Raw genomic sequence first — 57,671 nt, 5'->3', positions numbered from 1 at the left:
CCGCTCCGCCCAGCGATACATGCTCCGTCCCCATGATATAGGCTATGATTGAGAAAGTAAGAATCGAGCCTGTCGCATCGTTGAACGCCGACTCACTCTCCACCGTTTCACGAATCTTCTTGCGAATCTTCACTTGCCGGAACACCGGGATTATCGTGGCCGGGTCCGTCGAACTGATAATCGCACCTAGCAGAAGCGCATAAGGCATCGGGATCCCGAGCGCGTAATGGGCTGTCAGCCCAACGAGACCGGCGGTGATAAGCACACCCGGGACGCTGAGCAGCGTAAGCGTCAGCCAAACCTTCTTCAACCCAGACAAGCGAATATTCCGCCCTCCGTCGAAGAGGATAAGCACAGAGCCTACCGTTAGGATGAACTGATTCGTGAACGAGGTCGAAGGTTCATTGACCCAGTGTAAGCCCTGACCCACCACGATTCCCGCAACGAGAAACATCGCCACATCAGGAATACGCAATGCCACGGCAATCCGACCTGAGACCATTCCAATACCGAATATGAGTACAAGTAGCAGCAACACATGTTGAATAACGATACCCGTTTCCTGCTCCACTTACAATCCTCCGCAATCCAGCAATCTAAAGTACGATCTAACTATTACCTGTTGACCAGTTCCTGCTCGAAATGTTCGATCTGCTTATTCGTCCCAATGATGACCATAACGTCCTTCTCAGCCAGGACGTCGTCAGCACTGGGAGCGATAACTACACCGCTCTTCTTGTTGATCGCCACTACGCTGCACCCGTGTCTCGCCCGTGGATCCAAGTCTTTCAAGGAGCGGCCATCCATACACTTGGGTACAGACAGCTCGGCAATCGAATATTCCTTCGACAGCTCGATATAATCGAGCAGGTTAGGCGAAGTAAGCTGGTGGGCAACTCGAATGCCCATCTCCCGTTCCGGGAAGATGACGCGGTCTACACCGATACGCTCCAACACTTTCCCGTGCAGCTCGGACAGTGCTTTCGCTACGACCATCTTCACGCCCAGGTCTTTCAGCAGCAGAGTAGTTAAGATACTCGATTGAATATCGTCGCCGATCGCCACAATTACACAATCGAAATTACGGATGCCAATCGCCTTGAGCGTCTCCTCGTCCGTGCAGTCAGCAGCGATGACATGCGTCAGCTTGTCGGCCATATCGTCTACGACTTCTTCATCCTTGTCGATCCCCATGACTTCCAGTCCTTGCTGGATAAGCTCAGCGCCCAGAGCGGAGCCGAATCTTCCAAGACCGATAATGGCAAATTGCTTCATTTTCATGATGGTTCTATTATCCCCTAACCGATTATGATTTTTCCTTCCGGATGTCTATATAGTTCCTTTTCTGCCTTAGGTCCCAATGCATAAGCCAGTGTCAGAGGTCCTAACCTGCCTGCGAACATCGTGAGCATGATGACAATTTTACCGAATGTGGTCAGATCAGACGTCAATCCCATCGTCAACCCTACCGTACCGAACGCCGATGTAACTTCGAACAAGATCATAAGGAAGCTGTGATCCTCGGTCGTGGACAGTATCATCGAGACGAGTACGACCAGGAATAGAGCGATAATCGTAAGCGTGATCGCTTTATAAATCCGATCCTTGGCCAGACGGTTATGGAACAGCACAATGTCTTCCTTACCGCGAATCATGGCAATCACAGCACCAATCAGGGTTGTAAAGGTCGTCGTCTTGATCCCTCCACCAGTCGAACCTGGAGAGGCCCCGATAAACATCAGAATAATGATGAAGAACTGGGTGGCCTGCCGCATAGCACCGATATCAACCGTATTTGCACCAGCCGTACGTGGAGTGACCGATTGGAACAAGGCTCCCCATATTTTCCCCATCCAGTTCAAAGGCCCAAGTGTCATCGGATTCGAATACTCGAAGACGTAGACGACCACGGTTCCAAGAACTATTAACACGGAAGTGGCGCTCAATACAACCTTGGAATGAAGCGACAGCTTACGCATTTTCCGATAATCGATCAAGTCTGACAAAACAATGAAGCCAATCCCACCTAGAATAATGAGCAATATCGTCACGAGGTTCACGACCGGATCGTCCACATACATCGTCAGGCTGCGGAAGCCTCCGAACAGGTCGAAGCCCGCATTGTTAAACATCGCAACAGCATGAAACGCCCCGAAGTAGGCCGCCTTACCGATGCTCATATCAAATGACCAACGAATCGTATAAATAAGAGCCGCAGTCAGCTCAATTGAGACGGAGTATATAATAACTTTGCGGATCAGACGCACGATGCCTTCCATGCTTCCCTGGTTCATAGCCTCTTGCAAGATGAGCCGTTCCTTCAAGGATATCCGCTTCCGCAGCACTATCGCGAACAGCGTAGACATTGTCATGAAGCCAAGTCCCCCAACTTGAATGAGGAGCATAATGACAACTTGGCCGAATACGCTAAAATAAGTTCCCGTGTCTGCAACAACAAGCCCTGTAACACATGTAGCCGAAGTTGAGGTGAATAAGGCATCGATGAAATCAAGCCCCAGGCCGCTCTTGGAGGAGATGGGTAGCGACAATAACACACCACCCAACAGTATGATAAATCCGAAACCGAGCGCCAATATTTGCGGAGGAGTCAGTTGGTAAAACTTCTTGGCCACACTCAAACCATGTCACCTCATCGTTAATTTAACGTTATTATGGGTCTTCGAATGCGAACGTTCCATTATGTGGGCAACAGAAAAAAGGCACTGGAATCCCAACGCCCTTAAAGGTCTGGTTCCCTGTCATAGCCTACGAAGTTAGCTGACGGATTCGGATGGCAGGCCACCCTATTCACCTTCCGTTTCACTTACACGGCTGGCAAAATTCACCCCTACTTAATGGTTCCCCCGTTTTCGCTTGGAAATTCGGCTTTTTGTTCAATTGATTCGTATTATAAGCCTGTTGGATTCGTTTGTACAAAGTCATTTTTAGCTGAAATACGGCTTAGAAAGCGTTAACACTGACAAATTGGCGCAGCTAGGCCCTAGTTTTCATGGGTTAGCCTGAACTATTGAGCGGTTACTTCGATTTTAGCCAGAACTGATCTACCCGCCTAAAGAAGTTGGTTTTCATCCCCATCTATGATAACTTGAAAAATATCCCTACGAGTAGCAAAAAGAGAAAGGTGAATGCCCATGCGTCCCTACCTGTTGCGTTTCAGATGGTTCACGTTAGCTGTGATTGGCATCCTATTATTTGTATTGTCGAACTGGGGGGCTTCCAGCAGCGATCGCGATGGCTCCAGATTATCCGCCGAAGCAGACAAAGTAATAAGCAAGCAAGCGGTGATTGAAGCCGCCGAGTCTTGGGTCAAGCAGCAAAAGGGGATGACAGGTTCGCTCAGCCATAATCCCGTATCCTTTCAGTCTGATCCATTGGTTAGCGGGTATTTACTCAAAAATAAGCTCGTTACGGATTACGCGCATCGATACATACAGACTTATCCGGTGGAATATTGGCAAGTGGAGTTGAAGAATAGCTTCGGAACGGCCTACTTACTGGACTTGGACATGGTTCAGGGGAACGTGCTGGGATGGCGTGTGAATCATAAAGAACCGGCACCTTCCAAGGAAGAAGGACAGCGCATCGCCGAAACGTACTTAGCGAATACGCAAAAGCTGGGGAAGCCGTATTCGGTCGTCGGCCCGGATTCCAAACATCCGAATCGGTTCAAATTCTCGTATCCGGAAGAGAAAATCGGAGAAGCCCATCTCGTGGTCGAGGTTGAAGTACGAGGAACCGAAGTGACCGCCTACCATGCGGCCTTTCAAGTTCCTTCCTCGTATGCGGCATGGCTGGATGAGCAGGATAGTGCATCTGGCAATATGTCACGGTGGAGCCTGATATTGACTGGAATCATGGCGCTAGCCGCCATTTTCTATGCCATTCGATACCGCAAGAAGACGGCCTTCGGCCAAGGGCTGCTGCTCGTATTCGCTTTCGTGGCCTTATACTTGTTCAACAACTGGAATCAGCTGCCTGCCCTCCAAGCTATGGGCTATTCGGAAAGCGAAGATCCATTCATGGGCCACGCCACGGCTATCCTGCTTATCATCGTTTCCAGCCTATTCGCGCTTGCCCTAGGGATTGCCACCTATCTGTCCTTAGCCGCGGGAGGTACATTGTGGCGAATACAAGGAACGTCCAAATGGCCGAAGTGGAGCGATTCCTCCTTCGGCCGTGAGACCCTCCAGGCTATGGGGAGGGGGTATGGACTGGGTATATTCATGCTAGGCTTACAAGGGGTAATGCTCTGGATCGCGCAGGCTGGCTTCGGCATGTGGTCGGTCAATGATCCGTCCAGCTCCTACTACAACTTCCTGCACGTGGGATGGTTCCCGCTCATGGCCTGGACAGCAGCCATATCCGAGGAAGCGATCTATCGGCTGTTCGGGATCGCCTTCTTCCAGCGCTTGATTCGCAGCACATTCATCGCTGTGTTAGCCCCTAGCCTTATATGGGCATTTGGCCACACACAATATCCGATTTACCCGGTGTATACCCGGCTCATTGAAGTCACGCTGCTAGGGCTGTTGTTCGGCTACGCACTCTTGAAGTACGGCTTCCTGACGGCCTTATTCACCCACGCCATCATCGACAGCACATTGATGGGGCTGCCATTGATCGGCTGGGAAAACGCAGGTTATTCGATAGCCGGCGTATTCTACATCGCATTTCCGGCTCTAGCCGCTATTGTGATCTGGCTTCTGCATGGTCGTCTATTCAAGAGATCGGGTCGTGCTCCGGGCCTGACTCTTCGCCCTGAAGAGCCTTCATGATCTCGCTAGCCAACTTCTCGCCGATCCCGAGCGGGCGGAAGTCTTCGATCGCCGCTTCACGGATCTTCTTGAGCGAGCCGAAATGCTTGAGCAGCGCTTTCCTGCGCTTCTCACCGATTCCGGGTATCGCATCCAGCTGGGAAGCGACCATAGACTTGTTGCGCGTCTGTCGATGAAAGGTGATGGCGAATCGATGGACCTCGTCCTGGATGCGCTGCAGCAAGTAAAACTCCTGGCTGTCGCGGGGAAGCGGTACAACTTCAGCAGGGTCGCCTGACATAAGCTGGGCGGTCTTATGCTTGGCATCCTTCACGAGACCACATACCGGAATGTAGAGCCCGAGTTCATTCTCTAGCACGTCCAGCGCTGCAGAGATCTGCCCCTTGCCACCGTCCACAACGACAAGATCAGGTAGCGGCAAGCTCTCCTTCAGCACGCGCTCGTAGCGGCGTCGAATGACTTCTCGCATCGTCTCATAGTCGTCCGGCCCTTGCACCGTCTTGACTTTGTACTTGCGGTATTCCTTGCGGTCCGGCTTGCCGTCGACGAATACGACCATCGCGGATACCGGATCGGTCCCTTGAATGTTCGAATTATCGAACGCTTCGATACGGCTGATCGTGTTCGTGCCGAGCCAGTTGCCCAGATTCTCGACCGCCTTCACCGTCCGGCTCTCATCCCGTTCGATCAAGCGGAATTTCTCCTCTAGCCCTACTCTTGCGTTCTCCGTAGCCATGCCGACCAGTTGCTTCTTCAAGCCACGTTGCGGCTGGAACACCTTGACCTTCAGCCAGCTCTCCAGCGCTTCGCGCGTATCCTTGGCTGCCGCTGGTATATCGGCCTCCGCAGCCACGTCATCCGCTGCATCGGGAGCCTCTGCGAAGACGGCGGCGGCTAGTGCAGCGGCAGAAGCCGGAACGGCGTCAGGATCGGCTCCAGCTGCCTCTGGATCAGCCACCGTTTCTGTAGCTGCTGCAGTCGCGGCCGTAACAGCGGCGGCTTCCGGCACCGCGGCAGCTCCCTCAACCGGTAAGAAGATCTCCCGTGGCAGAGCCGGGTTGTCGCTGTAATATTGCGTCACGAACGAGATGAAATCGTCATAGGCATCACTATAGTAGGGGAATGATGACGTGCGGCGTTCCACAAGCTTGCCTTGACGGATATACAGAATCTGGACGCACATCCAACCCTTGTCCACCGCATAGCCGAACACATCGCGATCCCCCGAATCGGCTATCGTAATCTTCTGCTTCTCCATCAGCGCATCTATGCTAATGATCTGATCACGCAGCTCCTTGGCCCGTTCGAAGTTCAGTTCTTCTGCGGCTGCGTGCATCTTGCTGGTCAGCTCATCCTTGATCTGTTCGTGCCCTCCGCCCAAGAAACGGGAAATTTGCTGCACCAGCTTGTCGTTCTCCGTCTGCGCCACCTCATACTCGCATGGGGCCAAGCATTGGCCTAGGTGATAGTAGAGACAGACGCGATCCGGCATCGTCTTGCACTTGCGCAGCGGGAACATCCGGTCGAGCAGCTTCTTCGTCTGCTGAGCGGCGAAAGCATTCGGATAAGGGCCGAAGTACTTGCCCTTGTCTTTCAATACTTTTCTCGTAACCTCTAATCGCGGATGCGTTTCATTCGTTATTTTGATATACGGAAACGACTTATCGTCCTTCAGCAGTACGTTGTAACGGGGATGGTGCTTCTTGATCAAGTTACATTCAAGAATGAGTGCTTCCACATTGCTGGACGTGACGATGTACTCAAAATCACATATTTCCGATACAAGCCGCTGGGTCTTCGCATCATGGCTGCCCATGAAATACGAACGCACCCGGTTTTTTAGCACTTTCGCCTTCCCTACATAAATAATAGTGCCGTCCTGATTTTTCATCAAATAACAGCCTGGTTGCCCCGGCAGCAGCGCCAGCTTATTGCGAATGGCAATCTGGATTGCGCTCTTGTCGCTGTCGTTCATTACCTACCAACCTCCTTTCTTGTCCGCATTCATTCACAAGGATAAACGCCAAAAGGCGTCCTTTGACGCCATGCGTTTGCCGAGACGATGAACAATCAGCGAAATTAATCATTCTGAATCGTTCAGAAAAGGCCCTTCTTCAGCTAGCCGAAAAAGAGCCTTCTCTTCGATACAAGATCCACCTGATAAGGTGATTCATTACATATGGCGGCTTACAACGCTTTTCAGGGCGTCCTTCGGTTTGAACCCGACTATTTTATCGACAGGCTGTCCGTCTTTGAAGACGATCAGCGTAGGAATGCTCATAACGCCAAAGCGCGAAGCGGATTCCGGGTTGTCGTCAACGTTCACTTTAGCAATCTTCAGTTGGGTTCCAACCTCTTGATCAAGTTCCTCCAGAACCGGCGCGATCATCTTGCAAGGTCCGCACCATGGTGCCCAGAAGTCCACGAGAACCGTCCCGCTACCCTCTACTTCTGATTTAAATGTCTGGTCTGATACGCTAACAATTGCCATGATTTATTGCCTCCTTCTCTGTATTTATTATGCGCAAAAAGTACTTAATTGCTTAGGGCTCCCGTCTTCTGCATGGATCAAAGAAGGGGTATGCTGTAATATTAATCAATTTTGGTCAACATGTAAAGTGTACCACAAACAGGCTCAAATCATAAGTAACACCCTCTGTATAATACAGGGTGCATGTTACGCGTAATACTGGTGCATACTGAAACTGTAGACATCAGCACCCTTGTCATGCATTTGTTGCACAATTGTCACTTTCTCACCTTTACAATGCCAGCGTTGGTTGGGTATACTAGTCACATCAGATCCGATTAGATTTAACCTGCCATAGCTTCACTTATTGGGCAATATAGGAGGAATACTAGTATGACGGACCCTAGACTTCACGTTAACGAAGAACCTAGCAACGATTTCATGGATGTGGGAATCGGTTTGGGCGTTACGTTCGGCTTTTTCTTTCTGATGGCACTTGCGGCAACCATTATTAAGCTGTACATATAATTGCCCACAATGAAACAGAGCCTCCCTTGCGGGGGCTCTGTTTCATTGTACTTACGAATTAATGGTCGCCGTGGTTGCCCTTGCTCGGGTTGATGATGACGAAACCTTCTTCTTTGCCGAATAAGTAGTCAATCTTCACGCCATCCAGCAGCGGTTGATCCTTCGCAACGATAATGTCGAAGCCCTTATCCGTTGTCACCACCTCGTCATTATCACYCGGCTTGTCCAGATCCAGCCCATAATGAGCGTGATCACCATGACTATGTGTAACGAGCACGCGCAACATGAGCTCCTTATTCTCTTCCTTCTCCAACTCCTGCAGCACGATCTTGGCTGCATTGCGAGTAATCTTCACGTTCATCTCGACATCTCCTTTATGTAAAAAAAATGCACTTCACAAGCTGAAACTGACCTAATTGGCAACTCCATTGTAAGGGAAGCTGCGTGCGAACGCAACCGCCTCTACAACGCCTCTACAATGTCTTCCCCGCTCCACGCTTGTTGTAGCCCCCGACCTTGAGTACACTGACGAATGGCCGAATGCGGTCCATAATGCGTTGACCCTTGAACTCCTCGTCTCCGTCACGATTCGTGAAGCTGAAGTGCCGCTCCAGTTCATCAAGCTCGTAGTTCGAAGTGTAGAATGTAGGCTTCCGATTCATCCGGTAATTCAGGATCGCGCCCATCACATGGTCACGCGCCCACGGATTCAAGTTCTCCGCTCCAATATCGTCGAACACGAGCAGATCGGTCTCCTTCATCAGCTCGACCGTCTCCTTCAGCCTATGTGGCTCCTGAATCATCGCCTTCAAATCCTCAACAAAATCTGGCATATACACAATCGCGCCGGTCAATCCTTCCTTAGCCAACTGGTACAGCATATAGCACATCAGGAACGTCTTGCCTGTGCCGAACTTACCGACCAGGTACAGCCCGTCCTTCTGCAACCCTTCTTCCTTCGTCTTATCGATGTAATCCTGCAGGTGACTGACGGATTGGGCCCGTTCCATGTCCATGAACAAGATCTCTTCACTGGAATAGCCGTCTTCAAGCGCCTTATCATCCACATAGAAGCTGCGGATTCGACTGCGGATCGATTCCTGATTGTTCTGAGCGATCCATTTCTTGCACGATACCTTGTGATCATGAATGTACGTATGATCGCCCGTCTGCTCCACGGATAGCCGGGTATAATGTCCTTGGAAATCGTTCGGGCAGTTGTCCAGTCCTGGACAATTCGAACAATTCCGATACTCGGTCACATACTGATACAACCGGTTCATATGAATTTTGATCGTATGCTCGTCCAATTCGGGATGCTTGGCGCGCAKCTTGGCGATCAGCGGATCGTCCAGAAGCTCACGAATCGTCTTCTCCGCCTTTTGCATAAAGGACATATCCGGCATGCTCGATAACATTCGCGATAAAGATTCCATGGTCTTCTACACCACCCTCACTTCAATTTACCATCCAGCTTGAGCGCTTTCTTGCGCATCGCCTCTAACTGTTCACTCGTAAGTGGAGCGGCTGCTGGGACATCCGTAATAATCGAGATCTTCGGTTTGTTCGAACGGTTAGCCGTAGAGCTGCGGCTCCCTCTTGAACTCCCTGATCCCATACCGGTTCTTGATGCAGCCTGTCCCCCATTCGCCCGACCTGCGGCATGATTCATCCGCTTCTCCGTCTGGTCACGAATGTAGTCAACGGCCTGCTCGTATGTGCCGACGCCCTTCGCTAGCATATTGGAAGCTACGGTGTCGATATATCCCTTGGTCCACGATGACTCCTTATACACGTGCAAGTGATGAATCATCACATTAATAACTTCATCGGGCAACCGATAGTTAATATCGATTTTCTCAAATATGTCTGATACGGTCTTCGGGACCGAGCCTTTCGGGAAAAACCGTCCCAAGAGCCCTGTATACGGTTCATTGCGAAGCAACGCATTGTACTGATGAACGTCGCACTGCCCCACGAACATGGCGGGCACGTCCAAGTAGTAGCTCATCTCCACCGTCTTCTCTTCGGTACCTTCCCATTGCGAATCGTCCGTGTCCGCAGCAGCACGATTCCCAGTCGTAACAGCAGCAGCCGCATCCGTAGCCTTCACCAAATGCCGCTCCCGTTCCTCGTCACGTTTTTTTCCTTGTCTGTAGTTCAGATTAGCCTTGTATTGCAGCATCTCCACCTGCAGCTCGCCCGCCTCCGAGAACATGCCGTCTTCGTCCAGCAATCGGCACGTTTCCTGCAATGTCAGTGCGAACTTCCGAGCCGTCATATTGATTGCGATCATCTGCTGCGGCTCATAGCGGAGTGCTTCGACGAACGGACGGTTGCTCGATTCACGTGGAAACCGCATCATCAGCTCGCTGTAATGGAACGCCTTAGTCGTCACATCGAGGCCGGGTGATCGCTCACGGGCTGGCGCGGTTTCAAATAACGCTTGCTCCAGCTCGAAGTCTATCACCTGCGTATTCAATTGAAACAAATCATAGAATGGCACAGAAATGTTCTCGGCCACGGTTTCGGGATCGGCCAATTCTTCCGGTTCCGGACACAGGAATGCCTCTCTCAATGATAGAACCGCATATTTGCCTACCTTGTCCCGCAACAGCATAACCAGATGTTGATTCTTGAAAAACTCATCCGGCGACATCGGTGCAAGCAACTGGTATTCATACATATAATCATCAATGGCTGGCACGTACTTGCGTGTAGTCTGCAGCAGTCCGACGGCTTCCAGGCGGGACGTCTGCTCGACGAAATGCTTACGCCCCCGCTCACCCGGCTCCAGATCCAAGGCAAGGAACAGCTTCCGCTGCTGATCCAGCTCGGAATAGCCTGTCCGGTCGGCCGGAACCTGGTGCGCCAACGTCTGATATATACTGATCGCATAGGCGCCTATCATAGGCTGGTATATATTCGTCAGCATCTTGAGCTCCAATACCCCAAGCGCAAACTCCCGGTATACATAGAACCGATGATTCTCGGTAAAATGGTGCATGTTGGTCATTCTCATCTCGAATAGCTCCTATCTCAGGCGACTTCTTATCGACAAAAGAAGTCAGCTACCTCCATTCTATCACAAATTCCGACGCCGGAAAAAAGAAAAACCACCCTGAGGCGTTGCTCAGAAGCGGTCTACACCCTCTAGTAATATGAATAATTACACGATCTAGGCGATCCCTCGATGACTAAGTCTCATGTTCAGGCATCCGAGCAAGATAACAAATGGACGATCATCATCAAATGAAAGGGAACGTGGTTCCGTTATATGGGTTTCAAGCCGGGAATTATACCCTGTTACGGAACGTCATTCCCTTATTAAGGTTAATTGAGGGTCAGCACAGACCCAAACAGCGAAATAAGAGAACGACGTTCCACTTCCGAAGCAAAAATGGTGTTTTTCGCAGAATTAGCGGAACGACGTTCTACTTTCTTTTCATCGCCATCGTCTGCTAGATGCAGAGGGGTTACGATCGCTATTATACTCTTGTTCCTCTTTCTATCAAGGCATTACATCTTCCAAGTGGCATGTTAAAATTCCAGAATGTTGCAAAAGTGCAGGATTTTCTTCCTCTCACTGTCCAAAACGGATCAAAAATCATGTACTTTTGCAGGATTCGTACGAATCAGCCTCAGCATCAAAAAAGGATAGCCTCCAGGCCATCCTTTCTTCATCATCCATTCCATTCCATTCCATTCCATTCCATAGAAGTCTGTCCGGCGAGTTGAATTTCAACAGCGTTAGAGTGCCATCCCTTTCCCGCACTAACCTCAGCAATAAATATTCACGATTTGCTTTAGTCGGTCAGACTGCTAGAACATCTTGAAACCTCGAACACGCAGCGCTTTAATCGCATTGCCGCTTAAGTAGGCACCAACCAACCCGACGACGAACGGGGCATAGTCGACCACCGTGTAGCGGGACAGATTATCCCACAACGACCCGGATTTCCAGGCCCAGTACATCAGCATTCCGATCACGACAACCGCGTATAAATACACCGGAAACAAAGTGGTTTTCAACAACATGTTGAATATAAAACCGATTCCGAACGCCAGAACAAATATGAGCAATGCCGCAATGATCAATTGGATCATCTTGCGCTCCTCCTGCCACTAATTAATGTCTTTCCTTCTAGTGTAAAAAGCCCAGCGGACAAAGTCAACCCGCCCTCGCTAATCCGCTGCATTCCACTTCGGATTGAGGGGAGAAGGTGACAGCTCTGTGACAGCGTTTGCCCTTTGTTGCCCGTTTCGCTACAATACTTGTAGAAAAACCTCTCACACAAAGGAGCCATGAATAAACGATGAGCGACACCGTACAAACGTTAGAAGGCTGGTACGCCCTTCATGATTTCCGAACGATAGATTGGTCCGCCTGGAAGCAATTAACCCCAGAGAAGCGCGCGCAAGCGGAGGACGAGCTATACTCGCTGCTCCATGAATATCGTACCAACGAAGAAAGCAAGCAAGGCAGCACGGCCTTTTATCAAATCGTGGGTCAGAAGGCCGACTTCGTCTTCATGCATCTTCGTGAAACACTGGAAGAACTGAGCGCAATCGAAACAGCTTTCAATAAAACGACTTTCGCCCGTTACACAGTTCCAGCCTACTCCTATGTGTCGGTCGTCGAACTTAGCAATTACATGTCCAAGCCCGGTGTCAACCCGATGGATGATCCGGAAATAATGACCAGACTGAAGCCAACCCTTCCTAAGGCCAAGCACATCTGCTTCTACCCGATGAACAAGCGCCGCTCCGGTAACGACAACTGGTACATGCTGAGCATGGAAGACCGTCGCACGATGATGCGTAGTCACGGCATGATTGGACGTAGCTATGCAGGACGTGTGAAGCAGATCATTTCCGGTTCCGTCGGACTCGATGATTGGGAGTGGGGCGTGACGTTGTTCGCGGACGACGCACTAACGTTCAAGAAGCTCGTGTACGAAATGCGGTTCGATGAAGTCAGCGCCCGTTATGGCGATTTCGGCGCATTTTATGTCGGCAACCTGCTGGATCAGCAGAAGTGCCAGGACATGCTCCAAGTATAAACAATAAGGCTATCCCTTGGTCGTATTTCAAGACCGAAGGATAGCCTTTTGATTACCCGAGTATGCTAATGTCTAATGCCCTGCCATCATAGCCGCATTCGGCTGATCTCCCTCGCCTGCCGGCTCTTTCTCCTGCTTGGGCCTACGCAGGATAAGTGAGAATAAGATGCCCAGTGCAGCGATGGCCGCCGCCAAGTAGAACGTATCGCCATAAGAGGCAACAGCCGCTTCTAGCGGGTTGCCAGCACCCGTCATACGCTCGGATACTCTCGACGAGAGGAAACCAGTCATACCCGCAACTGCGAACGAGACCATAACTTGCTGCGCCGCTGTTGTGAGCGGAGTTACCCGGTTAACCAAGTTACGAGGCGCGGCTTGCAGTACATGCGTGTTGATCGCCATCATGGATAGTCCCATTCCGGCTCCCATCAGGATAAGCGAGCTAATAATATAGCCTACACCTGTCTGCATATTAATCTGGGCAAGCATGACGAGTGATGCGGTAATGATCGACAAGCCGACTAAAGCTAGTGGTCGTGCTCCCAACTTGTCGAACAGCTTGCCGCCTATAGGCATCATTACGCCGGAAGCCAATGCTTGCGGCAGCAGGATTAACCCAGTGTTTAACGCTCCATAGCCTTTCACTTGTTGCAGGAACAGCGGGACGAGAATGAATACCCCGAACAAAGCAATTTGCATGAGCCATACAATAACGATCCCTCTTCGGAAATCCGACGAACCGAACACTCGTAGTTCTAGCAGTGGCTGCTTCTGACGCAATTCCACGATAATGAATAGAATGAGCGCAATCCCACCGATCAGCAAGCTGACCAACGTCTGTGTCGAGGTCCAGCTCTTCCCGCCTTCACTAACGGCAAAAGCCAGCGTGGCAAAAGCGATTGGAGCCAGTATCATACCCATGAAATCAAGCGATGGCACGGCTTTGCGCTCCAACTTGGGCAAATACTTGATTCCGACCAGGACCGCAATAATCCCGATAGGCAAGTTGATCAGGAAGATCCAATGCCATGTCGAATACTCGATAAAATATCCGGACAATACTGGACCAAGTGCTGGTGCGAGCAGCATCGGTACGCCCAGCATTCCCATTACGGCTCCCATCTTCCCTGGAGGAGCAAGACGGAACACCATTGCCATCCCGATCGGTGCAACCATCCCACCCCCGAGGCCTTGAATAATTCGGTATACGATTAACTGTTCGGCGGTCTGCGCGAAGGAACACAGAACGGATCCGATTGTAAAGAAGGCGATCGTGATCAAGAAAATTCGTTTCGCCCCGAATCGGTCCGTCATCCAACCAGCCAACGGAATTACAGCAGAGAGGGCAAGCGTATAACCGGTAACCGTCCATTGGATCTTAGTAACCGAGGCTTGAAAATCCTCCATGAGTTGGGGTAAAGCTACGTTTACGACGGTACTATCCAGAATGACCATGATCATTCCAATAATAACAGCCATAAGCGGGCCAATCAGCGGCCGGATCGAAAACGGCTGATCGGCGCTTCCTGCTTGTTGATTTGACATCTCCACTACATCCTCTCTTTGAATCCAACCTCTCCTCTTATGGCGACTGAGTGAAAGGTCAGAAACATCTATGTCGATTATTATATAGACACTTGTCAGGAAATCAACCGTCACTTTAGTTAGCACTGTTCATTAATGAACATATTAGTTACGARTGTTTATTTTTCCGCTATACTTAATAGGGAAAGGCGGTGGGTAACAATGAGTCCAACGACGACAGACCGCAGAATCGTTCGCACGAAGCGCATGCTCTATGATGCATTATTGGATATTATGGAGGAAAAGGGCTTTGAAGCTGTCAATGTAAGAAGCTTAACCGAAAAGGCTGGTATTAACCGGGGAACGTTTTACTTGCATTACATGGATATCGAGGATTTACTCTCACAGATTAAGGAAGAAATCCTTCAGGGGATGAAATCAATTTCTTTTCAGATGAGCCCTCTTGAATTGGAAAATCTCCCTAATTGGGAGGATCCCCATCCCAGTACCCTGCAAATCTTCGAGTATCTTGCTGAACATGCACGATTTTTCAAAACTTTCCTAGGCCCCAAAGGCGATCCTTCGTTTCCGGTATATATGAAAAACTTCATGAGAGAACACTTCTATGAGAAATTAGCGACCTACCAGCAAGGGGCAGATATGCTTGTGCCCGTCGAATATCTGGTTACTTATGCAATCTCCGCGAACTTGGGAGTTATCCAGCATTGGTTCGACACCGATATGGCTTTATCCCCGCAAGAAATGGCTGTTCTGTCTTTCCGATTGTCGCAGTTAGGCCCGCTGCAATCATCCGGCTTGTTCAAGCAGCAAGATTGATTGCAACAAAAACTAATAAACCCCTGGAGGTCACTCTCCAGAGGTTTATAGGGGTCAATCGTTCGTTTCGGATTCGAAAGGCATTAGCCGATCCTTCTCAATCTGTGTCTTCTCCTCCTGCTTCAGCCAAGTCACCATAATACCTTCCTCTACCCACACTGTAGCGAACATATAACCCGAATCCTTGATCATTTCGTTCAGGTCGTAGATTACCGACTCATCCAAGTATTCTTCGTAATAGGTAGGGTGAATCATTTGCTGCTTGCCATTTAGCATAAACTCTACTCGCAGCGGGCCATCCTCCGTCACCCACTTCTCCTCTACTTGCGTAGGATTGAATTTGCCTTGCGACAACTTGCTCAGCTTGTCCAGCATCCCATTATAAGCCTTGCTGCCTTCTTTCACGTCAGCCTCTGTATTGGTGAACCAGACACGTTCGGTATCCAAGCCCAGCACAAAGGCATCGGAATAAATGAAATATTCATTATCTGCATGGAAAGGGTCTTCATCTGGGTTTTTATCGAATTTCCGATCTTGATAAAATTGCAGAAACTTCGCTTCGAATTCGATATTCGACAGCTTGGACCAGGCCGAGAAAAACCCTTTATCCCTGTAATATCGGGCGGCATCCAGCATTCTCGCTTTCGCGGTAAAATCGCCAAATCGCAATTGATGCTGCTCATCGATAGAAAGATGTACCTTGAATGTGGATTCAACTTTTTCTAGCGCTTGAATAGACTCTAAGCTTGGCCCTGCCGATACGATCTGGTAGAAACTGTCGTCTCCTTCAATAAGAGTCAAAAATGCGAAAGCTTCTTCATCGCCCGATTTGAAGGTATATCCGAAGGACATCGCTGGTAGACCATTTATGGATTTCGGTGTTGTATCCTTGGTAGTAACCCTAATGTCCTTGATGCTGTTCTTCGTCAATTCAATAAGCTCATCCAAAGTGATTCCTTTGATCAAGCTGGCTTTGCTTACCCTCCCGAACCCTATTTGACCTTGGTTTGGATGCTTGATTTGGATCTGGAAGTTCTTGTTTGTAGGAGTCTGTGATTTCCACTCGTGCCCGGCTTGCAGGGAGCTTTTACCGTCTGGAGACATGAAGGTCTGCGAGGAAGTATAGATGCGCACCGCATCCTTGCTGCCGTCCCAGACCACATCATACTTGAGCGTCTCCCCAACGAATCGGGTCGGGATGAATGTATTGTCTCCCACCAACTTGGGCGCAACCGGGAGATCTACCGCCTGCCCGTTCACACGCGCCGTCGTATTGTCGATTTGAAGCTCCAGCTTCAAGCCTTGTTTGGTCCCTGTGATCGTTCGAGTACCTGCATCCCACTGAACACTTAGGCCCAGCCTCTCGAACAAGGGGCGGAACTGTACAAGCGTGCTGCCCGAGTCCAGGAACGGCACCTGATCGAAGTCGACCCGCTTCTCATCAACTAGAACGGAGATCGCCGCTGGTTTGGTTGGAGCTTTTCCAGTCTGGTTCACCGCCGCTCCCCGCTTCAGAAGCTTAGTGATCGCCATGTCGGAGTTGGCGCCGGATGGATTGCCCTGTACATGGACATCGAACAGAAGCGGGATATTGAGCAGCGGCGTCATATCCTTCACAGCATTGTTATCCAAGTAAATATGCTCCAACTTGGTCAATGATGCCAACGGCGAAATGTCTGTTATCCGATTATTCGATAGATTGGCCCATCGTAATGACTTCAGCTTGTCGATTCCGGTAAGATCGGTAAATTGATTGTTATCCGCAAGCAAATCGGTGATCTTCTTCAAATTCCCGATACAGCCGAACTGACTAATTTTGTTCCCGCTAATGTTCAACGTTGTCAGCGATGTCAACTGTGTAATCGGACATACGTCCTCGATCTGATTGTTATCCAAGGCCAGGAAGACGATCTTGTCCAAATCACGAAGCGGAGTTAGATCCTTGATCTCGTTCTTCGGCAAAAACAATCGTTGCATATTAACTGCTGCTTCGAGCCCGTTCAAGCTTTTAATCTTCGTTCCACCCTGTGGAAAAAGCGACTTCAATTGCAGCATGTCTTCTTTCTTCAATTCGCGATCCGTGATCTTCAATTCTTTCTTAATTGCTTGTTCAAGAGCCGGATCCTCGATACGGATTTGTTCGCTCTCGGCATTTCCGATAGTGGGATGGACCAGCAATCCCAACAGGATTACAAGTGACAGGATGGTGCACACAAATTTTCTCATGTTTAACTTAGCTCCCCTTGGCACACCACTTCGTAAGGCAGTAGTGGAAATTATTGTCTACTAGATTCGACAACTTCGCACCTGGTTCCTTCTGGAATTCCAGAATAACAATAAGATAATCTGGAAACCGTAAGCCCATTCGAACGTAGTAACCTTATATAACGGCCAGATCTGGAGGGATGCTAGTAATGAAATGTCCGGTATGCAGTGATGTACGTATGCGTGAGGTAGAGAAAGACGGTATCTTGATAGATGTGTGCCCGGATTGCAAGGGTGTGTGGTTGGATCGCGGGGAGCTAGATAAGCTGATGGTTGGTGTCAAGGAGTTCCGCCAAGACTATGAGCGCGAAGTGGAGAGCAACCGATATCGCAACGAGCCCCCACAGCAGCAACGCCCGGCTTCTTATGAGCAGGACAAGCGTTACGACGATCGACGTAAGCATGATGACGATGACTATAAGCATTCGGGTTACGGCTACCCGAAGCATAAGAAGAAGAAATCGGTGTTCGACGTGTTTGAAGATTTGTTCTAATAACAATCCCCCTGCCGGAGACATTGTCCAGCAGGGGGATTGTTATTGTTCGATCCCTTTATTCCCAAGGGAACGTCTCGGTTAAGAAATCGGCGAACTTCTTGCTTTCTTCCCGGCGGAATCGCCGCATCTCTGCTCGCTGCACCGCCGTTTCATGCAACCTCTTCTCTTCCTCGGTCTCTGGAACGACCCTCGGCACTTCAACCGGTTTGTTGTGCTGGTCAAGCGCGACGAACGTAAGGAAGGAAGTTGCCGCAATTTGGCGTTCCCCGCTCTTCAGATCCTCCGTGATGACCTTCACGAACACTTCCATCGAGCTCCGGCCTGTGTACGTAACGAACGATTCCAAGGTAACCGAGTCCGTCGTCATGATCGGGCGCAGGAAGTCGACCGAATCGGTAGAGGCCGTTACCACGAACCTCCGGCAATGCTTGGACGCCGAGATCGAGGCAATGTCGTCAATATTGGCCATTAATTTGCCGCCGAATAAGGAATTATGGTTGTTCACATCGGTTGGAAACACTCTGGACGTTCGATAGCATCTCGATTGTTTCACGAATCTTTGCTCCATGATAGCTGCATCCTTTCTTTTCTCAGAAGCTGACAGGTTAACCTTGATACGCCGCCAGCGCTGTCTTCATTTTATCGATATACGCTTCATCCCCGCTTGAGCACATCCACTCTACACTAGCATTTCCCGAATCGCTTAATATAGAACGGGCGGCGAGCAGGTCATGCAATCTTCGGATAGTGCCGAGGCTCCCATCGATAATCGTAATATGAGGGGGAAGAAGCTCCGCCAATAGTTGCCTATAGAATGGATAATGGGTACAACCCAGCACCAAGGTTCCGTAATCCTCAAGGGAGTAGCGTGCCAATTGGTTGGCAAAATAGTCCTTAAGCTGCTCACCGTCGAATTGAAGCGCTTCGCAATATCCCACCAATTCCGGCAAAGGCAAGGAGTCCACAATGCTAAGATCGTCCACACGGTTCACGAGTTCATGATACTTGGCTTCCTTCAACGTAAGCGGCGTGGCGAGAACGAGGACCCTCCTCCCTCTATGGCGATTCATCTCCACAGCCGGCTTGACCGCGGGTTCCATCCCTAAGATCGGAATGTCGTACAAGCTTCTCAGTTCGGAGATGGCAACGCTCGTGGCTGTGTTGCAAGCAACAACAAGCGCCTTGACAGGCTGCCGCATAATGTTGGCGACGGACTGGAGGATGAACGCCTTGACCTCATCTTTGGGCTTGGACCCGTAGGGGACGTGAAGCGTATCGGCATAATACAAATATTGCTCGTTCGGAAGCTGTTTCATCGCTTCCCTCAGTACCGTAATCCCGCCGAGACCTGAATCGAAAAACGCTACCTTCACAACGACTCACCTCTATGTATCCACAAGTTCTTTATAACTTATTCTATTCCATCCCGTGGATAAAGAAAAGTTTGGGCTTGCAGGGCTTCCCTTCTCGGTCAATTCCTTCGACTTCAAAGTCACAACTTCCACCAGGGGAAATCGCATCGAACCGCTCTTCTCGCTTGTGCAGCCAATGCTCCATGAACGGACACACCAGCCTGTTAATTTCCTCATGCTTCTCCCATACATTCGCCTCGTTGAAGTGGAGTGGCACATCGCAGAACGTCATATGATATGCACCCTTCACCCGAACAAACGAGGAATGGGTTCCAGTACAGGCATCGTGCAGTCTTGCATATCCTTGAAGAAAAGGGGCTAGTATCGCCGGAGACATCGCACCATCCAGTTGTTCGAACGTCGTCTTCTCTTGCCTGATTACGAGCAACGGCGTGCTGATGCTGTCCCCCTGTGTAAGATCGAGAAGGTGGAAGCTCGCGTCCATCATAACGCCCACCTTAACGAGCGGTATCGTTCTTGCCACTTCCATAGCGGCCGCCCCGCCAAGTGAATGCCCGATGATTCCCACGGCATCCAGATCCAGCTTGCCTCGCAGCAAGGGGTCCTGTTCATTCAGCTCGCTTAGTCGGGCGAGGACATGAGCTATATCCTGCACTCTAACGTCCAGAAGTTCCTTCCAGCCTTTGAAATCGCTGCCCTCCAAGCTGCCAACTGCTGCCTGTTGCTTCACGAACGTTCCATCGGGAAATACCGTGAAGATCGACTCATGTGTGGAGCCGACCGCTATCACAATGAAACCAGACTCCACCAATCGTTGAACATTGTACGAATACATATCCTTGACGACCCCAAATGCCGGGGCATAGATAATGACTGGCAGAGCGTTTCCATGGAGAGTACCTTCAACTACAGGCTGGGTGTTCGTTGTTAGCTGCCTCATATGTTGCCGGTCAGCCCCCATCTCAACGAGCATATCCAGCGCTTGATCCGCAGCAGGCTCGAACAGACTTATATATGCAGCAGCATCGCATGGTTCCGCTTGAATAGGAACATACACGCTGACGACGATGCTACGCTGATGTTCTTGAGTGAATGGATCGTTTCTTGTTTCATCTAGAAATACTCTTACTGTTCTTCCTATCATTATGTAATTCCCCTATATCGTAGTTCCTGCTTAACGAAACCTCATCTGGATATCGCCATGTCCATTGGAGCAGGACACTTCCGCTAACGCTCCATTGACCAATGTAATTTGTGGCGGGACATGCCCAATATCGGCATTGTAAATGACCGGAATATGCAGGGGATCGAACACCCGATGCAAAGCATCGATCATATCAAAGTTCTGTACGTCCGAGTACCCAGCGGCTCGACCGAATATGATGCCATTCGTATGGTGAAACCAGCCGCATTCCCGCATTTGCCACAGATGTCTGTACATATCGGCCGCGTTCATCTCACAGCTTTCCAAATACCAGACGATCCCCGTGTCACGGCAATAGCTATCCTCATATTGTGACACTGGCGCAAACCGGGTGCCCAATAAGATGGATAGTGTGTCCAGGCAGCCTCCGATTAGCCTGCCAGTGAAATGCATCGCTTGATCTGCTTGTCCCAACACCGACCAGTAGGTAGGTGTATCCGGTTCCGTCACCTCCCATGAAGAACGGTATTGCAGTGATGAGTGCTGCTTGATCGTGCCGCCGGCTGCAGTACCAAGGACATCCGCCCAGCGTGCGGTCGTAGCATCCAGCGAGCTAGCCCCCAGGTCGATGTAATTCGTTCCATGCGCCGTCGCTCGACCGGTCATCAGCGTATAAGCGAACGTTAGCGTGCTAATGTCCGAATAGCCCAACAGCCATTTGGCCGGGTACTTGCTCAGCCGCTCCCAGTCCAACAAGGGCAACAGCTCCATCAGAAACTCGCCACCCCATGGCGGAATGATCGTTTGGACCGCATCGTCCTTCAGTAGTTGTTCAAGTTCGGCAGCCCGTAGCTCTGGAGTAGCACTAACACATTTATCGTTAGTCCAGATCGTGTGCCCTTCTAATACAGTAAACCCTTGGTGTTCAAGTGCCGTTCTTGAACGGCTAGCAGGTGATGCCTGCTCTCCTGTACTCCGCTGGACGGAGCAGTAATGGCAATCGTATCACCTTGTTGCAAGGCGGCAGGATATATGATTCGTCCCATGCTGGCAGTAATCCCTTCCCTTCAATATTGATGCTGTAGATGGACACGGTTGCGTGACGGCTCCCGTCCGTCCATGTAGTCGCGCAAGTTGTGCAACACAATATCCATCGCCCGCTGCTGATACGCCTCCGTTGAACCGGCATTATGCGGAGTAAGGATGACGTTATCCAGCGCCCACAAAGGACTGGAATCGGCAAGCGGCTCCTGCTCGAACACGTCCAGCCCGGCCCCGGCAATTCCGCCGCCCTTCAATGCGTCCACCAATGCAGCCGTATTCGTCGTCCCACCTCTACCGATATTGATGTAGTACGCGGAGGTCCGCATCGATTCGAACTGTTCCCGATCCATAAAATGTCGTGTTTCAGCGGTAAGCGGCAGCGTGTTGATGACATAGTCGCTCCGCCTTAGCACTTGCTCCAGCCCATCGTACCGAAACATCTCATCTATGTACGGCGAAGTCGCGTCTGATCTCCTAACACCTAGAACCGTCATTCCGAAAGCTTGGCACAGCCTCGCGGTCTCTTCACCGATAGCGCCCACCCCAAGAATACCTGCAGTTTTCCCGTGTATCTCGCCGAGTAGACCGACACTTTGCCATTTTGATTGTATCTGATTGCGCAGGGTTTGATCTATTTTCCGAGTAAAAGCAAGCATCATTGCTAGTATCGTTTCTGAGATGGGGTAGGCGTGAACCCCGCTAGCATTGGTCAGCATGACGCCATATTCGGCGAACTTGTTGAAATCGACGTAATCGACTCCCGCTCCCCATGTCTGCACCCATCGCAAGCTCGTACCTGGCTTCAAGCAAGCTTCCTCAGCCGTGCGTCTCCACCCTATCACAATCTCTGCCTCTTCCAATCGTGACAGCCAACTATCCGGTTCTGTTCCGTGCACCAGCTCATATTGCGGTGCAATCGCGCGAATGTGCGCTGCGTCCTGATCCGACAAGGCTTGAAGACATACGATAACACGTGGCATCGATCCAACAACTCCTTTTGCTCCGTTTGCATCCAGTATATACTAGATTTGAACAGCTTTTCAGCTTTTTGATTACGGGAGGTCACACCTAATGATCCTATTCATTGCTATCTTAATCGCACTAGTGTTGCTAGTTGCCGTAACGCCGTTCCTACTCCTATTAATCCAACCGAAGCATCAGCTCGTTAATGAAACCGTGCTAGCCTCCCTGCCAGAGTTTCGACCTGATTATACCGACTTGCCTGAGCGAACTTCATACGTTGCAAGAGACGGCAGCAAGCTGGACTATCGCTACTATTCAGCAGACACGAGTCTAGTCCTTATATTGCTGCATGGCATCAGCATGGACGGCCAGTACTTACACATTCTCGCTCGGCATCTATCTGCAAGCAGCCTGTTCCAAGTGTACACGCCTGATCTGCGCGGTTATGGGGCTAATCCGGCACGACGCGGCGATTGTGACTATATCGGACAGCTGGAGGACGATTTGGCGGATTTGATCCGCGTGATCAAGCGTGAGCAGCCTCATGCTTCCATCGTGATGGGCGGCCATTCCGGTGGCGGGGGAACCGCAATACGATTCGCTGGAAGCCGGTATGCCTCACTTGTCGAGGGTTACCTCCTGCTGGCGCCGGCTATTTCGCATAAAGCCCCGATCAACTATGCCCAGGAGCAATCGACCCGTATGATCAGCGTCGGGTTGCCGCGAATTATTGGATTAACGATACTGAACCAACTGGGGATTCACAAGTTCAATGCGCTGCCTGTACTGGTCAAGAACAAATCGAATGAAGGCAGTCACGGGTATGAGAATACAGCATTCAGTTACCGTCTCGCCCTGAGCCGTATGCCGAGGGATAACTATGTGGAAGATTTGCGGGCGCTGACGAAGCCTACTCTGTTACTTGCTGGAACGCTGGACGAAGAGTTCAAGTCGGAGGCTTACGGTCCACTCTTCGCCCTGTATAATAAGGCCGACATCCGCATCTTGCCTGACCTCACTCACGATTCGCTGCTGCTTAGCCCTCTTGTGTACCGGGAAATTGCGCAATGGAGAGGCTTGATCTTCCCAGAGACGGAGGAGGGGGAAGAGATGGGAGAGGAGACATGTTACTGCTTTACTTCAACTGAAATAATATAGCTGGCGTCCTTACCTTGCCCCCACCTGCTGAAGATCCCATAAATATATGTGCCTGGTTGCTGAGAAACTTGGAAGGATGAAGAGCCCTTAAGTGTGATCGGTTTGGATGTTTCAGTTAAGTCTGATACAGACAGTTCCGACGGTTTGTTCCCGAAGTTGATCCTAACTTCTGAGCCAGGTTTCACTTGTGGCGCTTTGTAATCATAGTGCTTGATCAGCTCTTTGGGTCCGATCATATCGACACATTTGCCGCCGGTGAAGCTTTTCCAGCAATACGAGCCTTGCATAACTTCCACTTTCTTGCCGTCAACTGTGACTTTAGGAAGTGGAGGTTCGCTACCGCAAGCGACCGTCACAACCGTCATGGTGAAGAGCAATAGTAAGACAAGGCCTAGCTTGATATACCTGATTCCCTGCATGAGATTCATCTTCATTCTGATCACCCCTCAATGAGTCCTCAATAAACGACATAAGCATCTTGGATCTTCGCAACTTTGGCCCTTTGATAGACCACTTCCTCCCAGACGAACAAGTCCGCTTGAGGATTGTCTCGCAGCAGAGACAGGGGGACGAGAACTAACAACTCTTTTCGCATGGCGGAATCACCTCATCTATAGGACGCAGCTTAACTTCCAATTGTTTCAATTTTGGTTGCAGCATTCACCCGGTAGCCCGAATCATTCGCGTCGTGTGAAAAGATTACTCGCGCATGAAATCAAAACCCGACGAGCGTAGGCTCATCGGGTTTTTGATTTAATGCGCGTAAGCGCTAGTGTCGGCGATGCCGCCCAACCAGAAGCTTTTGAGCGGGACCATTCGGTCTTCCGGCACATAATATTTGAAGCAGTTGTCGCTGATGTCGCCGAGCAACTGACGGCGCACCGGACTTGCCCCTTCCAGCAATGCTGGAGAGACCTTATGATAGTCGATCGGGCGTATCCAGATCGGACTGTAGCCGATGAACAATTGGCGACGTGTGAAGTCCGAGCGGTTCGGCGAGCCTGCGTGCCACAGGTTTTGTGCGAAGATGAATACATCCCCCGGCTTCCCGCACACCTGCAACTCCCCGTCGACCGGCACGTTTACGTCGGTTTGCACCGGATGGAACCCTGCCATTTTGTGGCTGCCGGGAATAATCTTGGTGTTGCCCCGGTCCGGTTCAGACATGTCGCTGAGAATGTAGCAGATTTTGACATAGTAGGTGGACGTCAGCCCATGAATGGTCGGAAAATGCGGCCCGGGGCCGTCCTGATGCCAGTTGATGAAGCTGTTCGTTTCCGTCTTCAGATCCTGCGGATTGGGCTTGCGTACCGTCAGATGCGAGATATGCAGCTGAATGTTATAACCGAGCAGATTGACCATCAGCGGCAGCATGGCCGGCTCTTCGATGAGCGCCAAGATCGCAGGCGATCGTTCCACGCTGTTATATACATTGTACGAGAGCAACTCCGGCTCCTCTGCTATAATCCCGTCAATCGCTTGGTTCAGCTCGGCGACCTTCTCCGGTGAAATGACGTTCTGCAATAGCAGATACCCGTCTTGATCGAACTGCCGGACCAGTGCCGGAATATCTAACGCGCTTACCATCATACCTGTATCCTCCTTGCAGAAATAAGTGCTATTTGCCGTAACCGAGATCCTTCAGCTGTTTTTGCGCTGAATCGAGGTACGTCTTGTAGTTCATCGTCGATTCCAGCGTTTTCAGGAAGGCGTCGTATTCGCTGAGCGGTCTTTTGCCGTAGGCGAACTTGGTGAATTCCTCCTCGATATACCGCCCGGCATCGCTCGCGTTGTAACCATCTGGATAGCTGATGAAGCCGCCCAGCGTCTTGACGCGCTGCTGCTTGTTGGCAAAATCGATATAAGCAGCCTGCGGAGCGAATTTGACTTGCAGGTAGCTCAGCTCCGGCCGGCCGGTGAACTGGTACAGCCACGTATAGCCGGCTTCCTTGCCCATCAGCTCCGTAGGAACGACCTTGTCGCCCTCCAGGTTGTAGTGCTTGCCCTTCTGGCCGAACTGAACTACCGCTGAGCCATCCTTGGTAGACACGTAGTTGAGCAGGTCGAATACTTTCTGCAGCTTCACCTTGTCTTTCTCCAGTGATTTCGGGATAGCGAATAAGCCTGCGGTCATCCCGATATCAAATGCGGCATCGTAAGCGCCAGCCGGTCCCTTCGGAGGTGTCATCTGCAGCCAATCGGCCTTCGGGTTCACCTTCTTGATCTGCTCGGTGAACTGGTCCTTCGTCATATTCGGCCAATCGAGGTAGACGATTCCCGCCTGTCCTTTGATCGCTTTCTCTTGATGCTGTATGCCGGTATTCGCCATCAACTCGGGATCGACGGAGCCGGAGGCGATAAACTTGTTAATAAGAGCCAACGCATCCTTCATCGCAGGTTCATATAAGGAGTTGACGACTTTGCCGTCCTTCATATAGAAATCGCCGGGGTTGCCCACGCCATAGCCGCCATACACCGGACCGAACGCACCCAGCTTCCCTCCAGTAAGGCCGAACGTATCCTTCTTGCCATTGCCGTCCGGGTCTTGCTCGGTGAACGCCTTCGATACGTTGATCATTTCCTCGTAGGTTGTCGGTACCGGAAGCTTCAAATTGTCAAGCCAATCCTTACGAATCCAATAGGTGGCGTAAGGAATCGTCGGCGCTTTGGCGACCGCGTACACTTTACCGTTGATCGTCGCTTTCTTGAAGCTATCCTCGCCGATGAAATCCTTCACCGGCTTCAGCTCCTTGTTCAGATAAGGCGTCAGGTCGAGCAGGAGACCCTGCTGGTTAAACTGCGTCAGCTGCCCTTTATCCACGCCGAACAAATCAGGTGAATTTCCCGAAGCCATGCGGACGTTCAACTGGTTTTTATAATCATCATAGGCAGCGTATGCAGTTAGGGAAATGTCGGTATTGAGTGCCTTGTCCAGCTCCTGCTTGATAAAATCTTTGTCGGGTGCGGGAAGTCCGCTCGCATTCTCGATGATGTCGAGCTTGACCGGCTTCACAGGCTCGGATGGCTTGACGCTTGCAGCAGCGCTTGGGCTACTGCTGGGTGCACCGGATTCAGTTTTCGTTCCACCGCCGCAACCAGCCAGAGCTCCACCGAGCAGGACTGAGATGAGGGAGACAGACATTGTTGTTCTTGTATTCATACACATACCCCTTCTCTTTCATAATAAGAATATTAGTGAGTTCCCTATCCTATATATTGAAGCAGTTTCGGCGGCACGTCCCTGCAGGTTAACGCGCCGGCCTCCCGCAATCAACCTTTAATGGAGCCGAGCAGCATGCCTTTGGTGAAGTGCTTTTGTAAGAACGGGTACACCACAATAATCGGGGCGCTTGCCAGAACGACCGCGGCCATCTGCAGTGTTTCCGTCGGGGTGACATTCTCGGCGTTCTCAAGCGGCTGCTGGGTCTGCATCAACAGCTCGCGTACAATGACCTGTAGCGGGAACAGCGTACGATGGGTGACATACATGATCGCCTGGAAAAACTCGTTCCAATGCCCCACTGCATAGAAGAGGCCGACCGTCAGCATGACGGGAACCGAAAGCGGCATAGCAATTTGCCACAAAATCCGGAACTCGCGGGCGCCGTCGATTTTGGCCGATTCGAATAGCTCTTCAGGCAACTGTTCGAGGAAGCTCTTAACAATAAGAACATTGAAGCTCCCAACCAGATTGGGCAGGATCATGGCCCAGACCGAATCGATAAGTCCGATGGACTTGATGACCAGATAGGTCGGAATGATCCCCCCGCTGAATAGCAGCGTGAATACGATCATGAGCAGGAACATACTTCGCCCCGGCAACAGCTTCCGGCTAAGCGGGTAGGCCATCAGCACGGTAATGAGTATATTGAACAGTGTACCGACGACTGTAATGAAGATGGTCACCCAGAAGGCGCGGGGTATGCCCGATTCGCTTAACAGCTTATGATACGCCATGAACGTCAGCTGCTTCGGAATGAAAATGAACCCTCCGTTCTTCAGTACCTCACTGATCGGGGTCAGCGAAACCGAAACCACATAGAGCATCGGGAACAAGGCAGCCACTCCGCAAAGGGTCAAAATCAAAATGACGATTCCATTGAATATACGATCTTCGCCGCCTCTTACCATATCCCTTCCCCCCAGCGCTTGGCAATTTGATTGGACAGTAGGACGAGTGTGAGCCCAATGCCGGCTTTGAACAAGCCGACGGCCGAGGCAAGACTGAAATTAAGCTGCTGCAGACCGGTACGGAACACCCATGTATCGAGAATGTCTGCAACCTGATACACCTGTATGTTGTACAAGATGTAGATCTGTTCGAAGCCGGCGTCCAGAATATGACCTAGCCTCAAAATAAACAGCATGACGATAACACTTCGAATTCCAGGAATCGTGATATGCCATATCATCCGGAACCGGCTTGCACCGTCTACACGGGCTGCTTCATACAGCGTCGGATCGATACCGGCCATCGCCGCCAGGTAAATGATTGCTCCCCAGCCGAGATTTTGCCATATTTCCGAGCTGACGAGAATCGAGCGGAACGTGCTTGTAGAGGTCAGGAACGGAATCGCTTGTCCGCCCGCTTCTTTGATCCAATGATTCACAAGCCCGGAGTTTTGCGACAGCAGCGAGAGCAGTATGCCGTAAATGATCACCCAGGATAAAAAATGCGGCATATACGTCAGCGTCTGAATCAACGATTTGAACCAACGGACCCGACACTCGTTCAACAGAATCGCCATAATGATCGGCGGCAGCATGCCAAACACGAGCTTATACAGGCTGATCAGCATCGTATTCATAATGAGTTGGGAGAAGTAAGGCGAGTGGAAGAAGGTCAGGAAATGCTTATTCCACGGATGGGCCCAATTGCTAGCCAGGATACCTTCCAGCATGTTGTAATCCTTGAACGCGATCACGACGCCATACATCGGGATGTATCTGAATATAACGTAGTAAATCACACCTGGTAGAAGCATGAGATACAAGGCGCGAAACTGCCACACTCTCTTCGGCAGCAGCGTCTGCTTGACGATCGTGCGAGGGACTGCACGCCCTTCGGTCGAAGCCGGCTGTTCCATGATGTTCACCTCATTTTCATATTGATTGCGCTTTCAGTTAGTAATCGTAGTATAGCAGTCGGTAAGTCGTTGCAATATGCATCGTTTTTGTGAAATTAGGCTCAAAAACGTCACATTCACAAAATAAGAAAAACCCGACCTACGGCCAGGTCCTTGGTGGTTGTGTTCAGTTTGGCGTGCGGGAGGGAGTGAACAGGAGGTTCCACCCGCTGTTGAAATCGATTCCTTTGATTGAAATGTTGTCGTGGTTAGGAATCGGTTTCAAAGGCGGACGCTTCGCTTCTCCACTCTCCTGCTCACTCCCTTTTTGTTCTGCTTTCCTTCAAGGAGTTTCCTTTGTCCGTCCGCTCCGCGTCCGGTTTTTCCGATTGGAATCTTCTAATACCGGTCCCAGATGATCCCACGTAATCATAGGACATCCAATATGTTGTAATCAGAATCAGTAATTTGAAACATTCAGGCTGTTTGTCGATTTTATCGACTAACTCGAGCCCCTAACTTCCCTCATTCCTGAGAGTTAGTCGATTCTATCGACTAACTCGAGCTTAACTTCCCTCATTCCCGAGAGTTAGTCGATTCTATCGACGAGTTAACCCATCCAACCTACCGTTTCTGACTCCTTCCCAGCCAAGATAACCGAACTCCCTGCTCCCAGGCCATATTAGTTGAAAAAGGATAAACCACAAAAACTTATAAATTCTTGTATGTAAACAAAAGGATGTGCTCGAAGCACATCCCCTCGTTGATCATATCTCTTACTCCAATTCCTCCGACTGCCGTTCCGCCTTGACCGCGGGGAATGTGATGGACACGATCGTGCCGACCCCCTCCACGCTGCGGATGCGCATCCCGTAAGGGATGCCATAACGTAAGCGGAGCCGGTCATGTACGTTGTGTACGCCAATGCCGGTAAACCGTTCCTTCGAAAGCTTCGTGATACGCTGCTCCAGGACCATGCGCAGCCGGACCGGATCGATGCCGATGCCATTGTCACGGATAGTAAACCGAATCACGCCGCGTCGCACTATGCCGCGGATGACAAGCTTGCCCTCCCGCTCCGTTGGCAGGATGCCGTGGAATATCGCATTCTCTACAATTGGCTGCAGTGTCAGCTTCAACATCGCGTAATCGTGTGCAGCCGGATCGACGTTGCAAAGGAACGAGAACTTGTCTCCATAACGCGTCTTCTGGATTTGCAGATAATGAAACATGCCTTCCAGCTCTTCGTCAACTCGGACGAATCCATCCGTCTTGTCGAAGCTGAATTGGAGCACCCCTACGAGCGCGCGGATCGTCTCCTTCACTTCGACCGTCTTGTGCTGTCGGGCAAGACTTCCGATGCAAGCGAGCGTATTGTATAGAAAATGCGGCGCAATCTGACTCTGCAGCACCTTGAGTTCCAGTTCCTTCTTGCGCGCCTCCATCCGTTTCGTCTCGTCGAGCAACCCCCGGATTCGCTCCATCATTGCGTTGAAGCTGCGGGCGAGGCGTCCGATCTCATCGTCCCGGCGCAGCGTAATATTCGGCACGACGGCCATGTCCTGTACCCGGTCCATGCGGGAAGCGAGCAGCCGGATCGGTCTTGTGAAGAAATACGAGATCGTAAACGCTGCTAGCAGCAGTACAGCGAGCATGACGAGCGCAACGGTCTTGTAATTGTCGTATAACGCTGAGATATTCTGATAGAAATACGTTTTTTTGATGAAGAAGACAAGTGACCAGCCAAGCAGGTTTTGCCCCGACCGGATAGTGACAAGTGGTCCTTGCGGCCCATCGATGTGACTGGTGCCAACAGGAAGGTCGACCACTGCGGCGAAAAAATCGTCCGTCAGTACAGTTTGGTACTCATTCGGTTTAGCTGGCAATAGGTCGGTCTGACTATCGTACGTCACCATATTATTTTTGTCCGACAACAGCACGAAGGTCTGGTTAGCCGAATTTACCCCGGTGATTTTACGGTTGAGCTTATCCAAGTCGAGCTCGACGACGGCAACGCCTACGCGCGCATTCTTTTTATCCACCAGAGGACGTGCGATCGCTACCGTTCGCCCCGATTGAGGCGAGACATAGGGCTGGCTGACGATTGCCGAATAACTCAGCTGCGCCTGCTCATATAGCTTCGGTAGCATCGAATTGCCGAGCACCTCGTAGAATACCTGCGAGCTGCTGAACACTTTGCCGTCATCGCGCAACACATATATTGTCTTCACAATCGCGTTGTTGTTTTCGGCGACCGAACGCAGGAAATCCTCGACCTCCGTATCTGTGGAAGATTTAAGCATCTCCGCTTGTGTGAACAGCAGCAGCAATATATTTTGCCCGCTATTGAGGTACGTGTCCAAAAATTGATTAGTTCTCAGCATCAGCGTCTGGGCATCGTCCACGATTTGGTTTTTGAACAGCTCGGCGGAACTGTTGTAGTTATTAATTGCGAGAAAGGCAAACATCGCGAACGTCACGCAAAAAAGGAGTAGAAATTGCTTGGTCGCAAGACTCAAGCTTCTTAGTGAGCGCAGCATCTGTCATCATCCTTTTTTGTAATCGGTCGGAACGGCCCCTGTATATTCCCGGAAGGTCGTATTGAAGTAGCGGTAGCTAGGGATGCCCACGGCGCTCGCTACTTCATAGACACGCATCGATGTCGTTTGCAGAAGATGGACGGCTTTGTCCATCCGCAGCTTCGTAACGTAATCGTTGAAGGAAATGYCGGCCTCCTCGCGGAATAACCGGCTTAAGTAGTGCGGGCTGAGCCCGACCTGCTCCGCAACGACGGAGAGCGTAATCGACTGCTCGAGATGCTCGCTGATATATAATTGGGCGTCGGCGATTTCCTTGCGCAGCTTGTGTTTCTTGCCACCTGCTGCCTCCACTTCATGCACAAGCACGGCGGTTAGCTCGCCGATATTACGGGCTTCATGCAGCGCCTTAGCCGCGCCTGATGCTCGGCCACTGCCAACCTGCTCGTGCAGCCATTCCCGCAGCCAGTCCGCTGTCCAAATCTTGAGCGCATCCGGGTCGATCCGGAATTTGGCAGCCCATCGCGGCAACTCGTTCTTCAGGTCGTGGACGAGTTTCTCTCGGTCTTGCTTCGCACTACGCAGTTTCCCTCTTATTTCCACATTCGCCAACTCGTCCATCAATGCCGCAGCTTCAGCAGTCCCGGCGATAAATATGCGGCTAGTCGCATCGTAGAAGCGGTTAGGATGCTCCTTCGTCACGGAACGGCAGCAGCTTGAGAAATCTGCGGATTCCCGAATCGGCTCGCCGATGACCGCGTACAGCCGGAACGCCTCGCTCAAATACGCGAGCCGACTGTCTATGTCCCTAATCAGTGCATCCATCGTCGCTTCCAGCTTGTTGCGCAGGGCACTGGCGTTCCGCTGCTCTGCCTGCTCGAACAATAGCAGATACACCCCATCCTCCGCCGCTATCCATGAGAACGGCATATGTGGTCGTTCGAGCTTCGTCAGTGTTTCCTCGACCTCGCGTTTCACGAGTAGTCGGCTTTCTTTCCTCGCTTCCACGTGCAAGGCACTCAGGCGTATCGGCAGTCCTAGTCCGAACGTTTGCTGGAGATAATCGGCAATACCTGCCGTTTCGCCGCTCTCCGCGTAACGGCGCAGCTCCTTCGAGCGTTCCCACCTATGCCGCTCGGTTTCGCTTCTGCGCAGCGACCGCTCCCGCGCATGGGCCTCCTTCGCTTTACCTAGCGCATGCCCAAGATCGTCCTCGTCCATGGTCACCTTGACGAGGTATTCAATGGCGCCAAGCTTCATCGCTTCGCGCGCGTATGCAAATTCGGAATGGCAGGTCAGCAGGATGACCAGTGTCTCCGGGTATTCCTCCCGAAGCGTGCGGAACAAAGCCAGTCCGTCCATCACTGGCATCGTAATGTCGGTTACGACCACATCCGGCGTGAAATTCCTGCAAAACCGAAGCGCCTCCTCACCATTTGAAGCCTCACCTACCAGATCGAAGCCATGAGATTCCCATGGAAACAGCCGAAGCTCCTGACGAATCGGTAGATCATCGTCGACAATCAGTACCGTAAGCAGCTCGCTAGCCATCAGATCTCCCCCTTATTCCCCTTTTTCTGTATGAAACCCATATGTAAGCGCTTTAAATTATTATTATAGCATGAACATGTACGGCAGGTTATACACAAAAACGTAACTATTGTATCCAAAAATTGTTGTTCGGCAGCCTCTATGTGAGGCTACTCTTGTGAAAAAGATAAAGACCGTTCTGATCAAGAGAACGGTCTTCTAAATGATAGACTCTAATCAACCGGTAACCCGGTACCATCTGTCTCCTGGACGACTACGGCAGTAGCGGCTGCGGTCGCACGCATGTGCTGGTCATGTCGTAATGACGACCTTCTCGCGATGCCTGAAGCGCGCCATGCATCGCTTCCAACACGTGGTAAGCCAATTCACCATTGGCTCGGTGGAGCGTGCCTTCTTCGATTGCACGCGCCATATCCGACACGGCGATCCCACGGCTGTTGTCTGACCAGCCGTGGGTCAGTGGTACGTCCGTCCACTCAGACGCACCAGGCTTGCGCAGTTGCACGGGGCCGCCGTACGTATTTGGATCCGGTACGCGCAACGTCCCTTCGCTGCCGTATATCTCGATACGCGGCAGGTCGGTCCCGCCCTTGATGTCGAAGCTGGTAATCAGCGTCGCTACGGCCCCACCATGGAAATCCAGGACGCTGGCAATATGCGTCGGGGTTTCCACCGGAATGACCGTGCCGAACTTCGGCGCGCTCGTTATGGTGCGTTCCGCAAAGCTGATCGATGCAGAACCTGTAATTCGGCGGATGGAACCGAGCAACTGCACGAATGCCGTCAGGTAGTACGGCCCCATATCGAACAGCGGACCGCCGCCCTCCTGGAAGAAGAAGGCTGGGTCCGGATGCCACCCCTCCGGACCGGAGCCCATCATGAACGCGGTCGCGGCTACAGGCCGCCCGATCTCGCCCGCTTCGATCAAGGCGAGGCAGGTCTGGATGCCGCCGCCCATGAATGTGTCCGGCGCGCAGCCGACCCGGAGGCCGGTCGCGGCCGACATTTCGAGCATCTCGCGCGCCTCCTCCAATGTCACCGCGAGCGGCTTCTCCAGGTGAACATGCTTACCGGCCCGCAATGCCGCCAGACTGACGGCCGCATGCGCCTTCGGGATCGTCAAGTTCACGACGATGTCGATGTCCGGATCGGCTAATAGTTGCTCGACGGTATACGCCTTCGCTACCTCGAACTGCGCGGCCTTGGCTTGAGCGCGCTCCAGCTCCAGATCAGCTAAGGCTGTGACATGCACGTTGCCGAAGCGAGGTAGATTCTTCAAATAGTTACCGCTAATGTTGCCGCAACCGATAATGCCGACTCGATATGTACGCATCCTTTGCTCCTCCTACTCCACCTGCTGACTATACCGTCAGTGACAGGCCGAGCTTTCCTTCGATATAGTCCTTTTTCACTTGGAACGGCCGTTTCTACTTCAAAGGGTTTCATGTGAATTACTTCTCTGCCTGTTTCCTACGCTCCTCAATGCCCACATTCGTCTCCTTGATGATGTCCGCGCCGCCTCGATCCGACCATTCCTTAACCATTTGCTCCCAATCCGTGACCGGACGTTGACCTGTGATCATCTTCGTCTGCTCCACGATCAAATATTTGGTCAATTCCGTTCCCTTCACCGTATCGGTCTGCGACTCGGTTCCGCTTCTCGGATTCATGTACGTCTTGTCCTTGAACTTGAAGAACATTTTCTCCAACTCGGATGTAAGCTGCCTGATGACTGGATTTTTATAGTTATGAGAATACTCGTTGGCCTCGTCGCTAGGCGCCCACATTATGTCGAACAAGTAATACGAAGGGCTCTTCCCCTCCTGCATACTGGTTGGAACAGCACCTGATTGATCAAACGTATAACCATAGTTTAAGTAACCAAATCGCCAATCGTAGTTTTTATTGTCTGGTGTTCGATCAGCAGGTGCAATAAATGTTCGACTAAAATCAATCACATTCATGATCTTAGTGACCTTGTCCGGTTCTCCGGCAAGCTTAGAGGATAGCGTAGTAAATCCCATGAACCCAGACTGGGATGCGAACCCTTGCGACCCATCCGGTGCTGCGAATGGTTCAATTGAGACGAATTTGGCATTCGGATTGATCTTCAGCAGCCCCTCCATATAGATCTCCGACATCCCTCGCGGGGAACCAATGAAGATGCCCGCCCGCCCCGAATAAAATTCATTATTTCCTTGCGCCCAGTTCAGCACGGCAAAATCTTTGGTCACCGCGCCTTCCTTATACAAGTCGGCTAACGTTTGAATGACTTCCTTGCGCCCAGGTCCGATAAGACCCGGAATATATTGGCCTTGTGCATTTTTGTGATACCAAGTCAGTGGGTCCCAATAAGCACCGGCGTTGTAGTCAGGTGAGAGGTTTTGTGACAGAGCCAGACCGTACGTATCATGTTTGCCATTCCCGTCAGGATCGTTCTTAGTGAACGCGATCGCCACTTTCTTCAGCTCTTCATAACTCTTGGGCACGCTTAAATTCAACTTATCCAGCCAATCCTTGCGCAACACAATGACGAACGTGTATTGCTTCGGGTAATACCTAGGAATCGCATATATTTTACCATTAACCGAGAATTGATCGCGAATATGGGGGGGGACCTGCTTCAAGCTCGGATATTTGTCGTAATAGTCGGTTAAAGGAAGAAAAGCGCCCTGCTTCGCCCAATTGAAGAAGTTGGAGTCCAGATCCTTCACCCCAACTACGTCAGGAATGCTTCCTGAAGCCATCAGAACCGATAACTTGCTAATGTAGTCCGTCTGCGGGACAAACTGCGACTTGATACGGAGCTTGAATCGATCTTGGATCATATCGACCCCTCGCCCTTCTGTTGGCGCTACTTCATCCCACGAATAATTGATATAACTGACACTGTCAATATTGTTGGCGGATTTGGAATTCTTCTCCTCTTCACCCTTATTGATAAGAGACGAGCCCATCCATCCACAACCTGAGACACTGCCTGCGATTACTGCGGTTAACCCGGCTATGGTGAATCGTTGAAGATAGGGCATTGTGACCGACCTCACCAGATCCACCTCCTCTATCGTTTATTTAACCACGAATCGTTCAGTTTGTCTCGTCTTGGGGATATAAAAAGACTGCCCGGAGTTGCACCGGGCAGGTCTAGAAGCTTCATTTCGCTAGGATTAGTTCCAGCCGTCTTTGGCGTCTTTGAATTTCAATTCGGCATTCATTTCCTTGATCAGTTGCTCGCCGCCCTTAGCCTTCCATTCGTCGATCATCTTATCCCAATCTGAGATAGGACGTTGACCTGCGACCATCTTCGTCTGTTCATCGTTAAGGAATTTCGTCAGATCTGCTCCCTTGGACACTTGGGTCTCGGAGACAACGCCATTGTTCGGATTCGCGAAAAACTTCACCGTCGAATACGATTTCATAATATCAGCAGCCAGTTGCTTGAGCGGCTCTTGATAAGATGCCAAGTAGTTGACATCGGAGTCCTTAACCGGCCAGGCAACGCCATCAGGCATGAACGCGAGTGGATATAGGCCTTGAGGGGCCGATTCTTTCTTCACGACGGGCTGACCGTTCACCATGTCATAGCCTTGGCCGACGTTGCCGTTCAGCCAATCGTAGCCTGGATTCTTATCGTTACGTTGGTCGTCCGCGTAGAATGTCCGGCCTGTATCGAGCATTTCCATAATACGTTTCATTTTGCTTTTGTCCTTAGCCGTCTCGGCAGATATGACCTCGAACCCGGCAAACCCTCCACCTGCAAGCATCCCTTGAGAGCCGTCTGGCGCCTTGAACTGCTCTAGGTGAACGAATTTGGCTTCCGGACTAATCTTCATCAGACCGTCCATGTAAGCCTGTGACATCCCGCGAGGTGTACCGATAAATATACCAGCCTTACCGGAGTAGAATTCCTTGTTCGTGTTCGCCCAATCGATCGTAGCGAAGTCACGAGTGATAGCGTTCTCCTTGTAGAGATCGGCCAACATCGTAATAATCTCTTTACGTCCCGGCCCTATAAGTCCCGGAATGAATCTGCCTTGCGAATCCTTATGGTACCACGAAGTATGATCCCAATAAGCGCCCTGCGTGAGCGGCGGGTTCACATCTTTGCCGATTGCGATGCCATACGTATCGTTCTTGCCGTTCTTATCTGGATCGTTCTTCGTGAAAGCGAGTGCAACATTTTTCAGTTCTTCATAGCTCGTAGGCACTTTCAACCCGAGGTTGTCAAGCCAATCCTTCCGAACAATCGTCGTGAACCCGAACTTCGGATAATATTGCGGGATAGCATACAGCTTGCCGTTAACCTTGAACTGATCCAGAACGAACTTGGGGATATTTTTGAAAGATGGATACTGATCGATATATTCGTCGAGAGACGCAAAAGCACCTTGCTTCGCAAACTTATTGAACTTGCTAGTCAAGTCAGCCGTTTGGAACACTAGAATATCTGGCAGTGTACCGGATGCGAGCGTAGCGGTCAGCTTCTCGTCATATGTGCCCTGTGGGACAAGGCTTGGCTTGTAGTCGATGTTGAACTTCTCGTTAATCATCTTAACGCCGCGGCTTTCCGGCCCCGGAACATCCCCGTAGAAAAATTTCATCATGCTGATCGTGAGCTTCTTCGTCTTGTCGTCTACGACTGGTGCGGGTGAGGAGCCAGCTGGCTTCGTATCGCTGCCTTTTGTGTCGTCTTTCTTCTCGGTCGTGGAGCACCCTATTACACTTGTGGCGAGCAACACCGTTGCCGCTGATAAAGCCAATGCTTTTTTCCGATTCATCATGTCTGTAAACCGCCCTTCGTCGTGTTTTGTTAGTTTGTTATTTGCTCTGCTCTTACTCCTCCTTGATCAAGGGGGGAGGGAGTAAGGCATCATGGAGAAGGGGAGAGAGGAGTGGAGAAGCCTGCGTCCGCCTTTGAAATTCCGTCACAACCACTAAAAATCTAATCCTGGTGACGGAATTTCAACAGCGGTCGGAACCCTCTCTCCCCTTCGGAATGCCCTTCGGAGTGCCTCTTCAACCCCCGCTACCCCTTGATCGACCCCACCATCACCCCTTTCGCAAAATGTTTTTGCAGAAACGGATACACGATCAGAATCGGTAAGGTGGCGACCAGAATCGCGGCCATCTGGATCGTCTCCGGCGGTGGCGGATTGTCCAGCATCATCTGGGCAGTACCCAGGGCGTTAGCATCGCTCTGAATGACGATCTGCCGCAAGATCACTTGGATCGGCCACTGCCTGGGATCATTCAGATACAGAATCCCGCCGAAATAAGTGTTCCAATGTCCTACCGCGTAGAACAGTCCGAACGCAGCTAGCACCGGCTTCGATAGCGGCAATACGATTTGCCAGAATATCCGGAACTCGTTGGCCCCGTCCATAACGGCAGCTTCATTCAATTCCGACGGAATGTTCAGGAAGAATTGTCGGACGACGATTAGACTGAACGGACCAATGGCAGCCGGGAGAATGAGCGCCCAGATAGAGTCGAGCAGCCCTGTCGCCTTAACCATGAGATACGTCGGAATCATCCCGGCCGAGAACAGCATCGTGAACAAGACCATGAACATCATAAGCCGCTGCCCATATATACGACGTGAAAGCGCATAGGCCATTGATGCCGTGAATAACAGGTTGACAATCGTTCCGACACCGGTCAGATACACCGTCATCCCCATCGCTCGTACGAACGGCTTGGAGTTAAGAATGTAGGTATACGCATCGGTTACCCATACTTTGGGCCAGAGCAATATTTCGCTTTTCAAAAATTCATCAAAGGTAGTGAATGACACGGAGAAGATGTATAGGAACGGAAGCAGCATGGAAATCGCGAGCAAGAGCAGAAACAAATAATTCAGCGAATCGAACAGTCGGTCGGAGAGTGATTTGTATTTCATAGGTGGCCTCGCTTTCGTGTTAGTAAATGCCTTCTTCGCCAAATTTCTTGGCTAAGTAGTTGGCGCCGCCTACAAGAACGAGCCCGACTATCCCTTTGAACATCCCGACCGCCGTTGCGAAGCTATAGTCCGACTGCTGAATTCCTTTGTAGTAGACGAACGTATCGAGTACATCCCCAATCTCCATATTGAAGGCGTTCAACATGAGGAATATTTGCTCGAACCCACTATCCAGCACGTTCCCCAGTCGAAGGATGAGCAGGATCACAATCGTGGCGCGAATCCCGGGCAGCGTAATGTGCCAGATTTGCCTCCAGCGGCTGGCGCCATCCACAATAGCTGCCTCGTACAAGTCGGGGTTAATTCCAGCGAGAGCGGCGAGGAAGATGATCGTTCCCCAGCCAATTTCCTTCCAGATAACCTGGATGATGATAAGCGGGCGGAAGAAGTCCGGATCAGTCAAGAAATCGACCGGCATATCGAACCCGAAGTACACTTGCAGAATTCGGTTAATAATCCCGTTCGAACGCAGGAAGATGAAGAATAGACCTACGACGATGACCCACGACAGGAAGTGGGGCAAATACACGACCGTCTGAATGAGCCGCTTGTACAGTTGACTGCGTACTTCGTTCAGTAAGATCGCCAGCACGATTGGCGCGGGAAAGGCGAACAAAATCTGTAGAAAAGACAAGTACAGCGTGTTCCAAAGCACACGGACGACGTCGGGCTCGGAGAATATCCGCTCGAAGTGATGGAAGCCGACAAATTCACTGCCACCGAAGCCGAGAAACGGGCTATAATCCTGAAACGCAATAATCATGCCTAGCATAGGAATATAGCGATAGATGATGAAATACAGAAGACCGGGCAACACCAGGAAATAGAGGAACCGATCTCGCCATATTTTCATAGCTACTTTGCGGCTGGCAGAGACAGGAGCACCCGAGATACGCGGTGTAGTTGGAGCAGGTTGCGACATGGTATCCCTCCCAAAAAGTTAATAATGACAGCGCTTGCCTGGTATTCAATAAAAATGCGGGCCGATTCAGACCACGACAATCGAGAGTGTGCGGATCGTTCCGACACCAAGTGGCAAGGTTAATACCGCTACCGCTTCCTCGAGATGTGCTGCACCGTCAGCAGCGTAAGGATTGAATGGATAAGACGGCCACTCCAAGCGGTACGGCCCATCGATCTCCAACTGCCAATTCCCGTGGCGAATGTTATGTCGACCTTGCTCCCCGCTCAGCACTAGTTCTTGATCCGTGACCGCCATATCTTGGCCGGCATCGCTTCGAATCGGGTGGTCGAGATGCAGTTTGAGCGGAATATGCACAACCCCTTCATCCCCTGCCGTTACATCGGCATCGAATTCGAGCTGTAGGCGATCACGCTCGATCGATTGCAGCCGGACACTAAGCGTACGCGGTCCACATGTTAGCTTAGCTTCACGCTTGTCGAGATCGATCTGCCCGGCATCCGGCACATAGTAATGACCTCCGTCAGCTGTCTTCAACTCGAACGTGCTCCACTCCGGCTGCTCCTTGGAATTGCCGCCGCCTACGATCAATCCGGATTTCTCCTGCCATATACCGATGAAGCTTTGCCGGTCTTGTCCCCAACGGGATTCCACCTTCTTGGCTGCAAATGCACTCAAGCATGCATACCAGCCCTGCTGCTTCACCATAATGGAGCATGCCAGTTCTTCTGCGACGTTATCTTGTTCGAACAGTGATTGCTCTTCGCTTGCCGATTCCTGCTGTACGTTCCAATATTGCAGCAGATCAGCCATATGAGGGCCCTTCCAGCGAACGTTCTGCCGTATGGCGAGCTGGATCATACTGCGTGCATAGGCTTCCCCGCGTGGTACAAGCGTCAATCCTACTAGTCCCATCGGGCTTGGTTCGGCATGGTACTTCGTTCTACCATCCACCGTCTCTACTTTTGCCCCATCTGGGTAAGTGAACCGCTCATGGAAGCGGAGCGCCTTCTCCATCGCAGGCAATACGTCGATCTCACCATTGTGGCGATGATACAAGCCCAAAGCGTGAATGTAGACCGTGTTGTACAACGTCGTTGGCCCATGGTGTTCAGCCCAGAAGCCATCTTCGTGCTGCGCTTCCAGCGTCAGCCGGATCATCGTTTCGCCCGTCTGCTGCCATTCTTGCCGGTGGAAGACTTGCGCTGCGCGGTGCAGGGCCATGGCATCCCATGTAGGGATGTTATGAACGACATGAACGGTAGGGTCGTCTTCCAGGCGGGCTAGCGATTCGCGCATTTCACGATCGATGCCTTCATACGCTAATAGCAGCCCTTCGCGCCAACGAGCCAGGCGTGAATCGTCAAGATCGGCCTCCATCATGCGGTACGTTTCCAGCCAGTGATACATCGACCATGGCATATAGATGGGACCCCACTTGGACCCGTCAACCTTGACGAATTCGACCTTGCCGTCAGGATATTGGAAATCACGTAATGCGTCTCCGGTCCGACCGATCTTCTCTAATAATTGTGCGTCCTGGTAGAGCCGATTGCCCGGATAGTCTGTCTTGTATACATAAGCCATGCACAGCATGATGTCCTGAAGTGTAACGGCCCAGCCTTCACCTTCCATGAATCGTCCTGTAACCGGATCGAACTTGTGGAACTCGGCTGCTACATTCTCGGCGAACCAATCTGACACTTCCGCGGAAGTGAGGACCTTTGCTGCGGTTGAACGTTCACTATTTGACATTGTAGTGACCCTCCTATGGAACTGCTTATTAATTGTTACTGCGTGGCTATTCCATACAACCACGGATCTGGTTTTATCCGCAATTATCTCTTCATTTGGCCCCCCGAGTAAAAAGATAAAAGCCCGAGGATCGGGATAAAAGCCTTCCAAAATCCCACTGTAGCAAGCCACGGTGCTCTATTAGGGGCAGCGTATGCCATGGCCGTCCGATGCACAAGCCTCATGAGTTGTACCCTGCGTACCGCAAGCGATGGAGGAAAGATTGACGGAGGAGCGATAATTCAGCCAAGGATAAACACCTAACGGCGTCCTTTGACGCCGTGCGTTTGCCGAAATGATGAACAATCAGCGAAGTTAATCATTCTGAATCACAGAAAAACCCTGACTGGGAACCAGTCAGGGTTTGGGCAGTGTTATATAGTTTGGATAGGGTGGGGTGGTTAGAGCTAACTGGGGTCCGTATCCGCCCGAATAGCAGCATTCTTCGCTTGCACAGAGCGCATCAGCTCAACATTCACGTCCTTTTCCTTCGCCATGCCGATCAGGGCGCTGACATCCTTCGGCAAGCATTTGCCCCCGTAGCCGCGATTATCTTCGTAGACGAACGTATGGCTTCTGCCGATTCGCGGGTCTTCCAGCCACACTTCGCGCAGCTCATTATAATCAATCCCATGCGCCTGCGATATATCGTAGAATTCGTTGCAGAACGTCACCTTAAGTGCCAAATAGCAGTTCTCCATGTACTTGGCCAGCTCCGCTGTCCTCGTATCGGTCCGCCTGATCTTCACCTCGGCGTTGTACACCTGCTGGTAAGCATGAATAACAGGTGCGACATCATCAGAAGAACCACCGAAGGTCAGCCATGTTCGTGACTTCAAGTCGGCGAATGGATGATCGACGGTCTCTCCGTAATATTCCGGCTGGAACACGATGCGCTTGCCCGTCTTCTGAACCTGTCCGTCCGTATACCCGACAGGGACGGTCGAGCGAATGACGATAACTCGCGCAGCTAACCAGCCGATCACCTCGTCGACGATGGATGTATCACAGGAGCCGTCAGGCAGCGCAGGTGTAGGAACGCAAATGAACACAACGTCGCAGTCGTTCACGTCCGCCCGGATTCCCATCCGCAGCGGCTCATCATATACCGCGGCGCCCGGAAATATCGCGTGCATCGCTTTACCTACATGACCATACCCAACGATGCCTAATCTCATCTCTCATCCGCTCCTCGTCCCACAATTCGCACATGGATACACATGCGAAATGTGGGCTTGTTGTCAATCGCGAAGTAAGCCCTGCTCGCTTGATTGCCTTCCTGCTAGGCACTGGTATTAACTTCCGATTGTTTCTCATGACGTTTCTTCTGTACAGCCAGCAGTACGAGCACTAGCAAATAGTAACACCAGTATAGCACAAATTCTTCCAAAGACGGATTCTGCGTATACCCGAGGAATGCTTTCATGAAGATACCGACTTGTCCATTAATGAGCGGTGTATTGCCTGTATCCCGAATATACTGGACCTCATCGATCGGATGCTCCGGCATCAATGCGGTAATGTTGTAGATTTCCCCGACTTCATTACCAGCTGTGCGGTACAGGCTGCCTAACATGCCCAGATCCTGCATAATGCCGATCGCTTGCACGAACAATCCGGCCGAGATGATCATCAGGAAGACGCTTGTCACCCGGAAGAACGTGCGCAGCTTGATTCGCTTAGTCCCCTTGAAGAACAGCAACCCGACTACAAGCGCCAGGATAAGCCCTCCGAGTGCACCCCAACTCTGCAGCGCCTTCTGAATATCGCCGCCCGTAATCGCTGCGAAGAAGAACACGGTCTCCACGCCTTCCCGAACGACGACTAGGAATGAATGCACGACCATGTTGATCGCGCCGCCAACGGTAAGAATCTGGGCAATCTTGCTCTGTACCTTCCCCTGCAGCTCACTACTCTGTTTGCCCATGAACATGATCATGTGGGTTAGCAATCCAGTTGATACTAGCATGATGCCGATTTTCAAATAATTTTGACTGCCCATGGAGGCGAAGCCGGTGAATAAGATCTGGAATGCCAGCGCCAATCCATAACTGACGACCAGAGCCAGGACTACACCGACCCACACCCACTTGTTCCAGCGCGTCATTTCAATACGGGACAAATACGTCAGGATCACGCCGACAATGAGAATCGCTTCCAGCGCTTCACGAAACGTAATTAAGAATGCCTGTAAATCCACCTGTTCCCCACCCTTTCATTGCCCACAAAGTAATTTGCGGAAACCCCTGAACTTAACCCACCAACCTGAATGGTGTATCACCCTGCTGCATATGGTGCTTAGCCGCTATCGTCTATTGCTTCACCCGATAATCTTCAGGTGTGGCTGAAACAGGATTTAAAGGTTTATGGACGTCCAATTAAAAAGGGGCACACTAGAAGGACACCTGCGCCTAGCAGGCACAGGTGTCCTCCATAATTCCGATCTTCTTATCGAAGAATGACGATTTCGCCATTTTCGAAGAATACGCGCTTGCCGAACAGCTCTGCTACTGCACGAAGTGGAATGAACGAGCTGCCATTTACGATCTCAACGGGTTGATCCAGCTTCACTTTGTCATTGATCTCACCGTTTTGCACGATTTGATCCGATCCTACGGTAAGCTCCGTTTTCTTGCCGTCTTTCGTGATGATGACTTTCTTAGTAGCGTCTACCCACTCCACTTCCGCTTGGATCGCTTGGGCGATTGGACGAACCGGAACCAATGTACGGCTGCTCTGGGCGTTGATGAACGGCGCATTCTCGGCCTTAAAGCTTGCTCCGTCTACTTGATAGTCCGTGCTGCCGATCTTCAGGGAAGTTCCATCCTTCACTACCAAATACTTGAGAATGTCGAAGCCGTATTTCTTAGCCGAAGCAAGGTCTGACTTGTCAACAGCTTCAACGAATTTGCCTGCAACTTCAAGCGCTGCATCATACTTTTCTTTGCCCAGGAATACTTCCTGGCCGACTAGGAACATGCTGCCCTCTGCGGCATAACCGCGTGCACCTTGCAGGTCGCCGGCTTCCAGCTTCGTGAACGCCTGGTTGACGTATTCGGACACCTTACCGATATAAGTACGTTGCAGTTGATCTTGAATCTTCGTGAAGTTAATCTGGCTAGCGTCACCTGATGCGAAAGCATCCTTGATCGCGTTAGCATCTGCAATGCTGCCGCCTCTCAGGTATGTATACACCGGCATATACAGAAAGTAACCTTCCGTCATTGCTGTCGCTTGATCAGCCGCTGCCTTGGTCGGGATGCTCTCCGCATAAGTCAACGTAGCGAGCGTGTACACTTTAATAATCGTTTTGTCGAGAATTTGACGGTGGACATTGAAGTCGTCGACGTTGCCATCCTTAATGTCCTTCTGGATTTGCTCGATCGTTCCTTTCAATATGCCAACCATATCAATGCCGTACTTTTGGTCGCGCTTATCAACCGTACTTTGTGTAACGCCTTCGTACACTTGAATGACTTTATCAAACGCAGCTGTAGCTCCGGCAATATCACCCTTAGTCAGCAAAGGACGCACTTGATTGTTCATTTGGTCACGGATGAAGAAATAAAAATACCATTGCAGCCCTTTATCAACCGCTTGCTTCGCTTGATCCGCCTTGAGCTCGCCCTTAATCGCAGCGTCCAGAACGAGCAGCAAGTTTTCTTCGATCTTCGGGTCATCAGCCTTAATCGTGGTATCGATCCGCTTCACTTCGGCTTGAAACTTCTCGATGTACAATTTCTTAACGGCTGCGAGATCAGTCTTCTCTGTGAACAGCGCCTTAATATCGGTAAATGCCTGAACACGTTCTGCAACAGTCTTATCCTCGGTAATGTGGAACTTGCTCTCTGCAAAAGCGACGGATGAGAATGTAGCAACGCTTGATACCGCTAGCATGGTGCTTAGTGCAAGTGCAACGAATTGTTTACGCATGATTCATTTCTCCCTCTCTATATATCATAGTAGTCGCATAGGGCGACATTATATCCATTTCTTCTTGCGGGCTAACCAGAAGCCTGCCCCTGCCACCACAATGACGCCGCCAATCACGCCTACACTAACAAACGGATTCGTCTTGTTGGATCGCTCCATCGGAGCATGTGCAGCGGCATCCTTGACTGCGTTCTGGCTTGCGCCGGACGCTTCCGCAGGTTTGGACGTCGCGGCAGGCATCGATGTCGGCGACACTGTGGCGCCAGGTGTGGCCGATGGCGACGCGCTCGCAGTCGCGGCAGGCGTCTCGGATGCCTTCACCTCGCCAGCAGGCGTTGGAGCCGCTGTGACCGCTGGTTGGCTCGTGGTGACGGGTTTCGCATCTTCCGGTTTCCCAGCCGTAGCCTGCGGCTCTGGCTTGACGACAGCTGGCACTTCCGCCTTCGGCGTTTCCTGCGGTGCTGTGACAGGCGGTGCTGCCGTAGGTGTCGGTTCACTTGCGGAAGTGGCCTTGTAAGGGAATAGCGGTTTCACCTTATCATAGATGAACCCGACCTTCTCCTTGAACACTTCAGGTTGTACCGCTTTCTTCCCGACGCCGAACAACCCGGGATTGCCTAACGCGTCGAGCGCGGCGTCGAATGCTTTATTGAGGTCAGCCGAATCTTTCCCTACGTAAGGCGCCAACGTATCGAACGTGGCCTTGGCCTTCGCAAGCAGCAACTTGGCTTCTGCGTAATCATTCAGCGCATTGGTCGCATAGTTGAACCGTCTGTCCAGGTTCATGACCAGCACTCCCTTGAAATTCGCAACCACCAGCTTATTATCCTTAGCCTTGAAATTGGCGTCCAGCGTAACGGCTACCTCTTCACCGAAGTGTGATACGATCTCGGATCGACGTACCTTGTACGCTTCTTCCGCTGCACTCCAACCGTTCGCTCCGTTTCCAACACTCGTTTCAATCAGCTTGAATGTCTCGGCAATATCCTCCGTATTCGCATCCCCATATGAATAGGCTTGTGCGGAGGAAGGCCATATGTACAAAACCGTAAGTACCACAATGATACCGGCTGCAAGCCATTGTTTCATCGTTTCACCTCTTCAGTTGTCTGTGATGTTATTACATATCCAACGGTAATGATAATCATTATCATAACGTTTGTCAACCATTTTTTTCCCGCAATTTCTTATATCGTTTCCACTGCCGATCCAACTCCTACTTCTTCACCCATTCATACAGTTCAATGTTCGCATATGCAGGGTCGAATAGCGTCTCTGACTTGAATTCAGCAATTAGTCGCACCTGCTCGCGAACCGGTCTACCTTGCTGCTCAAAGCCCCGAATCACGTGGTCAGTCAACAAAATACGCCTGCTCGGATCAGCATCAGCTATAGCCTGAAAATACCCGTACGTATAGATCCGCTGATGCTCGTACTTGGCGTCCCAATATTGCAGCATTCTCGTTTCTTCCCAAGTAAACAACACGAACGGTTCGTTCAGCTGACTCGCATAACGATGAAGCTGATATACAGCAGGCTCCTCGGTCGCTTGTCGTTTCAAGAGTTGCGCTCCATACACGAGTTGGAACACTATCAATACGGCTAGCAGCGAATGGAGTACGTCAGGCGATGTCAGCAGACGAAGAGCCTTCCCGGAAATGCGCTGCGGGTCACACCTCCGTGAAGACGACCGCGACGCAATCGCATACAGCCCTAATAGAATCGGCGCGACGATAGGTACGATATGGCGAGGCTTCTCGATATTTTGTCCGAATAGCGCCCAACACGTGTAGAGCACAACACTTCCGGCCAACCATGCCCAGAACCTAATGTTGCTTTTGCCGAGTTCTGCATCACCCGTACCGTCTTGCCTGGTTATCATCCAACGTGCAATAGCCATTATTAGCACAAGCACCAGTAGCGCTCCAATGACAGACGAGCCCCCAACAAGTGCCGAACCTGTAAAATTGTAGCCCAGAAGACGGATCACTCGTTCCCCGATCGGCATCGGGATGGAGATTACTCCTCCGCCCCACTCGGAGAAATGGCCGTTCACGAACGCGATCGACAGCTTCCAGAAGCCGGACAACGTCCCTTCCGATAACACTAATCCAGCAACCCAGATCAATTGGAACACGATTGTCACGGCCGCGGAGTACCCAAGCCTCGCCCATTTGTTCAACGTGCTGGAACCTGCGCAGTACAGTGCGATCCACAATGGCAGCAGAGCCAGCCCGAACGGAAAGAACGACAGCCGCGTGCCCATCAGAAATCCGAACATCATGAGCGGAACGACATGACGGCTCATGGAGGCAGGTCGGTCCATTGCGTAGCGAACACTCCACAGAAACCACCAGAGCATAGCCATTCCCGCACATTCCGACATCGGACGGGCGGACATGAGCCATATGTAAGGGCTGGTCAAGACGAGAGCAGGCAGCAAGAGGCTTCGTGCCCGGCTGGCTGTCAGACGACGAGCCAGCAGCGTCATCGGGACGGCTGAGCTCAGTGCGGTCAAGATATTGAATATCGTCAGCGCCTGTACGGGGTCTTGCACCCAACGGTGTACGAGCCAACCGCCCAGGATAAAATACGGGTACCCTGGGAAGTGCGGCTGCATGGCCAGAAGATCGTACCGATCGAGCGCCAAGGCGAAGTCAACCTCATCCCACGTACGGGCGAACGGACTGGCGTAATACAGACTGATTGCTGCACTAGCGACGATTGCAACCGCAGCGAATACTGCGATCGAAGTATAAAACACACAGGGTCTTATCGTTCTTATCATTCTCATCGATCACGTCGTCCGACCGGACTCCTCATCTCCCGGTATATGGCCGGGAGTACCGACGTCACATACTGCCTGAACTTAATGAACGACTGTCCCTTCGTACGCACTTGGTAGGAGATCGGCACTTCCTCCAGCCTATATCCTTGCCGAATCAAATTTAGGGTAAGCACCTGCGCATAGTTGTAGTCATGAATAATGCGGGCATTGTCCATAGCGTCACGGGAAAAGCCGCGCATGCCCGACTGCCCGTCATATATCCACTTGCGCAGCAACAGCATCTGCAACAGCGTAAATGTATAATTGCCCAACCTGCGGTGCAGCTTCATTCCCTGAATGTGGCCCTTGAACCGCGAGCCGAACGTATAGTCCGCACGTCCCTCTATAATCGGGGCCAGTACATCGGGAATTTGCTCCGGCGGATACTCGTTGTCGGCATCAATCATAATGCCGATGTCCGCTCCTAACGCGCAGCATTGCTTCAGCCCTTCACGCACGGCTGCTCCGAGTCCCTGATTACGCGGGAAGGAGACGATATGGTCCGCCCCCGCCAGTTTGGCCATCCGGACGGTGCGATCTGTCGACCCGTCGTCTATGACGAGTACCTCTACCTCGTAGTCAGGGTGAAACTGCCGTGGAACGCGGTCAATGACACCGCCAATATTGTCCTCTTCGTTATGCGCGGGCATGAATACGATGATTTTCGATTTACTCATGCGGTTTGAACGCCTCCGTCAATACGGGTCCGCGGCTGTGGCTTGGGAATGGCGCACCTAGTAGGTATGCCAGGGTCGGAGCCATCGAGACGAGCGAATGCTTGTCATCGATCCGGTGCCCCGGTCGGATCGTCGGTCCATGCAGGAAGAACGGGACATAACGTTCTCCTTCATCCAGATGTCCGTGCCCTCCGATGCCGTCCGCCTGGCCATGATCGGCGCATATGATAAGCGTCGTATTGTCCATCATGCCCCGGCTTTCCAGCCAACTGACGAATTGTTCGATCAAGCGGTCCGCTTCCGCGATCTTGCGTGTGTAATCCTCATACAGAACACCGCGGCTATGCCCCGTCTGATCGACGCCGATCAGCTGGGCGACTAACAGATCCGGGTTCTGCTCCTCCATAATCTTCTTGGCCCGCTCGATGATGTTGCGGTCGGCTACATCATTATGCATGACCGCGGTTACGCTCTCGACATCGTCCCCCATCGAATCGATCAGATGGGCGATCCCGAGCAGCCGGCCTTTGCGGCCGACCTTACGCAGCGAGTCGAAGATGCTCTCTACGCGAATACCCAGTCTCCATACCATATTGGAGCGAATGCCATGTTCCCGCGGATATGTGCCCGTGAACATGGAGGAGAAACAGACCACCGTACGGGCAGGGTACACGGTTTCCATCTGCGAGTATTCCGTACCTTCTGCCCGCAGCTTCTTCAGGAACGGCGCATCTGCATCTTCGAACCGCTCCTTGCGCATCCCGTCGATCACAATCACGATTACTTTCTTATTAATTGCCTGAAGCGAATGCCCGGCCCCTGCGAACGTATCTCGGGTGTAAGTAGGTATCTCAGCTGGCTTCCAATCGAACAAATTGCGGTGCAGTATATAGCTATATAGCCATACGCAAGCGGCGAACAGCAGAACGGTCCATACATCAGCCGATACACTTGATCCGAATTGGCCGGTGTACTGATTCCAGACGAACAGCAGCAGCAGGAACTTCGGCATTTGCTCCTGAGCATTTCCACTTGTCGAGTCACTGTTCTTAAGCACGAGTTTCCAGAATCGGGTGAAATTCCACCACGTCGTACCGATCCGCAAATGGTAGTAGAACGTTCCCCAGAAATAGACAGTGAAAAAGTAGAATAGTGCGAGTGCTAGTACGTACAGCCCCATATCCGATCGATCCCATATAAGGATGGCGGCGATAAGGGGGAACCACAAATAATTTCGCAAGAATAAGGGAAAGTCGAAGCAATAGTAAATAACGAACAGGGGGAGCGTCACGAGTAGCCCCAGACCCGCAGAGCTCCAGAAATGGGAGTCCGTCCATGAACCGCAATGATAGAGCAGAAAGACGCCGACCACGAAGATCGGTGTGAACGGCTTACCCTCATTCAACATATTCCAGCAGCGGGCAGCTATAATTTCAAACGAAGAAGCTTTTTTCATCTCATTATCCTTCCTTACCATGATCCACCTTCTCATCTCCCGCCAATTCAACGGTAGACGAACGAACGAGTAAGCCCCGATTACATAAGCAAATCCGAATTTGAATGTATGCGACACGAGCGCAGCTTGAAACGCTTGTTCACCCGTAACACCCAGCAATGTGAGCGATCCGCTCATCGTACTTTCGTATGTTCCTATACCGCCTGGTGTAATATGAAAGATTTGACCGGCGATGGTCATGCTATTCACCCAGATAAGCGAAGCTCCTCCTAATGGCAGAGCCAGCATTTTTGCTACCGCATAAATAACCCCTGCCTCCATCACCCAGCTGAGAGTGATCAGAGCCAATATACACAAGCCTTGACCAGACAGCATCCTGGATTGAAAATAATCGGAGTGCTTCCTTACGAAGGCGATGTTGCGAATGAACGGCACATAGCGGGCTACTGCCAGCACCCCAGCTCCGCCAGCCAGAAGTGTAATCCAAATCCAGGAGGAAGACAAGCCCAGACTCAGGATGCCAGTTCCCCCAATCGCTCCAAGGACGAGCATATCCAGCAGGCGCATGACCGCAACAGAATGAAGGGCTTCATCCCAGGACGTACCGGAATGCTTCATATACACGCCGGAGCGGACCGCATCGCCAACTTTCACCGGGAGCAAATGGTTCACAAGCAAGCTGTAGCTGATGGCGTGGAACAATATACTAAACTTGACGTGAGCACCTGTATACATACGCCATGCAGCGGTCTTCAACAGAAAGGAACCCAAGTAGACGGTGAACATGAATATCAGCCAGAGCGGTTGCCCGGCTAACAGCTTCATATCGCTCAGCCAGACGCTTGAGTCGAACCATCGCCACGTCAACCAGATCGAACTCGATACGAGCATAATCGCTACAAAGCGAATAAACCATTTCTTCCATACCATGCCATTGCTACCTTCTCTAGTGATTCATAATCAATGAGAACGATTATCAGTGTAAGTATAGAGGGTAAAAGGTAGCCCGTCAATGATTTATTTGGGACTCCGTGTCATCCTCCTGCGGTTCCCGGAATTTCTTGCGATACTGCCCTGGGGACTCACCAACGGTCTTGGTAAAAATCCGCGTAAAGTTATGCACGGTCGTATACCGCAACCGCTCGGTCATTTCCTTGATCGGCATATCGGTATGCAGCAGCCATTCCTTAGCCTTGTTCACCCGATACTGAATAATATATTGGCTGAAATTCGTATCCAACTCTTCCTTGAATGCCCGACCGATCTGGCCGGTTGATGCTTGGAAGTGATCGGCAACTCCTTGCAAGGACAAGTCCTGGTCGTACCGTTCATGAATGTAAGCCAGCACCTGGTGCATAAGCCGCTTCTGCTTGCCGATCTGCATCGTCTCGAGCTTGTCCTGAATCGTCTGGAATACGGTTCCGTTCAGCCAGCGCTCCACATCTTCCAGCGAACTGAGCGCGTAGAGCGCCAGGTACAAGTCGAATTCGAAGAAATCTTCCAGCTCGTAGCCGAGATCATGGATGAAGCCGTCAATTTCTCCGATCAAGTAAGCGAACAGGGCAAGCGCCGTCTCTTTGTTCGGCACCGAACGGGGGACTAGCTGAATCAACCCTGACAACCGCACTGCAGCCAAGTCGAAATCTCCCTGCGCAATGCTGCTCATAATCATTTTCTGCGATTCGATGAGCGGCTGACTGGACTGCTTCACGGATGACGCGACATCATCTTGCGCAATCGTTACGTTCGTTCCCAGCAGCATGCGATACCCCATCAAGGACATAGCATCCTGATAGCAATCAACCAAGCCCGTATAGTCCCTCTTGGCCCCGCTCATAGCGACGGAGACAGTGAATTGGAAGTATTGCCCCACCTTGCTGCGTATCTCATCGCATATGCCGCGTACCGCCTGATTCGTCTCCTCCTTCAGGGTCTCGGTTCCGATCATAAGAGCGAACTGTCCGGAGCGAGGAATGACCGTAACACTGGAATATTTGTCGGTACTGATCTCTTCGATCACTTTACTAAGCGCATAGACGATCAGCGAACGATCTTTCTCCTTATACATTTGCTGGAATTGGACGATGCGGTCTACTTCGACGATACAGACATAGAACCAGATCCCCTCTAGTGGAATTCCATATTGCTCCATCTGAAGCCTGAATTCCTTGTCCGACATGTCTCCTCGCAGCAAGCGAAGAAACAAGCCCTCTCGCCAGTACGGGAGTTGCTCCCCGAGACGTACCTGTAGCTGCTTGTTCGTTGCCATCATCTGGCGCATCGTCTGATCTAGCGTCTGAATCGCGTCGCTGCGACCCGTTGGCTGCGAACTGAACACGGACAGCAACCGCTGGATCGGATCATACAATCGGTTCGAGCCTGCATACGCCAGCACGATCCAGATGCTGGACAGCAGAGCGACCATCCCCCATGTTGCATTCTCGATATTGTTCAGCTTCCGGTTCAACTCAGCCGTCGGTGTCATCGTGACATACGTCCAGTTCGTTACAGATGACCGCATCGCAGACAAGTCATATTCCTTGTTGTCGAAGCGGATTTGATTCGGTCCCATAGTGCTGTGCGACCAGTATTCGTACAGCTTGACCGATGCTGCCAAGTCCGCTTCCCCCGCATTGGCATTACTACCGGCTACTACTTTGCCGTTCTCGTCGAAGATGAACAGGATCTTCTCCCCGATGTTCAACTGCTTCAGGAAATCGGTCAAGTTATTCGGATTTACATGAAGGAACAAAGATCCGATCCCTGGGAAACTGGTAGCCGGAACAGGTCTGACGATCAGAATCTCGTTCTGATTCGCATACGAATTCGGGGACACGACGACAAAGCCGTTATACTTCAAAGGGCTGTTCAGCACAATCTCGCGGTATGGGAAATTAGAGAGATCGATATATCCGTATCGGTTGGAATACACTTTGCCGAATTGACTGTATACGATAGAGATGTCGAAGCCTATATCGGATAAGCTCCGGTACTTCTGCAGCGAATCCATCATATCGAGCGATTGGGTCAAATACCGATCAATGGAAACCCCAAGACGCATGGACTGTTCTACAGTCGGATTGGAAGCGATTTCAAGTGACGATTTCCCTAAACTTTGCAGAAAGGCGTCCACGTGCTGTTCAATCTGGTTCAGAATCATCTGGTGGTTGCGGTCAACTTCATCCTTCACACTGCGCGAAACGGTATAGTAGGAAAATAGGCCGAACAGAGGGATTGGTGCGATACTTAAGATGACAATGACAGCAAGCAGCTTTCGTTTGAAAGTCAGCCTAGCAGCTAACCCGCGAAAGTACTTCATGTTCTCCCCCCATTTCACGGACAACTTGTATACATGTATACATATTTTTGCATCGTTACGTTCCGCTGTCAATGGGAGCGCTGACAAGTACCTGTAGCCTTGGCGTGTGGAGTTCAGATTGGCGGCGCTGAGGGAATTACCTTCGTCCCGTTCAGCAATTGCCTCCGCATCCACTCGTTGCTGACAAGCCCGTCACCATCAACGGCGAGTTGTTCATATAATCTGCGGCGCAATTCAGAAACTTGCTCGGCTACATGTGGTTCAAGGATACAATTGATAAGCTCCGCCGGATCCTCATGCAGATCATAGAGCTCATCCGTATCGGTCGGGTTCCAGATGTATTTCCAACGGTCCGTACGAATCATCCGCTGCGTATATAAGCCGAATTGCTGTCCATTATACGTAGAGACGACCGCATCCCTCCACTCCGGAATTTCATCTTGCTCTCTGGAAAGAAGCGGCACAAGCGAACAGCCCTGTAATTGCCCTGGCTCCGACCGAATCCCGGTGACCTCAAGCAACGTTGGGGCTAAATCTAGTAGATTATATACGAACTGGTCGCAGCGTATCCCACTCTTCCAGTTGTCCTTCCACCGGATGAGCAGCGGCACACGAACCACATCGTCGTATAAGATATAGTGCTTATCCATCATCCGATGCGAACCGCACATATCGCCATGGTCTGCTGTAAAGATGACAATCGTGTTATCCGCTTCCCCGCTCTCTTCCAATGCATCCATAACGAATCCGATCGCCTCATCCACTTGGCTGATCATGCCATAGTATCTGGCCACGATCGGTGACCAATCCTCCCATGAGTAATGCTCAACTCCCCAATTCAGAAGCTGCTGCCGCTGAATATACGGTTTACCAACAAAGGTCTCACGGAAACCGGCCCACTCCGGTACAGAATCCGGATCATACATGTTCGCAAACCGGCCGGATGGCCGACATGGCAAGTGGGGTTCCGTAAAATGCAAAGCCATATGCCAAGGATCGCCATGGGACTGCAACTGCTTCATCTGTGCAATCGTGCGCTCAGCAAACCAATGCGTACGAGAATGTTCTAACGGAATCGGATTCGTCTCGCCGAAATAACCGTTCGTATACTTAACATGGGGATATAGGTTCTCCGCAAAACGACGATATTCCTGTTCCCCTGTATAGGTGTCGTAGCCGAATGATGTCGCGTCAAGTTTCGGATGAACACCCCATTTGCCTAGAAAACCGGAACGATACCCTATATCGGAAAGACTGCGGGTCCACGTGAAAGCATCTGGTTGAAGGGAAGAAATCGGCAGTGCACCACTGAAATTCCATAGCGCCCCAAATGTCTCCGGTCGTCTGCCATGCAGAAGCGACTGGCGGGCCGGGCAGCAGAGCGGAATATGGGAGAATGCATTCGTGAAGGCCGTGCTTTGCGCGGCAAGCGCATTCAAATTCGGGGTGTGCACAGGGTATTTTCCGCTATAACCCACACAATCGTACCTTAGCTGGTCTGCCGTTATTAGCAAAATGTTCGGAGTTGCATTGCTCATCGTCGACGCCTTCTTCCCCATAAACATGGATTATTGGTTAGAAAAAGCCCCAACCGCTTAATAAAGCGATTGAGGCTCCATTCTATTCAATCTTCATCATCCTCATCGTCCAGTTGACCGGCTTGCAGCTTGCTGAGGTACTCCGCTGTAGCACGGTCTCTCTCCCGTCCCTTTTCCTTCAGACGTTCGATGGCGGGCTGGATGAGCAAGTCGACTTCCTTCTGAACGATATACGATAGATCGTAACGGGTTTGTCCTTCCAGGTATGAACCGACCTCCATCAAGGCGTTGTAACGGTCCAGCTCTCCCCGGGTCAACAGTCCGCGAACCTGCACACTGCAATGTCTCACGGCCTACGCCTCCTTCAGGATGTTGCCCTATTGCATTTGTAGAACTCGATTAAAATTTGCCTTTTCTCAACACGAGCGGAATACCGCCAATGATGTACAAGTAGCGCATATCGATCAGTTTCTTCATCATAGCGGCTGTACCGCCCTTGAGCTTGCGGGTTCCAACAACACCGATCGCTTCGCCCTTGCCAAGGGACGCCACCGTTCCTTTAATGGAAGGCTTGAATTCCTTCAATGGCTGATTGCGGATCGATGCAACCAGGTTGCTTGCTGTAGTCATACCTTGCTGCATGGCGATCTGTGCAGTCGGTGGGAACGGTCGGCCTTGATCGTTGAAGATCAAGGAGCAGTCACCGATAATGAACACATTGTCATAACCCGGTACACGCAATTGTGGATCTACCTTCACTCGGCCGCGCATAGCTTCGAATCCGGCTTGCTCGACAAGACGATTGCCGCGAATTCCGCCAGTCCAGATGACGGTAGACGACTTGATCGTTTCGCCGTCAGCCAGCAGTACGCCTTCCGGTGTACATTCCTTGATCGCAGTAGCGATCTTGAACGTAACGCCTTTATTCGTAAGCACCTGCATGGCGTACTCGACCAGTTCAGGGTCGAAGCCCGGCAATGCCGTAGGCGCCGCTTCAATATTGTAAATTTTGACCCATGCCGGATCAACGTCGAATTCTTTGCACAGCTCTGGAATCCGGTCAGCCAGTTCACCGACGAACTCAATCCCGGTAAAGCCCGCTCCGCCAACAACGAAAGTGAGGTAATCCTTGCGGTCGGGTTCACGCTTGAACTTGGCGAATTGATATTCGATATGCTCCCGAATCAAGCGAACGCTGTTGATACTGCGAATATTCATCGCATAATCGGCCAGTCCAGGAATACCGAACGTTTCAGATTCGCCACCAAGTCCGATGACAAGGTAATCGTATGATAACGTGCCGTCTTCCAATACAACTTTCTTCTCCTGAGGCTTGATCTGAACAACGGTCGATTTCACGAAATCGATCTTGAATTCGTCAATCAGCTTGGAGATGCTTACACGTGCATTTTCCGGATTATCCGTGCCGGCTGCAGGCATGTGTAAATGCGTTGTAATGTAATGATAATCGTGTTTGTTTACCAGTGTAACGTTTGCCTCGTTGTAGTTAAGCTCCTTCTGCAATCGAAGTGCAGTCAGAACTCCACCGTAACCTGCTCCCAGTATGACGATTCTAGGCACTGTACTCATCTTGGATCCCTTCCATTCCCATCCGTTGTTTTTGTAGTCTCTTTCTAGTATTGTGAAAAAATACACAAGCGGCGACAAAAAAGATCGTTTCCTTATTATTTTAACGTAATTCGCCGCATTTATGTCTCGGCTTTTGCACGATTTTCAATTATAGGTAGATCGATTTCAACTGCAATCATATCTCGATCTGCCATAAATATCAAGTCATAATTTGTCCAAAGTTTGTCGTAAATTGTTACAAAGGGGTTTTCTTTCCCATACTATGGAGATTATAATAGAAGCGATTGCTTAATGCTGACGGAGGTGTAGTTCTGCGTGTCCACTAATGAAATGAATCAGGACCGGACCGATATCGTAGTTATAGGCGGTGGGCCTGCCGGCATGTTTGCCGCTTTTTACGCAGGCATGCGCCAAGCTTCAGTTAAGATTATTGAAAGCATGCCGCAATTGGGAGGGCAATTGTCCGCGCTCTATCCTGAGAAAGATATATACGACGTGGCCGGTTTTCCGAAAGTAACTGCTCAAGAGCTCGTAGATAATCTACGCGAGCAGATGAAGCTATTCCCGATTGGCATACACCTGGAAGAGAAAGTCGTGCAAGTGATTAAGAAGGACGAACGGGACTTTGAGGTTGTAACGGACAAGGGCATACATAAATGCAAGTCCGTGATCATCACAGCTGGAGTGGGCGCATTCGAGCCAAGAAGATTGGAGCTTCCGGAAGCGGCATCGTTCGAGAAAAAAAACCTTCATTATTTCGTCGGCGATCTGAACGCATTTCAAGGGCAAAAAGTACTGGTCAGTGGAGGCGGAGATTCTGCGGTTGACTGGTCCCTGATG

49 protein-coding genes, 2 pseudogenes and 1 riboswitch (1 of these 52 running past the window's edge) are annotated in these 57,671 nt (G+C 51.1%); of the genes and pseudogenes, 7 read left to right on the top strand and 44 right to left on the bottom strand.

What is annotated here, in order from left to right; translation table 11 throughout:
• The 3 genes in view from AC1DWB_RS09520 to AC1DWB_RS09510 are tightly spaced (at most 44 nt apart) and all read right to left on the bottom strand, a layout consistent with a single transcriptional unit that may run on beyond the window.
• Positions 1 to 571: the 5' end (the start) of a cation:proton antiporter gene (locus AC1DWB_RS09520; protein WP_477540814.1), read on the bottom strand. It extends 671 nt beyond the left edge of the window; only the first 571 of its 1,242 coding nucleotides appear in the window; it begins with the start codon at positions 569 to 571; its stop codon lies off the left edge, out of view.
• A gap of 44 nt (positions 572 to 615) precedes the next feature.
• Positions 616 to 1,281, bottom strand: coding sequence for a potassium channel family protein (locus AC1DWB_RS09515; RefSeq protein ID WP_477540813.1), 666 nt, complete (start codon positions 1,279 to 1,281; stop codon positions 616 to 618).
• A gap of 17 nt (positions 1,282 to 1,298) precedes the next feature.
• The gene (locus AC1DWB_RS09510; protein ID WP_477540812.1) at positions 1,299 to 2,639 is read right to left on the bottom strand and encodes a TrkH family potassium uptake protein; all 1,341 of its coding nucleotides are present in this window, start codon (positions 2,637 to 2,639) and stop codon (positions 1,299 to 1,301) included.
• A 110-nt stretch (positions 2,640 to 2,749) separates the two neighbouring features.
• Positions 2,750 to 2,898, bottom strand: a riboswitch (cyclic di-AMP (ydaO/yuaA leader).
• A gap of 254 nt (positions 2,899 to 3,152) precedes the next feature.
• Between AC1DWB_RS09510 and AC1DWB_RS09505 the strand changes: the two genes are divergently transcribed.
• A complete protein-coding gene (locus AC1DWB_RS09505) occupies positions 3,153 to 4,796 on the top strand; it encodes a CPBP family intramembrane glutamic endopeptidase (protein WP_477540811.1) in 1,644 nt (547 codons plus the stop codon).
• Here AC1DWB_RS09505 and uvrC read toward each other — a convergent pair.
• Positions 4,741 to 6,771 (bottom strand): excinuclease ABC subunit UvrC, encoded by a 2,031-nt coding sequence (gene uvrC, locus AC1DWB_RS09500; RefSeq protein ID WP_477540810.1) that lies wholly within the window; start codon positions 6,769 to 6,771, stop codon positions 4,741 to 4,743. The two genes, AC1DWB_RS09505 and uvrC, sit on opposite strands and share 56 nt — an antisense overlap.
• A gap of 198 nt (positions 6,772 to 6,969) precedes the next feature.
• The gene (trxA, locus tag AC1DWB_RS09495; RefSeq protein WP_477540809.1) at positions 6,970 to 7,287 is read right to left on the bottom strand and encodes a thioredoxin; all 318 of its coding nucleotides are present in this window, start codon (positions 7,285 to 7,287) and stop codon (positions 6,970 to 6,972) included.
• Positions 7,288 to 7,659: 372 nt separating this feature from the next.
• Between trxA and AC1DWB_RS09490 the strand changes: the two genes are divergently transcribed.
• Positions 7,660 to 7,794 (top strand): YqzM family protein, encoded by a 135-nt coding sequence (locus tag AC1DWB_RS09490; protein ID WP_477540808.1) that lies wholly within the window; start codon positions 7,660 to 7,662, stop codon positions 7,792 to 7,794.
• A 58-nt stretch (positions 7,795 to 7,852) separates the two neighbouring features.
• Here the strand turns inward: AC1DWB_RS09490 and AC1DWB_RS09485 are convergent, their stop codons facing one another.
• The 4 genes from AC1DWB_RS09485 to AC1DWB_RS09470 form a co-directional block, all read right to left on the bottom strand.
• A complete protein-coding gene (locus AC1DWB_RS09485; RefSeq protein ID WP_477540807.1) occupies positions 7,853 to 8,155 on the bottom strand; it encodes an iron-sulfur cluster assembly accessory protein in 303 nt (100 codons plus the stop codon).
• A gap of 112 nt (positions 8,156 to 8,267) precedes the next feature.
• Positions 8,268 to 9,230, bottom strand: a complete 963-nt coding sequence (dnaI, locus tag AC1DWB_RS09480) for a primosomal protein DnaI (protein ID WP_477540806.1) — start codon at positions 9,228 to 9,230, stop codon at positions 8,268 to 8,270.
• Between the two features lie 17 nt (positions 9,231 to 9,247).
• Entirely contained in the window at positions 9,248 to 10,816 is a 1,569-nt protein-coding gene (locus AC1DWB_RS09475; RefSeq protein WP_477540805.1) for a DnaD domain protein, read from the bottom strand.
• A gap of 800 nt (positions 10,817 to 11,616) precedes the next feature.
• Positions 11,617 to 11,901, bottom strand: coding sequence for a YuiB family protein (locus AC1DWB_RS09470; protein ID WP_477540804.1), 285 nt, complete (start codon positions 11,899 to 11,901; stop codon positions 11,617 to 11,619).
• Positions 11,902 to 12,110: 209 nt separating this feature from the next.
• Here AC1DWB_RS09470 and hemQ point away from each other — a divergent pair, with 209 nt between their 5' ends.
• Positions 12,111 to 12,857 (top strand): hydrogen peroxide-dependent heme synthase, encoded by a 747-nt coding sequence (hemQ, locus tag AC1DWB_RS09465; protein ID WP_477540803.1) that lies wholly within the window; start codon positions 12,111 to 12,113, stop codon positions 12,855 to 12,857.
• Positions 12,858 to 12,929: 72 nt separating this feature from the next.
• On the opposite strand, the gene AC1DWB_RS09460 is transcribed toward hemQ, so the two are convergent.
• A complete protein-coding gene (locus tag AC1DWB_RS09460) occupies positions 12,930 to 14,402 on the bottom strand; it encodes a DHA2 family efflux MFS transporter permease subunit (RefSeq protein WP_477540802.1) in 1,473 nt (490 codons plus the stop codon).
• Between the two features lie 201 nt (positions 14,403 to 14,603).
• Here AC1DWB_RS09460 and AC1DWB_RS09455 point away from each other — a divergent pair, with 201 nt between their 5' ends.
• On the top strand, positions 14,604 to 15,218 hold the full coding sequence (locus AC1DWB_RS09455) for a TetR/AcrR family transcriptional regulator (RefSeq protein ID WP_477540801.1): 615 nt from the start codon (positions 14,604 to 14,606) through the stop codon (positions 15,216 to 15,218).
• A gap of 54 nt (positions 15,219 to 15,272) precedes the next feature.
• On the opposite strand, the gene AC1DWB_RS09450 is transcribed toward AC1DWB_RS09455, so the two are convergent.
• Positions 15,273 to 17,444: a stalk domain-containing protein gene (locus AC1DWB_RS09450; protein ID WP_477540800.1), complete on the bottom strand. Its 2,172-nt coding sequence runs from the start codon at positions 17,442 to 17,444 to the stop codon at positions 15,273 to 15,275.
• A gap of 188 nt (positions 17,445 to 17,632) precedes the next feature.
• On the opposite strand from AC1DWB_RS09450, the gene AC1DWB_RS09445 reads away from it, so the two are divergent.
• A complete protein-coding gene (locus AC1DWB_RS09445; RefSeq protein WP_477540799.1) occupies positions 17,633 to 17,977 on the top strand; it encodes a TFIIB-type zinc ribbon-containing protein in 345 nt (114 codons plus the stop codon).
• A gap of 58 nt (positions 17,978 to 18,035) precedes the next feature.
• On the opposite strand, the gene AC1DWB_RS09440 is transcribed toward AC1DWB_RS09445, so the two are convergent.
• The 7 genes and pseudogenes from AC1DWB_RS09440 to AC1DWB_RS09410 form a co-directional block, all read right to left on the bottom strand.
• Positions 18,036 to 18,548, bottom strand: a complete 513-nt coding sequence (locus tag AC1DWB_RS09440) for an acyl-CoA thioesterase (RefSeq protein ID WP_477540798.1) — start codon at positions 18,546 to 18,548, stop codon at positions 18,036 to 18,038.
• Between the two features lie 37 nt (positions 18,549 to 18,585).
• Positions 18,586 to 19,353: a glutamate racemase gene (gene murI / locus AC1DWB_RS09435; RefSeq protein ID WP_477540797.1), complete on the bottom strand. Its 768-nt coding sequence runs from the start codon at positions 19,351 to 19,353 to the stop codon at positions 18,586 to 18,588.
• 43 nt (positions 19,354 to 19,396) lie between these two features.
• Positions 19,397 to 20,497 (bottom strand): alpha/beta hydrolase family protein, encoded by a 1,101-nt coding sequence (locus AC1DWB_RS09430; protein ID WP_477540796.1) that lies wholly within the window; start codon positions 20,495 to 20,497, stop codon positions 19,397 to 19,399.
• Between the two features lie 30 nt (positions 20,498 to 20,527).
• Entirely contained in the window at positions 20,528 to 21,163 is a 636-nt protein-coding gene (locus AC1DWB_RS09425; RefSeq protein WP_477540840.1) for a S66 peptidase family protein, read from the bottom strand.
• Between the two features lie 33 nt (positions 21,164 to 21,196).
• A pseudogene (locus tag AC1DWB_RS09420) lies at positions 21,197 to 21,391 on the bottom strand (LD-carboxypeptidase); the annotation flags it as partial.
• 8 nt (positions 21,392 to 21,399) lie between these two features.
• On the bottom strand, positions 21,400 to 21,543 hold the full coding sequence (locus AC1DWB_RS09415) for a hypothetical protein (RefSeq protein ID WP_477540795.1): 144 nt from the start codon (positions 21,541 to 21,543) through the stop codon (positions 21,400 to 21,402).
• Between the two features lie 21 nt (positions 21,544 to 21,564).
• The gene (locus AC1DWB_RS09410) at positions 21,565 to 22,521 is read right to left on the bottom strand and encodes a D-2-hydroxyacid dehydrogenase (RefSeq protein ID WP_477540794.1); all 957 of its coding nucleotides are present in this window, start codon (positions 22,519 to 22,521) and stop codon (positions 21,565 to 21,567) included.
• 91 nt (positions 22,522 to 22,612) lie between these two features.
• Between AC1DWB_RS09410 and AC1DWB_RS09405 the strand changes: the two genes are divergently transcribed.
• Positions 22,613 to 23,662: an alpha/beta hydrolase gene (locus AC1DWB_RS09405; protein ID WP_477540793.1), complete on the top strand. Its 1,050-nt coding sequence runs from the start codon at positions 22,613 to 22,615 to the stop codon at positions 23,660 to 23,662.
• On the opposite strand, the gene AC1DWB_RS09400 is transcribed toward AC1DWB_RS09405, so the two are convergent.
• The 26 genes and pseudogenes from AC1DWB_RS09400 to AC1DWB_RS09275 all read right to left on the bottom strand — a co-directional run bounded on the left by AC1DWB_RS09400 (position 23,632) and on the right by AC1DWB_RS09275 (position 56,831).
• A complete protein-coding gene (locus tag AC1DWB_RS09400) occupies positions 23,632 to 24,096 on the bottom strand; it encodes a hypothetical protein (RefSeq protein WP_477540792.1) in 465 nt (154 codons plus the stop codon). The two genes, AC1DWB_RS09405 and AC1DWB_RS09400, sit on opposite strands and share 31 nt — an antisense overlap.
• 23 nt (positions 24,097 to 24,119) lie before the next feature.
• Positions 24,120 to 24,257, bottom strand: coding sequence for a hypothetical protein (locus AC1DWB_RS09395; protein ID WP_477540791.1), 138 nt, complete (start codon positions 24,255 to 24,257; stop codon positions 24,120 to 24,122).
• Between the two features lie 158 nt (positions 24,258 to 24,415).
• The gene (locus AC1DWB_RS09390; RefSeq protein ID WP_477540790.1) at positions 24,416 to 25,252 is read right to left on the bottom strand and encodes a phytanoyl-CoA dioxygenase family protein; all 837 of its coding nucleotides are present in this window, start codon (positions 25,250 to 25,252) and stop codon (positions 24,416 to 24,418) included.
• Between the two features lie 28 nt (positions 25,253 to 25,280).
• On the bottom strand, positions 25,281 to 26,822 hold the full coding sequence (locus tag AC1DWB_RS09385) for a type 2 periplasmic-binding domain-containing protein (protein ID WP_477540789.1): 1,542 nt from the start codon (positions 26,820 to 26,822) through the stop codon (positions 25,281 to 25,283).
• Between the two features lie 110 nt (positions 26,823 to 26,932).
• Positions 26,933 to 27,793, bottom strand: coding sequence for a carbohydrate ABC transporter permease (locus AC1DWB_RS09380; RefSeq protein WP_477540788.1), 861 nt, complete (start codon positions 27,791 to 27,793; stop codon positions 26,933 to 26,935).
• Positions 27,787 to 28,749: an ABC transporter permease gene (locus tag AC1DWB_RS09375; protein ID WP_477540787.1), complete on the bottom strand. Its 963-nt coding sequence runs from the start codon at positions 28,747 to 28,749 to the stop codon at positions 27,787 to 27,789. Before AC1DWB_RS09375 ends, AC1DWB_RS09380 begins: the two co-directional genes overlap by 7 nt.
• A 755-nt stretch (positions 28,750 to 29,504) precedes the next feature.
• Positions 29,505 to 31,268 carry a cache domain-containing sensor histidine kinase gene (locus AC1DWB_RS09370; protein WP_477540786.1) on the bottom strand — a complete coding sequence of 588 codons (1,764 nt, stop codon included), beginning with the start codon at positions 31,266 to 31,268 and terminating at the stop codon, positions 29,505 to 29,507.
• Between the two features lie 6 nt (positions 31,269 to 31,274).
• Complete coding sequence (locus AC1DWB_RS09365) at positions 31,275 to 32,816, bottom strand: response regulator transcription factor (RefSeq protein ID WP_477540785.1); 1,542 nt, start codon at positions 32,814 to 32,816, stop codon at positions 31,275 to 31,277.
• Positions 32,817 to 33,069: 253 nt separating this feature from the next.
• Complete coding sequence (locus tag AC1DWB_RS09360) at positions 33,070 to 34,149, bottom strand: Gfo/Idh/MocA family protein (protein ID WP_477540784.1); 1,080 nt, start codon at positions 34,147 to 34,149, stop codon at positions 33,070 to 33,072.
• 118 nt (positions 34,150 to 34,267) lie between these two features.
• Positions 34,268 to 35,863 carry an extracellular solute-binding protein gene (locus AC1DWB_RS09355; protein ID WP_477540783.1) on the bottom strand — a complete coding sequence of 532 codons (1,596 nt, stop codon included), beginning with the start codon at positions 35,861 to 35,863 and terminating at the stop codon, positions 34,268 to 34,270.
• Positions 35,864 to 35,983: 120 nt separating this feature from the next.
• Positions 35,984 to 37,597, bottom strand: a complete 1,614-nt coding sequence (locus AC1DWB_RS09350; protein ID WP_477540782.1) for an extracellular solute-binding protein — start codon at positions 37,595 to 37,597, stop codon at positions 35,984 to 35,986.
• A gap of 245 nt (positions 37,598 to 37,842) precedes the next feature.
• Positions 37,843 to 38,715 carry a carbohydrate ABC transporter permease gene (locus AC1DWB_RS09345; protein ID WP_477540781.1) on the bottom strand — a complete coding sequence of 291 codons (873 nt, stop codon included), beginning with the start codon at positions 38,713 to 38,715 and terminating at the stop codon, positions 37,843 to 37,845.
• Between the two features lie 19 nt (positions 38,716 to 38,734).
• On the bottom strand, positions 38,735 to 39,697 hold the full coding sequence (locus AC1DWB_RS09340) for an ABC transporter permease (protein WP_477540780.1): 963 nt from the start codon (positions 39,695 to 39,697) through the stop codon (positions 38,735 to 38,737).
• Positions 39,698 to 39,763: 66 nt separating this feature from the next.
• Positions 39,764 to 41,452, bottom strand: a complete 1,689-nt coding sequence (locus AC1DWB_RS09335; protein WP_477540779.1) for a hypothetical protein — start codon at positions 41,450 to 41,452, stop codon at positions 39,764 to 39,766.
• Positions 41,453 to 41,898: 446 nt separating this feature from the next.
• Entirely contained in the window at positions 41,899 to 42,669 is a 771-nt protein-coding gene (locus AC1DWB_RS09330; protein WP_477540778.1) for a Rossmann-fold NAD(P)-binding domain-containing protein, read from the bottom strand.
• 104 nt (positions 42,670 to 42,773) lie between these two features.
• On the bottom strand, positions 42,774 to 43,691 hold the full coding sequence (locus AC1DWB_RS09325; protein ID WP_477540777.1) for an FTR1 family iron permease: 918 nt from the start codon (positions 43,689 to 43,691) through the stop codon (positions 42,774 to 42,776).
• Positions 43,692 to 43,939: 248 nt separating this feature from the next.
• The gene (locus AC1DWB_RS09320) at positions 43,940 to 45,424 is read right to left on the bottom strand and encodes a stalk domain-containing protein (RefSeq protein WP_477540776.1); all 1,485 of its coding nucleotides are present in this window, start codon (positions 45,422 to 45,424) and stop codon (positions 43,940 to 43,942) included.
• Positions 45,425 to 45,472: 48 nt separating this feature from the next.
• Entirely contained in the window at positions 45,473 to 46,513 is a 1,041-nt protein-coding gene (locus AC1DWB_RS09315; protein WP_477540775.1) for a hypothetical protein, read from the bottom strand.
• Positions 46,514 to 46,640: 127 nt separating this feature from the next.
• The gene (locus AC1DWB_RS09310) at positions 46,641 to 48,218 is read right to left on the bottom strand and encodes a hypothetical protein (protein ID WP_477540774.1); all 1,578 of its coding nucleotides are present in this window, start codon (positions 48,216 to 48,218) and stop codon (positions 46,641 to 46,643) included.
• Positions 48,215 to 48,928 (bottom strand): glycosyltransferase family 2 protein, encoded by a 714-nt coding sequence (locus tag AC1DWB_RS09305; RefSeq protein WP_477540773.1) that lies wholly within the window; start codon positions 48,926 to 48,928, stop codon positions 48,215 to 48,217. Before AC1DWB_RS09305 ends, AC1DWB_RS09310 begins: the two co-directional genes overlap by 4 nt.
• A complete protein-coding gene (locus tag AC1DWB_RS09300; RefSeq protein WP_477540839.1) occupies positions 48,921 to 50,384 on the bottom strand; it encodes an alkaline phosphatase family protein in 1,464 nt (487 codons plus the stop codon). Before AC1DWB_RS09300 ends, AC1DWB_RS09305 begins: the two co-directional genes overlap by 8 nt.
• Before the next feature lie 87 nt (positions 50,385 to 50,471).
• Positions 50,472 to 51,275: pseudogene (locus tag AC1DWB_RS09295) on the bottom strand (lysylphosphatidylglycerol synthase transmembrane domain-containing protein); the annotation flags it as partial.
• A gap of 118 nt (positions 51,276 to 51,393) precedes the next feature.
• The gene (locus AC1DWB_RS09290) at positions 51,394 to 53,703 is read right to left on the bottom strand and encodes a cache domain-containing protein (RefSeq protein ID WP_477540772.1); all 2,310 of its coding nucleotides are present in this window, start codon (positions 53,701 to 53,703) and stop codon (positions 51,394 to 51,396) included.
• Between the two features lie 113 nt (positions 53,704 to 53,816).
• Positions 53,817 to 55,241 (bottom strand): sulfatase family protein, encoded by a 1,425-nt coding sequence (locus tag AC1DWB_RS09285; RefSeq protein WP_477540771.1) that lies wholly within the window; start codon positions 55,239 to 55,241, stop codon positions 53,817 to 53,819.
• An 86-nt stretch (positions 55,242 to 55,327) separates the two neighbouring features.
• Positions 55,328 to 55,591, bottom strand: a complete 264-nt coding sequence (locus AC1DWB_RS09280) for a hypothetical protein (RefSeq protein WP_477540770.1) — start codon at positions 55,589 to 55,591, stop codon at positions 55,328 to 55,330.
• Between the two features lie 49 nt (positions 55,592 to 55,640).
• Positions 55,641 to 56,831, bottom strand: coding sequence for an NAD(P)/FAD-dependent oxidoreductase (locus tag AC1DWB_RS09275; RefSeq protein WP_477540769.1), 1,191 nt, complete (start codon positions 56,829 to 56,831; stop codon positions 55,641 to 55,643).
• Positions 56,832 to 57,161: 330 nt separating this feature from the next.
• On the opposite strand from AC1DWB_RS09275, the gene AC1DWB_RS09270 reads away from it, so the two are divergent.
• Positions 57,162 to 57,671, top strand: a 510-nt coding sequence (locus AC1DWB_RS09270; RefSeq protein WP_477540838.1) for an NAD(P)/FAD-dependent oxidoreductase, incomplete at its 3' end; no start/stop codon positions are given.

The sequence above is a fragment of the Paenibacillus sp. P4_E11 genome (assembly GCF_056401635.1).
Note: the sequence above shows the minus strand (reverse complement) of the source record. Positions and strands in the feature narration are given on the sequence as shown.

Coding starts and splice junctions, on each gene's coding strand:
- AC1DWB_RS09400 (WP_477540792.1), bottom strand. CDS start 24,096: ATGAAGATGAATCTCATGCAGGGAATCAGGTATATCAAGCTAGGCCTT.
- AC1DWB_RS09460 (WP_477540802.1), bottom strand. CDS start 14,402: ATGTCAAATCAACAAGCAGGAAGCGCCGATCAGCCGTTTTCGATCCGG.
- AC1DWB_RS09390 (WP_477540790.1), bottom strand. CDS start 25,252: ATGATGGTAAGCGCGTTAGATATTCCGGCACTGGTCCGGCAGTTCGAT.
- AC1DWB_RS09410 (WP_477540794.1), bottom strand. CDS start 22,521: ATGCCACGTGTTATCGTATGTCTTCAAGCCTTGTCGGATCAGGACGCA.
- AC1DWB_RS09275 (WP_477540769.1), bottom strand. CDS start 56,831: ATGAGTACAGTGCCTAGAATCGTCATACTGGGAGCAGGTTACGGTGGA.
- uvrC (WP_477540810.1), bottom strand. CDS start 6,771: ATGAACGACAGCGACAAGAGCGCAATCCAGATTGCCATTCGCAATAAG.
- AC1DWB_RS09350 (WP_477540782.1), bottom strand. CDS start 37,597: ATGATGAATCGGAAAAAAGCATTGGCTTTATCAGCGGCAACGGTGTTG.
- AC1DWB_RS09305 (WP_477540773.1), bottom strand. CDS start 48,928: ATGAGTAAATCGAAAATCATCGTATTCATGCCCGCGCATAACGAAGAG.
- AC1DWB_RS09505 (WP_477540811.1), top strand. CDS start 3,153: ATGCGTCCCTACCTGTTGCGTTTCAGATGGTTCACGTTAGCTGTGATT.
- AC1DWB_RS09385 (WP_477540789.1), bottom strand. CDS start 26,822: ATGAATACAAGAACAACAATGTCTGTCTCCCTCATCTCAGTCCTGCTC.
- trxA (WP_477540809.1), bottom strand. CDS start 7,287: ATGGCAATTGTTAGCGTATCAGACCAGACATTTAAATCAGAAGTAGAG.
- hemQ (WP_477540803.1), top strand. CDS start 12,111: ATGAGCGACACCGTACAAACGTTAGAAGGCTGGTACGCCCTTCATGAT.
- AC1DWB_RS09300 (WP_477540839.1), bottom strand. CDS start 50,384: ATGAAAAAAGCTTCTTCGTTTGAAATTATAGCTGCCCGCTGCTGGAAT.
- AC1DWB_RS09445 (WP_477540799.1), top strand. CDS start 17,633: ATGAAATGTCCGGTATGCAGTGATGTACGTATGCGTGAGGTAGAGAAA.
- AC1DWB_RS09455 (WP_477540801.1), top strand. CDS start 14,604: ATGAGTCCAACGACGACAGACCGCAGAATCGTTCGCACGAAGCGCATG.
- AC1DWB_RS09290 (WP_477540772.1), bottom strand. CDS start 53,703: ATGAAGTACTTTCGCGGGTTAGCTGCTAGGCTGACTTTCAAACGAAAG.
- AC1DWB_RS09405 (WP_477540793.1), top strand. CDS start 22,613: ATGATCCTATTCATTGCTATCTTAATCGCACTAGTGTTGCTAGTTGCC.
- AC1DWB_RS09340 (WP_477540780.1), bottom strand. CDS start 39,697: ATGTCGCAACCTGCTCCAACTACACCGCGTATCTCGGGTGCTCCTGTC.
- AC1DWB_RS09320 (WP_477540776.1), bottom strand. CDS start 45,424: ATGCGTAAACAATTCGTTGCACTTGCACTAAGCACCATGCTAGCGGTA.
- AC1DWB_RS09285 (WP_477540771.1), bottom strand. CDS start 55,241: ATGAGCAATGCAACTCCGAACATTTTGCTAATAACGGCAGACCAGCTA.
- AC1DWB_RS09335 (WP_477540779.1), bottom strand. CDS start 41,452: ATGTCAAATAGTGAACGTTCAACCGCAGCAAAGGTCCTCACTTCCGCG.
- AC1DWB_RS09430 (WP_477540796.1), bottom strand. CDS start 20,497: ATGATAGGAAGAACAGTAAGAGTATTTCTAGATGAAACAAGAAACGAT.
- AC1DWB_RS09470 (WP_477540804.1), bottom strand. CDS start 11,901: ATGATCCAATTGATCATTGCGGCATTGCTCATATTTGTTCTGGCGTTC.
- AC1DWB_RS09380 (WP_477540788.1), bottom strand. CDS start 27,793: ATGGTAAGAGGCGGCGAAGATCGTATATTCAATGGAATCGTCATTTTG.
- AC1DWB_RS09330 (WP_477540778.1), bottom strand. CDS start 42,669: ATGAGATTAGGCATCGTTGGGTATGGTCATGTAGGTAAAGCGATGCAC.
- AC1DWB_RS09345 (WP_477540781.1), bottom strand. CDS start 38,715: ATGAAATACAAATCACTCTCCGACCGACTGTTCGATTCGCTGAATTAT.
- AC1DWB_RS09370 (WP_477540786.1), bottom strand. CDS start 31,268: ATGCTGCGCTCACTAAGAAGCTTGAGTCTTGCGACCAAGCAATTTCTA.
- AC1DWB_RS09440 (WP_477540798.1), bottom strand. CDS start 18,548: ATGGAGCAAAGATTCGTGAAACAATCGAGATGCTATCGAACGTCCAGA.
- AC1DWB_RS09415 (WP_477540795.1), bottom strand. CDS start 21,543: ATGGGACGAATCATATATCCTGCCGCCTTGCAACAAGGTGATACGATT.
- AC1DWB_RS09310 (WP_477540774.1), bottom strand. CDS start 48,218: ATGAGAATGATAAGAACGATAAGACCCTGTGTGTTTTATACTTCGATC.
- AC1DWB_RS09375 (WP_477540787.1), bottom strand. CDS start 28,749: ATGGAACAGCCGGCTTCGACCGAAGGGCGTGCAGTCCCTCGCACGATC.
- AC1DWB_RS09425 (WP_477540840.1), bottom strand. CDS start 21,163: ATGACCGGTCGAGCGACGGCGCATGGAACGAATTACATCGACCTGGGG.
- AC1DWB_RS09490 (WP_477540808.1), top strand. CDS start 7,660: ATGACGGACCCTAGACTTCACGTTAACGAAGAACCTAGCAACGATTTC.
- AC1DWB_RS09515 (WP_477540813.1), bottom strand. CDS start 1,281: ATGAAAATGAAGCAATTTGCCATTATCGGTCTTGGAAGATTCGGCTCC.
- AC1DWB_RS09360 (WP_477540784.1), bottom strand. CDS start 34,149: ATGCGTACATATCGAGTCGGCATTATCGGTTGCGGCAACATTAGCGGT.
- AC1DWB_RS09450 (WP_477540800.1), bottom strand. CDS start 17,444: ATGAGAAAATTTGTGTGCACCATCCTGTCACTTGTAATCCTGTTGGGA.
- AC1DWB_RS09475 (WP_477540805.1), bottom strand. CDS start 10,816: ATGAGAATGACCAACATGCACCATTTTACCGAGAATCATCGGTTCTAT.
- AC1DWB_RS09315 (WP_477540775.1), bottom strand. CDS start 46,513: ATGAAACAATGGCTTGCAGCCGGTATCATTGTGGTACTTACGGTTTTG.
- AC1DWB_RS09395 (WP_477540791.1), bottom strand. CDS start 24,257: ATGCGAAAAGAGTTGTTAGTTCTCGTCCCCCTGTCTCTGCTGCGAGAC.